Below are 56,079 nucleotides of genomic sequence, written 5' to 3' on the forward strand. Positions count from 1 at the left end.
CCGGCGAAATCGGGATCATGCGCAAGCCACAGTTCGAGCAGGCTCAGGAAGGTCACGGTGATCCCGATGGCGATGCTGACATGCATCGCCGACGTATGCACGAATCCGAGCAGCCATGGGGCTGCAACCAGCCACACTCCAAGCGCGACCTTCAGCCACTCCTCCCAATCGGCAAACGCAAGAAGGCCGCCGAGCGAGAGCACGATGACGGCAGCCCCCGCCAACTCAGCGTTGATGCGGCCGACGCTGCCGACGAAGCCGAACAGCCAGGGCGCGACGGCTAGGAACAGACCGCAGCCGAGGGTGTAAAGGTCGAGCGCCGACGGACCCGACATCACGGCGAGGGCTTTCGAGGGGGCGGTCTGAGACGCGGGGCTGTGGCTTTGCATGATGTGAGCTCCCATGACCTTCACGGCGTGGCGAAACAGGGAGAGGCGCCGCTTCCAACGGGCAAAAGCGCGATCGGCCCGATCCGTTCCGGAGCCTGCGGTTGCGGCCGATCACGATCGGGAGATCAGGCCGGTGGTAGAACTCTTGCGTCCGCCCCCCGCGGCCTTGGCGGTCTCGCGGCAACAAGCCGCTTGGCGAAACGCATGGTCTCGGCTAAGCATTGGCTAGCGCGGGCGTAGTTCAATGGTAGAACGGCAGCTTCCCAAGCTGCATACGAGGGTTCGATTCCCTTCGCCCGCTCCAATGCCGCGATGTCCTGCTGCGGTGCCCTGCAAGATCAGCTTCGTACGATAGCCGACGGCCGCGAAGCTGACGGGCGTTTTGCATAGATCGCCTCGATTTCCTTCGCAAAGCTCCGCTCGATCGCCGGACGCTTGTTCTTCAACGTCGGCGTGATCAGGCCTTCCTGCACGGTCCACGGCTCCAAGGTCCAATGCACCGCCTTCGGCGTCGCGTAGGACGGATAGGCCTTCGCGGCTCGCGCAATGTGGCGCAGCAGGGAGGCCGCTTCGGCCTCGTTGCCGCGCTGGCCGTGCGCCGCGAGCCTCGCCTGCTGCTCAGCCCAGCCCTTGGCGTTGAGCACGACGATCGCGGTCAGGAACGGCCGGTTCTCGCCGATCACGATGGCCTGCTCGAACAGCGGATCGGTCAGGATCGCGGTTTCCAGATCGGCGGGCGCAATCTTCTCGCCGGTCGAGGTGACGAGGATGTCCTTGATCCGACCGGTGATGGTGATGCGTCCGCTGTCGATGCGGGCCTGGTCGCCGGTGTGCAGCCAGCCGTCGGCTTCCCTGGTGCGCGCGGTCTCCTCCGGCCGGTGCCAATAGCCGAGCATCACGTTTGGGCCGCGCACCATCAACTCGTCATTGTCGCCGATGCGCACCTCGATGCCCGGCAGGGCGCGGCCGACGGTGCGCGGGTCGTTGTCGTCAGGCGTGTTGACGCTGACGACGGGCGATGTCTCGGTCATGCCGTAGCCCTGCAGCACCTCGAGCCCGAGCGCCAGGAACAGCCGCACCACCGGCTCGGCGATCGGGGCGCCGCCGCTGACGGCGACGTGCAGCCGTCCGCCGAATCGAGCCAGTACCTTGGCGGCGACCAGGCGTTGCAGCAGCGGCCACGCGATACGGTCGAACGCCGAGAGTCTCGTCCCGCGCCCATGCTGCGCATCGAAGCGACGGCCGCCGATCGCGATGGTCAGGTCGAGCAGCACCCGTTCCAGCGGGTTTGCGATCGCGCGGTGATGCATGATGACCGAATAGATGCGCTCATAGATGCGCGGCACGGAGATCAGGATGGTCGGACGGACCTCCACCAGATCTTCGGACAGCTGCTTCACCGAGCGCGCATAGGCGACGCAGGCGCCGATGGCGATCGGGTAGTAGTAGCCCGCGGTGCGCTCGAACGTGTGTGACAGCGGCAGGAACGACAGGAATACGTCGTCGGTATCGGCCGCCAGCCGCTGATGAATGGCCTTGAGGTTGGAAACGACGTTGTCGTGCGACAGCATCACACCCTTGGGCCGGCCCGTCGTGCCCGAGGTGTAGACGATGGCGGCGAGGTCGTGCGGCGCGATGGCGATCCGGGTGCCGGGAGGCGTGGCATCGCCGGGCGCCTTCAACCACGCCTCCAGATCGACGAGGCGCGGATCGCCGGTCGGCGGGGTCGTTTGCCGGTCGGCGCAGACGATCCGTCCCAGGTCGGGCAGGGCCTCGCCGACCGCTGCGATCTCATCCCAGCGTGTGTCCGAATCGACCAGCAGCAGCCGGGCACCGGAATCGGCGAGGATGTAGGCGATGCTGTCGGCATTATCGACGGCATGCATCGGCACCGGCACCAGGCCGAGCGAGAGCGCGGCCTGGTCAATGGCGAGATGCGCGATCCCGTTCGGCATCAGGATGGCGACACGCTCACCCTGGGCGAAGCCCTCGGCCGCGAGCGCTCGCCGCCATCGCTCGACGACGAGATCGATCTCGCGCCAGCAGAAGCTCGCCCATCGGCCGCTTCCTGCGTCGAAATGTCGGTAGGCCTGCTTGTCCGGGCTCCGTTCGACGCGCCAGCGCCAGAGTTCGGGCAAGGTGGTGATACCGGCCAGCGTGTCGGCCGCCATGGCGTGATCATCGATGGGATTTGAGTGCTGCACGCCCGTCTCCGGCGATCCTGAACTCCGTCGCGAAGCAGAAGCTCTGCAGCGGCGGACCGGGTCCGACGTTGACGTAGCGCAATCACCACGAGACAGATCGTGCGTCTGCGCATGGGAGCCCGGCAATCGCGGCAGGCCGACCCCGCTGTGGGAGGTCGGGCGGATCGGGGCGTCCGTCAGGCGCCCTGCGGGACCTTGTCGAGAAACCCGGTGACGCGCTGGATGCGGCCGTCGGCCAGCTCGACGAAATCCGTGCCCAGGATCGGGGCTTCCGCATTCTCGGGGCCGAGCTCCCAGGAAAAGCGGAGATGACGACCGTGGCCGTCCGCGGAGCCGATCAGGCGAAAGCGGAAGTCGGGAAAGCGCTGCTGCACGCCCGCGACCAGGCCGTCCACGGCATCGCGTCCTTCGCCGCGCATCAGCGGGTCGACATAGAGCGCATCCGCGGTCCAGTGACGTGCGAGCAACGCGCCGCGCTGCGCGGCATCGCGTTCGTTCCACAGCGCGATGTAGCTCTCGGCGATCTCGGTCGGGTTGGCCATTGGTGCTCTCCATGTTGTGAACGATGAGGAGCCCATCATCGCGCCCGGCGCGCAGCGAATCGATTACGTCGAACGTCATCTCATCCGGAATGGCAGAACTGTAAGTTGCCGCCCGTTTGCGCGAGGGCTACGCCACGCGCAGAGGCGGTGCGGGGAATGCGTCTCATGATGTCCGACACTTGGAAGTGGATTGCCGTCGCAATTTGTCTTGTGCTGTTCACGGCGGATACCGTGCTCAAGCCGCAGGACAAGCCCAATCGCATGGTGTTCTTCGAGCTGCATCGCGGCGAGAGCCCGACAATGATCGGCATGATGCGCGACGATCTCGTCAAGCTGCCGGGACGCGGCGCCAGCCGCATCCGCGATGCGCTCGCGCGCGGCGAGACGTTAACTGTCTGGCAATATGAATTAAGAAAGATTGAAGACGGCAGCTATCAGGAGGTGCCGGAGCGACAGATCCAGCTCGGCGCCGCCGATGCGCCGCTCGTCACCTTTGGTGCACGGATTCGGCTGCCCGATAATTAGTTCGGTCCAGACGGCGAAAGCATCGGGAGGCAGATCGTCTCCCCGGCTGCCAGCGCGATATCGGTCCGACCTCGCTCCATCTCCCGATCCAGACGGCGCGGTGCGAGGAGAGACCCTGCCGCGCCCGCTTGCGGCGCGGGGCTCGGCCGAACGGTCCAACCTTGTGATTGCATTCGTCGCATCTCCGGATTTCGGCCATGCCGTCGGGGCTGGCGGAAGCCCGCACCCGCGATCGTGATCGCACGAGCACCCCTGGGCCGGCGATGAGCGGGCGAGCGTCCCGCCGTCACTGGGCAGCGGGGCGCGTGTCGCGCGGAAGCTCGGCCCCGGGTTTCTCCGGAGTGTCGTTTGTGCCGCCGTGACGCCGCTGCCGCGCCGATGGGCGAATCATGCCGGGCCTCTGCCTTGCTCGTGGCGCCACCGCCATGTCCGGAACCAGCGTTGGTCCATTTTCGGTGGTAGCGACTCATTGGTGCAGCGGGCTTGCAACACTCGCGGTGAATTTGGCTTTCGCAGCTGCGCTCTCCTGGACAAAAACACGATCTCGAAACACGCTGCATTTGCGATTTGGATTTGGCTTTCGCGTTCCGGTTCTGCGGATGGGGTCGTGATTGCAAGGTCCACCGCAGTCCAAGCATCACAAGAAGCGCATCACACGAAGCGTGCCAAAGTCGGTCAGATCGGTTTTCGCCGGGTTGCACTGGGGCTCGACATGAAATTCTGGACGGGATTGCTTGCGGTCGTTCTGTTGCTGTCGGGGGTCGGCGCCAGCCAGGCCGTGGTCCGGATCGCCGATGACCGCGGTGGCCGGATCGGAACCTATGTCGACAAGTACCAGGGCCTGCGATCCTCCGGTGAGTATGTGATCATCGACGGGCTCTGCGCATCGGCCTGCACCATCGTGCTTGGGGCGATCCCGCACGAGAAGATCTGTGTCACCTCGCATGCCAATCTCGGCTTCCACGCCGCCTGGGATTTCGGCGCCAACGGCCGCGCCGTCACCAATCCCGAGGCGACCCAGATGCTGTACTCGATGTACCCTTCGCCGATCCGCCGCTGGATCACCCAGCGCGGCGGCCTGACGCCCCGGATGATCTTCCTGAAGGGCAGGGAGCTGCAGGCAATGTACAAGCCCTGCTATATGGATGCCCAGGCGTCCTCTCCGGCCTCCTCGCACGTCGTGCCCAATGCACCGACCATCTCGCCGGCTGCCGCCAAGGCCTCTGCCTCGCATTGATCACACTGAGGCACTAGCCGCTTCGGGCGATCGCGGCCCGACTGCGGCGCTTGCCTGGACCGGCTGCGGGGCTTATCTGGAGCGAGAGGGGTGGGCCGCTTGGCCGGCTCCGGCCGATGAGTACGCCATCATGCAGCCTCTTTCAGCGCCCCAAGAGATACCGTCCGCATCGCGAGCCCGGCGTCCGGCCTCTGCTCCGGCCCTCGCGGCGGGGATCGCGGCGATCGGGCTCGTCGTCGGCGCCGTGACGATGTGGGTGCAGTACGGGACCGCGGTGTTCTTCGAGACCATCGCGGCCGGCTGGCAGGCCTGCTTCTGAGAGACAGTGAAGGAGCGCGCAATGCCGTCCAATGTCACCCGTCCGCTGGTGATCGTCGGAGCCTTCGCCGCCAGCCTGGTGGTCGGGTTGTCGCTGATGTTCCTTGTCATGGGCGGCGGCCGCAACATCGCGGCGCCGGCCGCGATCGGCGGCCCGTTTCAGTTGACCGACCAGAGCGGTGCCGTCGTCACCGAGAAGAGCCTGGAAGGGCGGCCGACGCTGATCTTCTTCGGCTTTACCCATTGCCCGGACGTCTGTCCGACCTCGCTGTTCGAGATCTCCGAGGTGCTGCGCGCGATGGGCAAGGACGCCGACAGCGTCAACGCCTATTTCGTCTCGGTCGACCCCGAGCGCGACAATCCGGCCGCGATGAAGGACTACCTCTCCAGCTTCGACCCGCATCTGAAGGGCCTGACCGGCGATCCCGAGGTGCTGGCGAAGGTTCTCACCGAGTACCGGGTCTATGCCAAGAAGGTCCCGCTGAAGGACGGCGATTACACCATGGACCACACCGCTTTGGTGTATCTGATGGACCGCAACGGCCGGTTCGTCGCACCGTTCAACCTGAAGCGGACGCCCGAGGAAGCCGCGGCGGATCTCAAGAAATACCTCTGAGCGCGTTAACGCTCCAGCCGGGCGGCCGCCTCCGGGCCGAATCCAGCCTCGAATTTGCGCATGGATGGTCTATAAGGCGCTGACCATCGGGACCGCTGATGCCGACCGTCTTGTCAAAGCCCGTGAAATCCGCGCCTGCGGCCGGCGCCGCCATTGCCGGCGCGCTGCTGTGCTTCGGCCTGGCCGCAGCCGGCTCGGAGGCGCGCGCCCAGGCGCCGGTGCGGCCGGCGGTCGAAGCGGCGCCGCAGGCCGTCCCTGGGTTCTGGGACCCGCGACGCCGACCGGAGCGGCCCGATCTGTCGCGCCTCACGGTGATTCGGTTCCTGACCGAGACCGACTATCCTCCGTTCAACTTCACCGGTCCGGACGGCAATCCGGCCGGCTTCAACGTCGATCTTGCCAGGGCGATCTGCGACGAGATCAAGGTGACCTGCACCGTCCAGATGCGCCGGTTCGAAACCCTGCTCGACGCGCTGTCCTCCAACCGGGGCGATGCGATCATCGCCTCGATCGCGGTGACGCCGCAGATGCGGGCGCGGGCCGATTTCTCCGATCCGTATTACCGGGCGCCCGCGCGTTTCGTGTCCCGCCGCGACGCCGTCATGACCGAGATCCGCCCCGAATTTCTCGAGGGCAAGAAGATCGGCGCCGTCGCCGGCACCGCGCACGAGGCTTACCTCAAGGCGATGTTCACCGACGCCGAGATCAAGAGCTATCCGAACGACGAGGCGCTGCGGCAGGCGCTGCGCCGGGCCGAGGTCGACCTGATCTTCGGCGACGGCATTTCGCTGGCGTTCTGGGTCAATGGCACCGATTCCGGCGATTGCTGCGCCTTTTCCGGTGGACCTTTCGTCGAAAGCCGCTATTTCGGCGAGGGCGTCGGCATCGCCGTGCGCAAGGGCAACGACCTCTTGCGCCAGGCGCTGAACTGGGCGCTGTTCCGGGTCTGGGAAAAAGGCCGCTACACCGACCTGTGGCTGCGCTACTTCTCGATCAGCCCGTTCTAGCGCTTGCCGTCGTTCCGGGGCGCGTCGAAGACGCGAACCCGGAACCTCGAGATTCCGGGTTCGATGCTTCGCATCGCCCCGGAATGACGGGTATCATGACCTCTGTTTTGCACTGACGTCTTCGGAGAAGTCTTTTTCACGATGTCCACGATCGATCTCGTCCCAACCAGCCCGAGCGACCTGCGCGCGCTTGCCGAAAACTCCAACGCCTGGCCGTTCGAGCAGGCGAAGGCGATCGTCAACCGGCTGAAGAAGAATCCGAAGGACGAGGTGCTGTTCGAGACCGGCTACGGTCCGTCCGGCCTGCCGCATATCGGCACCTTCGGCGAGGTCGCGCGCACCACCATGGTGCGCCACGCCTTCCGCGTGCTGACCGAGGACAAGATCAAGACCCGCCTGATCGCCTTCTCCGACGACATGGACGGCCTGCGCAAGGTGCCGGACAATGTGCCGAACAAGGAGATGCTGGCCACCCACCTCGGCAAGCCGCTGTCGCGAATCCCCGACCCGTTCTCCAACGAATATCCCTCGTTCGCCGCGCACAACAATGCGCGGCTGCGCGCCTTCCTCGACCGGTTCGGCTTCGACTACGAGTTTGCCTCGTCGACCGAGTACTACACCTCCGGCAAGTTCGACGCGGCGCTGCTGCGGATGCTGGAGCGGCTGGAGAAGGTGATGGCGATCATGCTGCCGTCCTTGCGCGAGGAGCGCGCGGCGAGCTACTCGCCGTTCCTGCCGATCTGCCCGCGCACCGGCCTCGTGCTGTACGTGCCGATCGTCGAGCACGACGCCAAGGCCGGCACCATCTCCTATGACGATCCCGAAACCAGGGAGCGCATGACCGTTCCGGTCACCGGCGGCCATTGCAAGCTGCAATGGAAGCCGGACTGGGCGATGCGCTGGCATGCGCTGGGCGTCGACTATGAAATGGCCGGCAAGGACCTGATCGACTCGGTGAAGCTGTCGGGCAAGATCTGCGCGGCGCTCGGTGGCACGCCGCCGGAGGGCTTCAACTACGAGCTGTTCCTGGACGAGAAGGGCCAGAAGATCTCGAAGTCGAAGGGCAACGGCCTGACCATCGACGAATGGCTGCGCTACGCCTCGCCGGAATCGCTGTCGCTGTTCATGTATCGCGAGCCCAAGGCGGCGAAGCGGCTGTATTTCGACGTCATCCCCCGCAACGTCGACGATTACCAGCAGTTCTTGGAAGGCTTTCCGAAGCAGGACGCCAAGCAGCAGCTCGGCAACCCGGTCTGGCACATCCATTCCGGCAAGCCGCCGAAGGCCGACATGCCCGTCACCTTCCAGCTGCTGCTGACCCTGGTGTCGTCGTCGAACGCGGAGAATGCCGAGACGCTGTGGGGGTTCATCGGCCGCTACCGGCCGGGCGTGACGCCGCAGACCCATCCCAAGCTCGACGCGATGGTCGGCTACGCCATCAACTACTATCGCGACTTCGTGGCGCCGACCAAGACCTTCCGCGAGCCGACCGAGGGTGAGCGCGTGGCGCTGCAGGACCTGCGCGATGCGCTGTCGAACCTGCCGGCTGACGCGACGGCCGAGGACATTCAGAACGTGGTCTACGAGATCGGCCGCCGCGAGCCGTTCCTCGACCACGCCAAGAAGGGCAAGGACGGCCGCCCCGGTGTCTCGCTCGACTGGTTCAACATGCTCTACCAGGTGCTGCTCGGCCAGGAGAAGGGCCCGCGCTTTGGGTCCTTCGTCGCGGTCTACGGCGTGAACAATGCGGTGGCGATGATCGACGGGGCATTGGCACGCAGCGCGTGATTGCCAAGCTCATCGCGCCACCAAAGGTGTCGTCCCGGCCTTGCGCCGGGACCCATAGCCACCGGACACAATTTGGCGGAGGGTCTCCGCCACCTTCCAAAACAATCCAGCTTCCGCGGTATGGGTCCCCGCCTTCGCGGGGACGACAGCGGAGTTTGTGGCGGCCGCTTCAGCTCGAAGCCACCGGAGCCGAATGAACTACACCCCTTGCAGCACGAAGCGGCGGTCGAGCTTCTGCACCGGGCGGGCGTTCATCGGATACAGTTTTGCGAATTTCTCCACGTCCGCTTCCGCGACCGACACCGGCTCGCTCAGCAGCAGCCATTCGACCACCTCCGAGCAGGGCGGCGTCGTCAGCGAGCCGGCATAGCGATAATAGGAGCGGCGTGCCGGCAGCATCATGTTGGGGTTGATGCGCGGATCGGCCTTGACCGCGGGACCCTCCTTATCCGGCATCGTCGCGACGATCTGCGCGAAGGCGGGGTTGGGACGCCCGGTGGTCATGAGAACGCCGACGACGGCGAGGCCGCCGGAGGCGGCGCGGTGCACGAAATGCGCCTCCATCGGATAGTTCTTGCCGCCGATCTGGTGCTCGCTCGGACGATGAAAATGCACCTGCAGCAGCTTGTAGGTGGTGCCCTCGAGCTTCATGGTGCTGCTGCCATCGGCGAAGTTGAGCTGGATGGTGTGGCCGTTGTTGACGATGGTGTCGGCGGTCCTGGCCCAGCTCAGTCGGAAATCGGGAAGCTGGGCCCGGGTCGAGTGCTCGATGTCGATCGGCGATTGCTGGGTGCCGACGCCGCAGACCTTGTTGGCCGCGTCGAGATCGCCCCATTTAGCCGGCCCGGTCGCGCCCTCATAGCTCCAATGCGGGGCGCCTTCGGCGGCAAAGCCCGGGGTAGCGCAGACGGGGCAGAGGGCGAGCCCCGCAAGGGCCTTCAAGACGTGGCGGCGGTCCATGACAATCTCCAAAGGTTCAAGCGTGGGCATGATCGGTTGCGAATCGCGCGCAACAGGAAAGCCGAATCGGGTTAACTCTTGCTGAGGAACCGGTTGCATCCCCGCGAGCTCGCGTCACTCGGATACAACCTGAGCGGGTCGGCCGCCGGACTGTCCTGGGCAAACGATGCTTGAGTTCGCTGCCCCCTGCCGATACGGTCGGCCGCTCCCGAAAACATCAGCAAACTCAAGCTCAAGCCAGGACCGCGCAAAGGTGCCCAAAATCTACAAAATCTGCTCAGCTTCGGCCTGGCGCGAGGCGGAGCGGCTGGGCGTCTACCGTGGCAGCGCGGACGATCTGCGCGACGGGTTCATCCATTTTTCGACCGCCTCCCAGGTGCCGGAGACGGCGCTGAAGCACTTTTCGGGACAGAGCGCGCTGTTCCTGGTCGAGGTCGAGGCGGACGCGCTCGGCGATGCGCTGCGTTGGGAGCGTTCGCGCAATGACGAGCTGTTCCCGCATCTGTATGGCGAGCTCGATCTCGGTGCCGTGACCGGCGTTCACCAGATGCACAGCCGTGCCGATGGCGGCCACGACATTCCGGACCTGAAGCCGTGATTCGCGCCTTCGACCAGCTTTCGCTGCCGCTGCTCCGCTGGCTCGACGCTGAGGATGCGCACCGGCTCGCCATCCAGGGCCTGAAGCTGCTGCCGGCGATCAAGCCGCGACCGGATGATGCCAAGCTCGCGGTGCGCGCCTTCGGCCTGAACTTCCCGAATCCGGTCGGCATGGCCGCCGGCTTCGACAAGAACGCCGAGGTGCCGGACGCGCTGCTGCGGCTCGGCTTTGGCTTCGTCGAGATCGGTTCGGTGACCCCGCGGCCGCAGAGCGGCAATCCGCGCCCGCGGCTGTTCCGGCTGGAGCGCGACGAGGCGGTCATCAACCGCATGGGTTTCAACAATGACGGCGCCGAGATCGTGCTGCGGCGCCTGGCCGGGCGCGCCCACCAGGGCGGCATCGTCGGCGTCAATGTCGGGGCCAACAAGGATTCGGTCGACCGTGTCGCCGACTACGTCCGGCTGATCGAGACCTTCGCGCCGGTGGCGAGCTATTTCACCGTCAACATCTCCTCGCCCAACACGCCGGGCCTGCGCAACCTGCAGCAGGCGTCTCAGCTCGACGAGCTGCTGTCCAAGGTGCTCGAGGCGCGCGACCGCGTGCGGCGGAAAGCCGGCGATACGCCGGTCCTGCTCAAGATCGCACCCGATCTCAGCCTCGCCGAGCTCGACGACGTCGTCCATGTCGCCCGCTCGCGCGGAGTCGACGGCATGATCGTGTCGAACACGACACTCGCCCGGCCCAGCTCGCTGCGCGAGCAGTTGCGCGCCAAGGAGCAGGGCGGCCTGTCCGGGCGGCCGCTGTTCCGGCTATCGACCCGCATGGTGGCCGAGACCTTCGTGCGCGTCGAAGGTGCGTTCCCGCTGATCGGCGTCGGCGGCATCGACACCGGCGGCGCCGCGCTCACCAAGATCCGCGCCGGCGCCAGCCTGATCCAGCTGTATTCCTCGCTGGTCTACAAGGGCCTCGGCCTGGTCGAGAGCATCAAGGCCGACCTGACCTCGACCCTGCTGCGCACGGGACGCGATTCGCTGTCGGAGATCGTTGGTGCGGACGCCGCGACGATCACCGCCGAGGACTGGCCGGTTTAGATGCGCTTGATCTTCGGCGAAGAGTGTAGGGCGAGCGGGGTCGCAAAGCGCGCTGCGCGATACAGCGCCCCCTACAAACTCTCTTTGTTGCCGAACGACGCCCGCAGCAGCGCCGGATAGCGTGCGGCCTGGAAGCCGCCGCGCGCCGCGTAGAAGCTGAGCATCGCGATCCACAGGCCCGTATTGCCGAAGCCGCGCAGCGCCAGCCAGGTGCCGAGGAAGACGACCAGCGCCGCGACCATGAGGTTGCGCATGTCGCGCGCCCAGGTGGCGCCGATATAGACGCCGTCGAATGCGAAGGCGAATACCGACAGCAGCGGCGACGCCACCACGAACGGCAGATAGTCGCGCGCCGCGCGGCGCACCGCATCGCTTGCCGTCATCACGTCGATCAGCACCGGCCCGAACAGCGCGAAGATCGCGGCCACCGCGAGCGCGAAGCCGAAGCCCCAGGCGAGCACCAGCCTTGTGGCGCCGGAAAAGGCGCCGCGGTTGCGCGCGCCGAACGCATAGCCGCAGAGCTGCTCGGCGGCGTTGGCGAGGCCGTCGAGGAAGAACGCGGCCACCAGCAGGAAATTGTTCAGCACCGCGTTGGCGGCCAGCGTCGTGTCGCCGGCGCGCGCGCCCTGTGAGGTGAAGAACAGGAAGGCGATGATCATCGCCGCGGTGCGGATCATGATGTCGCGGTTGACGGCCATCATGTGCATCAGCTTGGCGCGGTCGAGCAGCGCCGCGCGCGACATCCGGGCGTCGGCCTTGACCAATCGGCGCGCCAGCACGAGGCCGATCGCGACACCGACCGTCTCCGCGATGACGGCGGCAATCGCCGCGCCGGCGATGCCGGCCTGCAGCACCTGGACGAACAGGATGGTCGCGGCCATGTTGATCAGGTTGATCGCGACCTGAATGGCCAGCGCCAGCCGTGCGCGCGCCAATCCGACGAGCCAGCCGAGCAGCACGTAGTTGGCAAGCGCCAGCGGCGCCGACCAGATCCGGACCATGAAGTAGGTGCGGGCCGCGCCGAGCACGGCGTCGCTGCCGCCCATGAGGTCGAAGATGATTGCCCCCAGCGGCAGTTGCAGCGCGATCAGGCTGACGCCGATCAGCGCGGCCAGCGCCAGGCCGCGGATCAGGACCATCAGGATCTCGTCGGTCTCGCCGGCGCCGAGCGATTGCGCGGTGAAGGCGAGCGTGCTGGCGCGCAGGAACGCGAACAGCCAGAACAGGCAGTCGAAGATCACCGAGGCCATGGCGACGCCGCCGAGCATGGCGGCTTCGCCGAGCCGGCCGATCGCCGTGGTCGAGACGATGCCGATCAGCGGCGTCGTCAGGTTGGCGATCATCGCGGGACCCGCGATGTCGAACACCTGCGCGGTCGTGACTTTGGCTGAAGCGGTCAAGAATGGCCCGTTGATTGGCAGAGCGCGCGGCACGCGCGTTCCTGCCGTTCTTAGCGGCCTTTCGCGCCTCCCGGCTAGAGGTCGATGCTCATGCCGTCATGCGCGGCCACATGGCCGATGCGGTCCAGCCGGCCCAGCATGTCGTCGCTCATATGGGTGAGCACCAGCCGCTTCGGCCGGATCGCGTCGAGATGCGCCTCCAGCACCGCGAGGCTGAGGTGGTTCTTCACCGCCTTGTCGTAGGTGTAGGCCTCGGCGATCAACAGGTCGGCGTTGCGGCCGAGCGGGATCAGGCTCTCCGTCCATTCGGTGTCCGCGGTGTAGGCGACGACCTTGCCCTCCGCCTCGATCCGGTAGCCGAGAAACGGCCCGCCCGAACTGCCGTGGACGACTGGAAACGGCGTCACGCAGACCTCGCCGAAGCGCGTCGTCTGCTCCGGTTCAAGCTCGATCACGGACAGCTCGAATTTCCGCGGCGTGCGCGACGAATGCTCGAACAGCGCTTCCATCACCTGCGTCAGCCGCGCCGTGATGCCGGCGGGGCCGGCGATCACCAGCGGCAGCGTCCGCTTCGAAAACTGCGCGTCGAGCAGCAGGAAGGGAAGCCCGGCGAAATGATCGCCATGGAAATGCGTGATCAGGATCAGTTCGATGGCGTTGCTGGCGATGCCGAGCCGCTTCAGCGCCGGCAGCGACGAGGCGCCGCAGTCGATCAGAAGGTTCGTCTGCGCGCCGGTCAGATGGAAGCAGGTGTTGGAGTTGCCGCCCGAGCCGAACGCGTCACCGCAGCCGACGAAGCGGAGCTGCATCGGCTGCGGCTCTCTATCGGCCCCGCGGGGCGAACAGCCGCGACAGGAGCCAGACCGGGATCACGATCACCGCGCCGAGCAGGAAGTAGCGCCACAGCCAGTTGAAGGCGTCGAAGCCGAGCTCGTAGAGCCGGATGAACAGCAGCCGGATGCTGTGCAGGATGTTCAGCGGATCGAAGCCGATCGCCGACAGCACGACGCCGACCAGGATCGACAGCAGCACCAGCCGGAACGCCACCGACAGCGGCGAGCCGCCGAGAAAACGGTACAGGCCATCCGAGCTGCGGGCGCGGGCCGGATAGTCCCTGACGTCGTTCGACATGGCATCGTCTCCAGGCGGGTTCGTCGGATTCGCGATCCCGATTATAAGGCACGGCAGGGCAGGTGGGGAACCCGGCTCAGCGCCGCAAGCCGGTTACCGGCAATTAATGTTCCCGGCGCTGTCACGCCGGCGCCTCGCTCTTCAACATCCGCTCCAGGGTCTCCAGCCGGTCGGCCTCGCGCGGCGGCTTGTCCCAGCGCAGCCGGCTGATGCGCGGAAAGCGCATCGCGATGCCGGATTTGTGCCGCGGCGAGCGCTGCAGGCCCTCGAACGCCACTTCGAGCACAAGGCCCTGCTCGGCCTCGTGCACGACATGCCGCACGGGACCGAACTTCTCGGTGGTGTTGCGGCGGACGAAGCGGTCGATCTGCAAGAGCTCCTCGTCGGTGAAGCCGAAATAGGCCTTGCCGACGGGCACGAGCTGATCTCCGCCGTCTCCCGCCGTCCAGACACCGAACGTGTAGTCGGAGTAATAGGAGGAACGCTTGCCGTGGCCGCGCTGAGCATACATCAGCACGGCATCGATGATGTGCGGATCGTGCTTCCACTTCCACCATTGTCCCTTGGGCCGGCCGGGCAGATACAGCGCGTCGCGCCGCTTCAGCATCACGCCTTCCACCGCGTCGGCATCGCCTCCTGCGCCGGCAGATGCGGGATTGGCGCGCGCGGCCTTCAGCTCGTCCCAGGTGGAAAACGCGATGGTCGGCGACAAGTCGACACGCGGTTCGTCGAGTCGCTTGATGAAAGCCTCGAGCCGTTCACGCCGCTCGGCGAACGGCAGCTCACGCAGATCGTTCTCCTCGTCGCCGAGCAGGTCGTAGGCGCGCAGGTGGATCGGGTACTCCTTCATCAGCTTCGGCGACACCGTCTTGCGGTTCAGCCGCTGCTGCAGCACGTTGAAGCTCTGCACGCGCTGATCGCGCACCACCAGCAGCTCGCCGTCGAGCGCGCCCGGCAGGTGCAGCGACGGCAAAAGGTCGGGAAAACCAGCGGTGATGTCCTCGCCGCTGCGCGAATACAGCCGCGTGACGATGCGGCCATCGGTCTCGCGGCCGCTCACCGCCTGCACGCGGATGCCGTCCCACTTCCATTCCGCGATGTAGTCGGCCGCGTTCATGCCGGCGAAGTCGTCGTCCTCGACGGCATGCGCCAGCATCACCGGCCGGAACGGCGCGGGATCGCGATTGACCGGCTTGTCGCCGCGGCCTTCCAGCCAGGCGAACAGGTCGAGATAGGGCGGCGACAGCCCCGGCCAGATCAGCTCGACCTCGTGCGGTTCCTTGTCGCCGAGCGCGGCCGCTGCGGTCTTGGCCAGGCGCGCGGAGATGCCGATGCGCAAAGCGCCGGTGACCAGCTTCAGCAGTGCCCAGCGCCCGGTCTCGTCGAGCTCATCCAGCCATTGCGCGAGTTGCCGCGGCATCTCGGTCTTGCCGAGGGTGCGCAAGGTGGTGACAACCTCGGTCAGCGTCGGCGGTGGCGGGTCGTTGTGGCCGGGTGTGGGGTCCCTCGTGAGACCGCCCGTGGGGTGCCCCCCTCTCTGCCCCTCCCCCACAAGGGGGGAGGGAACGGAGAGAGCGGCTGTGGGGGACGAGAGACGTGAAGGGGGAGTGATGCTCGATGCAGACCGAGACAGCAACTCCGAACGCGTCAGCGCTCCCTCCCCCCTTGTGGGGGAGGGGTGGGGAGGGGGGTACCCAGGAACGAGCTGCTGATGATGCGCCCTGTCCTTCGGCCACATCAGCGCGACGGTCTCCGAGAGATCCCCCACATAATCATACGACAGCGCGAACAGCACCGGATCGGTGCGCGCGGCGATCAGGTCGCGGATCAGCGCCGGCTTGGCGTGCTTGAACGACAGCGCGCCGGTGAGCGCACCAAGCGCGTAGCCGCGATCGGGATCCTCGACCTCGCGGAAGTACGACGTCAGCAGCCGCAGCTTGTTGTTGCGGCCGGGCTCATAGGCGAGGCGGTCGAGCAACTCGGCGAAGCGGTTCATGCCTCGGCGTCCTCCGTGGCCACCACCTCGCTTTCCTCCTCGTCGCCGTAGCCGACCAGATCGAGCGGCCGGGCCGCGAGCCCCTTGGCTTGGCACCAATGCACCAGCGCGTCCTCCTGCCCATGGGTGACCCACACCTCGCTTGCGCCGGTCGCGGCGATGGTGGTGGTGAGCCCGTCCCAGTCGGCATGATCCGAGATCACCAGCGGCAGCTCGATGCCGCGCTGCCGGGCCCGGGCGCGCACCCGCATCCAGCCCGAGGCGAAGGCGGTGACGGGATCGGGAAAGCGGCGGGTCCACAGGTCGGAGGTTGCACTCGGCGGCGCCAGGGTGATGGTGCCGGCAAGCTCGGCCTTCTTGACGCCCTTCACGGGCCGGAGCTCGCCGAGCGCGATTCCCTTGTCTTGATAGTAGCGCGTGATCTTGTCCATCGCGCCGTGCAGGTAGATCGGCCGATCATAGCCGGCCTCGCGGATCAGCGCGATGACACGTTGCGCCTTGCCGAGGGAGTACGCGCCGACCAGGTGCGCGCGCTCGGGAAACAGCACCACCGAGGCCAGCAGCTTGTTCACCTCCAGCGCCGCGGCGCCGTGACGGAACACGGGCAGGCCGAACGTCGCCTCGGTGATGAAGACGTCGCATTGCACCAGCTCGAACGGTGCGCAGGTCGGATCGCGCGCATCCTTGTAGTCGCCGGAGGCGACGATGCAGGTGCCGCCGCAGGACACCTTGATTTGCGCCGAGCCCAGCACATGGCCCGCAGGGTGGAAACTGACGGTGACGTCACCCAGCCTGATCCGCTCGCCATAGCCGATCGCCTGCGTGGAGCCTGCAAAGTTGTCGCCATAGCGCAGCCGCATGATGTCGAGCGTTTCCTGGGTCGCCAGCACCGCGCCGTGGCCGGCGCGGGCGTGGTCGGAATGGCCATGGGTGATCAGCGCCCGCTCGACCGGGCGCACGGGATCGATGTGAAAGCCGCCGGCCTTGCAGCAGAGGCCGGACGGAACGGGCAGCAGAATGTCTTGCGGACGCATGTGGGTCATATAGGTCATGCAAGACGCGTTTTCAGGCCGTGCCAGTTTCCATCTCGTCATGCGCGGGCTTGACCCGCGCATCCATCTCCTCGATGAGAAGTTCGCATTGACGACGATGGTTCCCATGCCCCACCGCCTGTTCCTGTCCTCCGGCGATCTGATCGCCGACCGCCGCTACGAGTTCGCCCGCGACCTGCAATTGAAGGGCGACCTGGTCGCGGCCGCAGAGGTGATGGAGCAGGCCATCGAGGTCGCCCCCAACTTCGCCTCGGCCTGGTTCGAGCTCGGCAAGATCCGTCTCGGTCTGGGCGAAACCGACAAGGCGATCTCGGCCTTCCAGAACGCCTATGCCGCCGATCCGGATGATCGTCACGGCGCCGCCGTGCATCTGATGCAGCTCGGCGCCGCGCCGCTGTCGGACATGCCCAAGGCCTATGTGCAGTCGCTGTTCGATCAGTATGCGCCGCGCTTCGAGGCCGAGCTGACCGAGCGGCTCAACTACCGCGCGCCGGCGATCCTGTTCAAGGCGGTGCTCGCGGTGCGCGCGGCCGAGCGCAAGCCGGCCTACTTCAAGCGCGCGATCGATCTCGGCTGCGGCACCGGGCTGGGCGCGGCGGCGTTCGCCAAGAACGTCGACAGCATCATCGGCATCGACCTGTCGGCCGGCATGATCGCGGAGGCGCGCGCCACCGGGCTCTATGCCGGGCTAGAGGTCGACGACATGACCGCAGGGCTGCAGCGCCAGGACGATGCGTCTGCGGATCTCATTCTTGCTGCCGATGCGATGGTCTATGTCGGCGACCTCGGCCCGGTGTTGCGCGAGGCGCAACGTGTGCTCAGTCCGGGCGGACTGCTGGCCTTGACCGTCGAGACCCATGACGGCGACGGTGTCATTATGGGCAAGGGGCTGCGCTATGCCCATGGCGCGGAATATGTCCGTGGCGTGATCGCAGCCGCGGGATTGAAGCTGGCCCATCTCGCGCCGGCGTCGCCGCGGACCGAGGAGCAGTTGCCGGTGCGCGGGCTGGCCGTGGTCGCGGCCAGGACTTGAGTCTAGACGCTATTGAATGCGCTGCACGCGGCGTCCAATGCGGCAACTTCGCTCTTGCCGCAGCTCTCCCGATGCCAAAAAATGTCGGCAGTCTAGGGAGAGACAAAAATGAAAAAACATCTGACGCGGCGCGATTTCTGCGCCACCGCGCTTGCGACCATCGGCGCCTCGACGATCGCTTCGCCCCATGTCTGGGCCGCCGAGAAGAAATATGATGCCGGCGCCAGCGATACCGAGATCAAGATCGGCCAGACCATTCCGCATTCCGGCCCCGGTTCGCTGTATGGCGTGCTCGGCCGTGTCGGCGAGGCCTATTTCCAGATGCTCAACGAGCAGGGCGGCATCAACGGGCGCAAGGTCAAGTTCCTGACGATGGACGATGCCTATAGCGCGCCGAAATGCGTCGAGGCGACGCGGCGGCTGGTCGAGCAGGACGAGGTGCTGGCGCTGTACGGCTCGCTCGGCACCGCGCCGCAGACCGCCGTGCACAAATACCTCAACTCCAAGGGCGTGCCGCAGCTCCTGCTCAACACCGGCGCCTCGAAGTGGAACGACCCCAAGAACTACAAATGGACCATGGCCGGTCTGCCGCTGTATCCGACGGAGGCGCGCATTCTCGCCAAGCATGTGCTGAGCGTGAAGCCGGAAGCCAAGATCGGCATCCTCTATCAGAACGACGATTTCGGCCGTGACTTCCTGGGGCCGTTCAAGAAGGTGCTGGCCGACGCCGGCGGCAAGGCGCAGGTGATCATGGAGCAGACCTACGATCTCACCGAGCCGACGGTGGACTCGCAGCTGATCAACCTGTCGAAGTCGGGCGCCGACGTGTTCTACAACATCAGCACGGGCAAGGCCTCGTCGCAGTCGATCCGCAAGGTGGCCGAGCTCGGCTGGAAGCCGCTGCAGCTGCTGTCGGCGGGCTCGACCGGCCGTTCGATCCTGTCTGCCGCCGGCCTCGAGAATGCCAAGGACATCGTCGCGATCCGCTATTCCAAGGACGCCGGCGTGCCGCAATGGAAGGACGATCCCGACGTCAAGGGCTTCGAGGCGCTGCGCGCCAAGTACCTGCCCAACATCGATCCCGACAACACCATCGCCTATGCCGGCTACGGCCAGGCGGTGTCGATGGGTGAGATCCTGCGCCGCTGCGGCGACACGCTGACCCGCGAGAACGTGCTCAAGCACGCCACGACACTCGCCGGCTTCCACTCGCCCTTCTTCCTCGATGGCGTCAATTACGCCTACACGCCGGACGACTATACGCCGATGAAGACGCTCTACATCTCGATCTTCGACGGCAAGGACTGGAGCATCTCCGAGAAGCCGATGACGGAGTAGGGATTTTCCCTCCATCGGATGATGACACCGGAGCTGTGGCCGCACTCTCCGGTGTCGTCCCTGCGAACGCAGGGAACCATACCGCGGAATCTATCGGTGAGGCGTCACTGCAAGTCATCGTCCCACAAAAGCCGGTGGCTACGGGTCCCTGCGTTCGCAGGGACGACAACGGAGTTTGCTGAGGCGCCGGTGCGCTCCAACATGGGCTGGGCCGACGGCGGAGGTGGTCGAGGCAGTCGAGTGTTATCGCCCGACCCTCGACGAACCGCGCGTGACTGCCTACCTTCCCCCGGTGCCGCCCCGCGTCTCACCAGTCCCACCCGACGACAGCGCCGCGCTGCCCGACCATTTCACCGAATGGTTCGCGGCGCGCGGCTGGGCGCCGCGCGCGCATCAGCTGGCGCTGCTGGAGAAGGCTCGCGCGCAACGCTCGGCGCTGCTGATCGCCCCGACCGGCGCCGGCAAGACGCTCGCCGGGTTCCTGCCGACCCTGGTGGAGCTCGGCTCCGCCGTCGCGCCGAAGCATCGTTCTGTTCTTGCCAAGCCATCCGCTCTCTCCGCTCCCTCCCCCCTTGTGGGGGAGCGGCGGGGAGGGGGGCCTCCGGCGGCGGTGTCGATGGTGACACCCGGCACCAAGCCGAATGCACTGGCCGAGCTCGCGAACACGGAAAAGAGCAAGCAGACGGCGAACCGCATCCCGCGACCCGCCGGCCTGCACACGCTCTACATCTCCCCGCTCAAGGCGCTCGCGGTCGACATCGCGCGCAATCTCGAGGCGCCGATCTCCGAGATGGGCCTGCCGATCAAGGTCGAGACCCGCACCGGCGACACGCCGGTGTCCCGCCGGCAGCGGCAGCGCCGCTATCCGCCGGATATCCTGCTGACCACGCCGGAGCAGATGGCGCTGCTGCTGTCGTCCGACGATGCGCCGTTCCTGTTTTCCTCGCTGAAGCGCGTCGTGCTCGACGAGCTGCATGCGCTGGTCACCTCCAAGCGCGGCGATCTCTTGTCGCTCGCGCTGGCGCGGCTGTGGCGGCTTGCGCCGGACATGCGCATGATCGGCCTGTCGGCGACCGTCGCCGAGCCGGAGCAACTCGCGCGCTTCCTGGTGCCGCAGCCGTGCGACGGCATAGCCGCGGCCGACGTCGTGGTCGCCGGCGGCGCCGCGCCGCCGGTGGTCGAGATGCTCGATACGCAGGAGCGGCTGCCGTGGGCCGGCCACAGCGCGCGCCATGCGCTGGCCGAGATGTACGAGCTGATCAAGCGAAACAAGACCACGCTCGTGTTCGTCAACACCCGCAGCCAGGCCGAGATGCTGTTCCAGGAGTTCTGGCGCATCAACGACGACAATCTCGCCATCGCCCTGCATCACGGCTCGCTCGACGTCGCGCAGCGCCGCAAGGTCGAGGATGCGATGTCGGCCGGCAGGCTGCGCGGCGTCGTCTGCACCTCCTCGCTCGATCTCGGCGTCGATTGGGGCGACGTCGATCTCGTGATCAATGTCGGCGCGCCCAAGGGCTGCTCGCGGCTGATGCAGCGCATCGGCCGTGCCAATCACCGGCTCGACGAGGCTTCGCGGGCGGTGCTGGTGCCGGCCAACCGCTTCGAGGTGCTGGAATGCTCGGTCGCGATCGATGCCATCGCCGACAATGCGCAGGACACGCCGCCTTTGCGTACTGGCGCGCTCGACGTGCTGGCGCAGCACGTGCTCGGCTGCGCTTGCGCCGAGCCGTTTCTCAGCGACGAGCTCTATGTGGAGGTCATCACGGCGGCCCCCTATGCGTCGCTGTCGCGCGCTGATTTCGACGATGTCGTCGACTTCGTCGCCACCGGCGGCTATGCGCTGAAGACTTATGAGCGGTTTGCCCGCATCAAGCAGGATGCGAGGGGACGCTGGCGCGTCGCCAATCCCAAGGTGCGGCAGAGCTATCGCCTGAACGTCGGCACCATCGTCGAGGAGGCGATGCTGAAGGTGCGGCTGGTGCGCTCGCGCGGCGGGGCCAAGGGCACGACCGGCGCGATCGCGCGCGGCGGACGGCTGCTCGGCGAGATCGAGGAGGCGTTCATCGAAGGCCTCACCCTCGGCGATACGTTCGTGTTCAGCGGCGAGATCGTGCGCTATGAGGCGCTGGCCGAGGACCAGGTCTATGTGTCGCGCGCCAATGATTCCGATCCGAAGGTGCCGTCCTACATGGGCGGCAAGTTTCCGCTGTCGACCTATCTCGCCGAGCGCGTGCGCGGCCTGCTCGACGACCGCACCGCCTGGAGCGCGTTGCCGGAGCAGGTGCGCGACTGGCTGTCCTTGCAGAAGGACGTGTCGCGCATCCCGGCCCGGCGCGAGCTTTTGGTCGAGACCTTCCCGCGCTCCAACAAGCACTACATCGTCTGCTATCCGTTCGAGGGCCGGCTCGCGCATCAGACGCTCGGCATGCTGCTGACGCGCCGGCTCGAGCGGGCGCGCGCCCGGCCGCTCGGCTTCGTCGCCAACGAATATGCGCTTGCGGTGTGGGGGCTCGGCGACATGTCGCTCATGGTCAAACAGGGGCGGCTCGATCTCGCCGCGTTGTTCGACCCGGATATGCTTGGCGACGATCTCGAGGCGTGGCTCGCCGAATCCGCGCTGATGAAGCGCACGTTCCGCTCGTGCGCCATCATCTCCGGCCTGATCGCGCGGCGGTCGACGACCGAGGAGAAGACGCGCCGCCAGGTGCTGTTCTCGACCGATCTGGTCTATGACGTCCTGCGCCGGCATCAGCCCGATCACATGCTGTTGCGCGCGGCGCGCGCCGATGCCGCCACCGGCCTGCTCGATCTGAAGCGGCTCGGTGATATGCTCCAGCGCATCGAGGGACGAATCACCCATCGGGAACTCGATCGCGTCTCGCCGCTGGCGGTGCCGGTGATGCTGGAAATCGGCCGCGAATCCGTCTATGGCGAGGCCGCCGACGAGCTCCTGGCCGAGGCTGCCGAGGAACTCGTGAAGGAAGCGATGGGGTAGATCGACAAGCGAGGCGGACTTGCGGGGGACTTTCTGCGCATCGGGCATGATGGACGTCGCCGGCACCGCGCTGCGCGTCGATCTCTCCGGCGCGCTGGTGTGGGACGAGCAGCGTCTGCTCGTCGTCTCCGATCTGCATCTGGAAAAGGGCTCGAGCTACGCGTCGCGCGGCACCCTGCTGCCGCCGTTCGATACCGTGGCGACTCTCAATCGCCTCACAGCCGTGATCGCCCACTACAATCCGCGCATCGTGATCGCGCTTGGCGACAGCTTTCACGATCGCGATGCGCATACGCGTCTCACCGGCGACGACCGCGCCTGCATCGCCAACCTGCAGGTCGGCCGCGACTGGGTCTGGATCACGGGCAACCACGATCCGGCCCCGCGCGGCATCGGCGGCGAGCTGGCCGACGCGGTCACGCTCGGCGCGGTGACGTTCCGTCACGAGCCCTCCGGCGCGCGCGGCGAGATCGCCGGCCATCTGCATCCGAAGGCGCGCGTCGCGACACGAGCGCGCACGCTGGAGCGGCGCTGCTTCGTCTGCGATGGCGAGCGCGCCGTGATGCCGGCGTTCGGCGCCTATGCCGGGGGCCTGAGCGTGCGCGACGCGGCCTTCGCCAAGCTGTTTCCGAAGCGCGCCTTCATCGCGCATGTGCTGGGAGATAGACGCCTGCACAGCATCGCCGCGGCGCGGTGCTATTAGTTGGATGATGGAAATTCATTAGTTGGATGAGTGATCAGAGGTCGAACGGATCATTCGAAGTTGGACTGATCATGCCCGCCGCGCGCATCGCTGTGCTCTCTCCCTCGCTTGCGGGGGAGAGTTGGAGAGGGGGCGCCAAGCGCACCACCGTCGGAACGGCCCCCTCCCTAGCCCTGCCCCGCAAGCGGGAGAGGGAACGCAGCGTCCTCGTGGCGCCATGGTCGCCGGAGCCGCGGACGAATGCCCGTCAGGCCGCCTTCGCCTGCACCTTCTCGCAGAACTCGGCCAGCCGATCGGCCAGGCGCAACGTCGCCGGGCTGGCGTCGGGCGAGGCGAGCAGCGCGACCTCGGTGCGCTCGATCGGCGCAAAGCCCTCGCGGGCCGTCAGCACGCGGTGCTCCGACTGCACCGACATCTCGGACAGAATGCTCAGCCCCATGCCGGCGGCGACCGCGGCCTGGATGCCGGCGAGGCTCGACGAGGTGTAGGCCATGTGCCAGGCGCGTCCCTCGCTCTCCAGCGCATGGATCGCGCGGGTGCGATAGATGCAGCCGAGCGGGAAGCCGATCAGCGGCAGCGAGCGGGCCTCGAGGTTGACCGGATGGCTCTTGCTGGTCACCCAATAGACCTGCTCCGGCCATGCCGCGATCGCTGCGTGTGCGTCGTCGGCACCACGCTTGAGCAGCGCCAGATCGAGATCGCCGCGCTCGATGTCGCGCTTGAGGTTGAGGCTCTGGTCGGCGCGCACGTCGAGCCGCAGATCGGGGTGGGCGCGCGAGAACGCGGCGAGCAGCTTGGCGAGCCGGTAGGCCGCGAAATCCTCGGGGATGCCGAGCTTCACCGCGCCGTCGGGTCCGGGCCGCGCCACGACGTCGCGGGCCTCCTCGGCGAGCGCGAGCAGGCGGCGGGCATAGGACAACAGCCGTTCGCCGGCCTCGGTCGGCGTGACCTCGCGGCCGTCGCGGTTGAGCAGCGTCTGGCCGAGGTCGTCCTCCAGCCGGCGAATCTGCTGGCTGATCGTCGACTGCGTGCGGTGGACGCGCTCGCCCGCGCGGGTGAAGCCGCCCGCCTCGACCACCGAGACGAAGCTGCGCAACAGGTCCAGATCGAGCATGCCGGGCCTCCATTTGAAAAACCACTGAGTTTCAGTTTATCATTTAATTTCCAGATGGGAAAGAACAGCCCTACACCGGCGGCGAAGGAGACCTCCGATGTCGTCCGTATCCTCCGTTGCCGTACCCCGCATGAAGTCCAATCTACTGCCGCTCGAAATCGGCCTGTTCTGCCTGTTGTGGAGCTTTGCCTTCGTTGCCGGCAAGATCGGGGTGACCTATTGTCCGCCGCTGCTGCTGCTCGCGGCGCGGTTCTCGCTCGCCGGTGTCCTCATTCTTGTGGTGCCGGCGGTCCGGGGCGAGCTGTGCATGAGCTGGCGCGATGCGGCCGTGTTCGCGATCATCGGCATCGCCAACAACGCGCTGTATCTCGGTCTCGGCTACACCGGGCTGCAGACGGTGTCGGCGGGGCTCGGCGGCCTGATCGTCTCGGCCAATCCGGTGTTCACCGCGGTGTTCGCGGCGCTGCTGCTGGGCGAGCCGCTGACCCTGCGCAAAATCTCAGGCCTCGCGCTCGGCACCGTCGGCGTCGCCATGATCGTCTGGCACCGTATGTCCGTCGGCACCGACCAGCTCGAAGGCATTCTCTATACGCTGGCGGCGCTGGCCTCGATCGTGACCGGCACCATTCTGTTCAAGCAGCTCGCCCCGCAGGGCAGCCTGTGGGTCGGCAACGGCATCCAGAACCTCTCAGCCGGGCTGGTGTTATGGCCGGTCGCGCTCGGCGTGTCGCACGTGGGCGAGATCGTGCCGAATGCGCAACTGATCGGCGCGTTCGCCTTCCTCGTGCTCGGCGGCTCGATCCTGGCCTATGTGCTCTGGTTCCATCTCTTGAAAGTATGCGGCGCGACCGCGGCCAGCGCCTATCATTTCGTGATGCCGCCGCTCGCGATGATCTTCGCCTTCCTGGTGCTCGGCGAGCACGTGGCGCTGCAGGACCTGCTCGGCGTCGTTCCCGTCGCGCTCGGGATCTATCTGGTCACGCGGGCGCCGGCCCGTACCATTGGAGCATCGTCATGAGTGTTGCGATCACCCTGATCGGCGGCCCGACCGCCCTTATCGAAATCGATGGCTTCCGCCTGCTGACCGATCCCACATTCGATGCTCCCGGCCGCTATGAATTGCCGCATGTCGTACTGGAGAAGCTCACTGGACCAGCGATGACCGCTGAGGCGATCGGGGAGGTCGATGCGGTGCTGCTGAGCCATGATCAGCACTCCGACAATCTCGACCATGGCGGCCGCGCCTTCCTGAGACGCGCACCGCGCGTGCTCACGACGGAAGTCGGCGCAAGCAGGCTCGGTGCGCTGGCGGAAGGATTGGCGCCGTGGCAGACGACGCAGCTCAGCAAAGGCGGCAGGACATTGACGGTCGCGGCGACGCCGGCGCGCCATGGTCCCGCCGGCATCGAGCCGCTCGCGGGCGATGTGATCGGCTTCGTCCTGATCCCGCAGCACGGCGCGCCCGTCTATGTCAGTGGCGACACGGTGTTCTATGACGGCGTGGCGGAGGTGGCGCGGCGTTTCAAGCCTGGCGTCGTGATGCCTTTTGCCGGAGCGGCGCAGACACGCGGGCCGTTCCACCTCACCATGGACACCAACGACACGATCGAGACCGCGCGCGTGTTTGCCGAGGCCGCCATCGTTCCGGTTCACACGGATGGCTGGGCGCATTTCCGCCAGAGCGCGCAGGACCTGCGCAAGACCTTCGATGCGCTCGGGTTCGGTGCGCGGCTGAAGCTTCTGGAGCCCGGTGTGCGGACGGTGATCGCCTCGCCACCCAGCTCCTCCCACTGACGCGAAAAAGATCAATCCCGACGGAACACGATCGACGCCATCCATCCCGTCATCAGCGCCATCGCGGCGGTGACGAGGCCGTAGACGAAGCCGCTCTGCCGCGCCGAGTTCGCGACGAACTGCTCGAAGCCAACCTTGACGATCTCGAACGCAGTCTCCGTCTTGGTGACCAGCGCGCCGTCGGCGAGCAGCTTGATCTCGACCTCGTAGGTGCCGATCGGCACCGCAGCGGGGAGCGGAATGCCGGTGCGGAACAGCGTCGGCGTGAGGAAGGTCACCGCGGACGTATCCTCGCGGTACAGACCGTGCTGCGATTGCAGCCGCACGAAGGCGCTGCGGAACGCGTCGTTCGGGACCACGTCGGCATAGTCGGGACCGACGCGCTGGGTCAGCAGCACGTTGTTGAGTCCGAGCTGCTGCCGGCGCAGCACCTCGGGCGCGGCCATCGCATCGAACTGGCGGTTGGCGAACAGCGCCAGATAGCCGGGCACCTTGAGGAACTGGCGCGAGTCGGTGTTGATCCAGATGCCGAACTTGCGCTCCTTGCGCCGCGTCACCATGTCGGCCCGCGGGCCCCGGACGGTGACGACGAGGTCATAGGCGGTGCGACCCGGCGGGGTCTGGGTGTCCTTCTCGACCGAGCCGAACAGCACCAGCTCCTCCCCGGAATAGTTCGGCGTCACCGTCACGCGATGGTTGGAGACCGAGACGATCAGCCGCTCGGCGCGCGCCGATGCGGCGCCGGCAAGCAGCAGCATGAAGGTGAGGCTGGCGAGGCGGAGCGGCGTCATCTGCTGATCTCGGTCTCGCGGATCGTGAACAGGTCGTCGGGCTTGATCACGAGCTCGATCGCGAACCGGATGCCGACGGCGAGGATCAGCAGGCCGAGCAGCAGCCGCAGCTGCTCGCCGCGGATCATCTGGCCGGCGCGGGCCCCGAACTGCGCGCCGGTGACGCCGCCGACCATCAGGATCAGCGCCAGCACGGCGTCGACCAGATGATTGCTCATCGCGTGCAGCATGGTCGCGATCATCATGGTCGCGAGCGTCAGGACCATCGAGGTGCCGATGACGGTCGAGGTCGGCACGCGCAGCAGGTAGATCAGCAGGGGCACCAGAATGAAGCCGCCGCCGATGCCCATCACGGCGCCGAGGAAGCCGATGATGAGGCCGATGGCGATCACCGGAATGACGGAGACATAGATCTTCGAGCGCTTGAAGCGCATCTTCAGCGGCAGGCCATGGATCCAGACATGGCTGCCCGGACGCCGCACGGTCGCGACCGCGCCCTGGCGCGCGCGCATCATCGCCCGCAGACCCTCCCAGAACATCGTGCCGCCGACGCTCGTCAGCAGGACGACATAGGACAGCGCGATCATCAGATCGAGCTGGCCGAGCGACCGCAACAGGGTGAAGGTGGCGACGCCGAGTCCGGTGCCGAGCGCGCCGCCGATCATCAACACCGCGGCCAGCGAGGGATCGATGGCGCGCCGTCGCCAATAGGACAGCGCCCCGGAGAACGAGGAGGCGGCGATGTGGCTGGAGACCGAGGCGACCGCGACCGCGGGGGTGATGCCGACGAAGATCAGGAGCGGCGTCATCAGGAACCCGCCGCCGATGCCGAACATGCCGGAGACGAAGCCGACGGCCGCGCCCATCGCCAGCAACAGGAAGATGTTGACCGGGATGTCGGCGATCGGAAGATAAATCTGCATCCGCGCGGCCTCTGCGATCCTTCGAGCGAGCATCCCGCGCATGCGACGCAGGATGCCAAGCTCCTGCATAACCGAAAATGGCAGCGAAGGGATCAGTCATTCCCGCCCGAAGTCGACGTCACATCCACCGACGCCGAACGTGGGGGTCTGGGCGCTCCGTCAAAGGGCCTTGAGCGGCGCGGTCACCAGCCTCATGGCCTCGGCATCGCCCGGATCGAGCCAGCGGATGTGGCGGGTCTGCGACATCGCCTCGATGACCTGCGACGATACGCCCATGCGCGTCATGTAGCCGAGGATGGCGCCGGTGACGCGCTGGGTGTCGGCGACCGCGTCGGCGCCACGGGCCTCCGACGTGAAGCGGTGCACGCCGAGCGCCGAACCATCGAGGCCGTAGCGGGTCTGCCCGCCGGCAAAGGCGAACACGCAGGCGCTGGCGCAGAAGCCCGGACGGATGCGGCCGGCATTGTCGGCCACGCCGACGGCGGTAGCGAGTCCATGGGCGCGGATGATCTCGCCCATCAGCACCCCCTGGTCGAGGTTGCCGCCGGGCGAGGACAGCAGGATCACGTCGCCCGGCTTGAGACGGGCCTCGCTGATCCGCTCGCGCAGCCAGCCGGCCGCCGCTGGCCCGATGGGGCCGCTGACGGCGAGCACGGTGCGCCTGCCGCCCAGCCCGGCAAGCGCGGGGTCGGCGACCAGCGCCGCCGACAGACTCGGCGAGATGTACTGATCCTTCCAGAACGACCAGGCGTCGGGTCGCGACAGGTCGCGGTAGGCGCGAATGCCTCCGCCGAGCACGATTGCAACGAAGAAGATGACGGAAGCCAGCCGGCGCCATCGGAACGCCGCAGGATAGCCGTCGGTCACTTGCTGCATTCGTTGGCGAGGAGGCGGAGCAGCGGCGACGTTCGCCGTAGTCCGCGGCGGCACGCGGGGGCCCGTCGGCGACTGCAGGAAGCGCGCGCCGTCCTGTTGGTCGTTCCCCGCTGACACCCGTCGATGCTCCCTCGCGGCGCTCGTGATGATCCGCCGCGACAACCTATATCGATCGACCGCGCGACACTATGGCGGCGCGATCGCAAGCCGGGAGGATTTTTCAGGCTGTGCGCGGACGCTCGTCCATGTCGAAAGAGGGGCGCTATGCCCGTGTCAGCGCGGCGCCGTCGCAGCCGCGCGCTTCGCCAGCGCCGCCTTGGCCGCGGCTGCCTTGGCGATCGCCTGCGTGCCATCCCAGCCGCCGACGGGCGCCGGCACGTTCACGGCGTCGTCGGGCTGCGGTTCGACCGTGAAGGTCTGGATCGCGAGCTTGGCCGCGGCGAGCGACTGGACATCGAGCCGCTTGGCGACATCGTCGCGCTTGCGCCCCGCGTCGACGTCACCCTGCGCTGCGGCCAGGGTGAACCATTTGTAGGATTCGGCGAGGTTCTGTTCGACGCCGATGCCACGGGCATAGAGGATGCCGAGGTTGAACTGGCTATCGGCGACGCCGCGCTCGGCGGCCTTGCGGAACCATTGCGAGGCGCTCTTGTAGTTCGCGCCCTTGCCGCCGCCGTCGGCGTCCAGCACGGCGAGATTGTGCATCGCCTTGGCGTTGCCGCGCTCGGCGGCGACCACGTAGTAGCGGCGGGCGATGTCGGCGTCCTTCTTCACGCCGAGACCCTTCTCGTAGAAGGTGCCGAGACGGAAGACCGCCGGGATCAGCCCCGCCTGCGCGGCGCGGTCATACCACTTCGCGGCTTCCTCATAGTTCGCCGCGACGCCCTTGCCCTCGGCAAAGCGCACGCCGACTTCGTAGGCGGCGGTCGGATCACCCTTCAGGGCGGCATTGCGCAGCGCCAGTCCGCCGATGGCATCGGGCAGCTTCTCGGAGGCGGGCACCTGCACCAAGCCGAGCTTCTGGCCGTTGGCAGCGGTTGGGATCGTGCCGGTGATATCAGTGGGGACGGCAGCAGGTAATGTGGCTGGCTTTTCGACGTCCTGCGGGATCGCGAGCATTGCGATCGTCTCCGCTTCGCTCGGCATGGCCCGATTGTAGGACTGACGGTCGATCGGCGTCGGCGACGTCAACGACGGCACGCTCTGGTCGGGCGTCGTCGGCCGCGGCGACAGGCTCGGCGAGGCCGACGGCATCTGCGCGCGCGGCGCCTCGCCCTGGGTTTCCATTGGCGAGATCGGTGGCGGCGTGCTGCCGCTGTCGAGCAGCGACATCGCGAATTTGAAAGTGCCGAGCACGATCACGACGACGCTGGCCCCGACCAGGAGCGAGCGGATCTTCGACCCAATGGTCGAGACTTCCTCGTCACCCTCGGCGGTGAGAGCGAACGTCGGCTTGTCCTTGGGTTTGGCCTTGGGCTTGACAGCGTCGCTGGCGACGTCCTTGGGGAGGTCTTTCGGCGGTTCCTTGGCCTTCTCCTTCGGCTTGTCCTTCTTCGCCTTCTTGGCGTCCACGGGCTGTGCAGCCGCCGCGGCCTGCGCCGCGCGGCGCGCAGCCGCGATGAAGCTCGACGTCGACACCGGCTCCCGCTTGCCGGCGGGAAGCTCGCTCAGCGCATCCTCGGACGCGGCGATCCGCTCGGCGGGCGATGCGGTCCGGCCAGGCGGACGGGTGCCGGGTTCGAGCGGATGATCCGGCGGCAGCTCGGGGACGATGACGGTCGGGCGGGGCGCCTGTGCTGTGTGCGGCTCGAGGATGTCGGCGATCGCCTTCGGCGGAATCGGCGGCGGCATGGTGGCCGCCGTCGCCTGCGCGGCGTGGAAGTCGCGCGAGGCGGCCGCGAACGCCTGTTGACCCGCGGCCGGAGCGACAATCTGTCCCGCTGGCTGCTCGGCCGCCGGATTGGGCAGCTCAGGCCGGTAGGCGGGCTCTGGCCTGGCCGGCTCGGCAAAGGCCTGGGGCGCCGGCGCGCGTGCGGCCGGCATCGGCGACTCGATTGGCGGTGCCAGCGGCGGCAGCGCGGCCGGCGGGCTCGCGGTGGCGCGCACATTGCGCAGGTCGCCTTCGATCATGGCGAGGCGGTCGACGACGTGCCCCAGCGTGTTGTGGACGGCCTCGAGCGAGTCCTGGGTGTTGCGGTCGGTCTCGGTCTGGCTGAAGCGGATGTCGGACAGCTCGCGCTTGACCATGTCGATCAGGCCGCCGTCCTGCGACGTTTCGCGCTGCGACCGGCTCTCCGCCAGCGCTGCGAAGGTCGCCTGCTGCCGTTCGAGATAGCGCAGGATGTCCTGCAGGCCGTCCTCGACGCGGGTCATGTTGCCGCCGCGCGGGTCGTTGGCGGCCTCGAGCCGCTCCAGCAGATAGCTGATCCGCTGTTCGAGATGGGTGATCGCCGATGAGCCGTCGTTGCCGACCTGCAGGCGGTCGATGCGGTCGGACAGGCCGCGCAGCGCGTCCTCGATCTGGGCAGTGTGGTCGGGCGCGGCCGCCGGCGGCTCGCGGCTTTCCAGGGTCGAGGTCAGCGCGGCAATGCGCTGTTCGAGCGCCGCAAACGACTCGTGGAACGAGTCGTGATTGTCGCGCGCCTGTGTGACCTGGTCGACCTTCGACGACAGCTGGCGGAGATCGTCCGACAGTCGTTCCAGCGCGTCGTTGGAGGCGACATTGGCGACGATCGCACGCAGCGCCGCGATGGCGCTTTCGAGCTGCTGCACGGTGCCAGGGTCGTCATTGGCGCGCAGGATCAGGTCGAGCTTGGCGCCGAGATTGCGGATCGCCTCGTCATAGACGGCGAGCTGCTCGGCAGGCTTCAGCGAGCCGACGACCTCGCGGATGTCGGTCAGCGCGCGCTCGATCCCGGCCAGTGCGTGGCCGTCGACGCCGGTGTTGCGGTTCTCGTCGATACGGCGCGACAGCGAGCGAATCTCGTTCTCGATCGACTCGATCGCCCGGCGCGGCATCGCCTCGGTGATGGCGTGACGAATTTCGGAGAGCTCGTTGCGGAAGCCGGCGATCGACTGCTCGATGCCGTCGTCGGGGCGATGCAGCGCCTCGATCTGGCTCGTGATCTTCAGCAGATGGCGTTCGAGCAGCGAGAAATCGGGAGTGGGGGCTGCCGGTTGCGGCGGCGTCAGCCGCGCGCTGATCGGAGTCATCAGCGGCGCTGCTGCGGATGCCATGGCAGGCGCGGTCGGCGGTGCCTGGTGCGGCGGCAGCGGGCGCGCATTGTCGAGCTCGCTCTGGCGGGCGCTGATCTCGGCCACGGCCACGTCGAACGAACCCGCGCTGAGCGGCTGGGCGGGCCGGTAGAGCTGCGCAGCGGCGCGCTCGACGCCGTCAGGACCACGATAGCGGTCCTCGGTGTCCGGCTTGCGCAGCGGCGTCGAGATCTGCGACAGGCGGGCGTCGAGCCGCGAGATCGCGTCGTTCAGCTGACGCGCGACGCCCTGCTCGTCGCGTGGCCCATCCTTGCGCGCGACGGGGCGCGACATTTGCTCGATCTGCCGTGCGATGGAGTCGAGCCGCTGATGGATGTCGGTCACCTCGCGGGCATCGCGGCTGACGGTCGGCGTGCTGCGTGGCGCGGGGCTGCCGCGGAAATCGGGCGGGGTCGATGCGCCGAGCGTGGAGTTGATCCAGTCGTTCAGCGTCATTCCGGCGCGTTGCGCCGCGGCCTCGGCCCTCTCGCGGACGGACGGGTCGATGCCTTCATTACTCCACGGTACGCGCGAATTCATGTCTCGTCCGGTTCCGCTTCCAGCGCTCCACCAAGCGCCTCCAGCCTCCCCACGCGTCCCGGACATGAACATGAACGGGTCCGCGCAGATCGTCTGCTCCAGGTCCCGACTTTTGACTTTTACGGTAAATAACGCGTTAAGTTTACCGCCGGCGCGGCCAGAAGTTTTGCCCTATCAAACGGCGGGTATCAGCCGGCATTTTCACGCGATGATGGATCGAGCGGCCGCACGCTGCTCGCGCCGGATATCGTCGACAGCGCGGTGATCGCTTCCTCGCACCATTCCGCCACCATGCGTTCGTGGCGCAAGCCGAGACGCAGGTTGAGGAGCTTGCCCATATCGGCCGGGGCCACGTTGCCGTCCGCATAATGCTTCTTGAGGATGCGATCGTAGCGCTCGGCGCGGTCGCGATGATGCTCGAGCCGCGCCATCAGGTCGGCCCGGATCGGCCCGATGTCGGCGGCGCCCAGTGCATAGAGCCGGACGAGAAGATCGTCCTTCGTCGAGGCCGGCGTGCTCGGCCGCGCCGCCCAGCTGCGAAACGCCGCGCGGCCCTCCGCGGTCAATGTGTAGACCAGCTTGTTGGGCTTGCCGGTCTGCACCACCTCGCGCCCCTGGATGTAGCCGCGGTCGCGCAGCCGCGACAGCTCGCGGTAGATCTGCTGGTGGTCCGTCTTCCAGAAGAAGCCGATCGAGGAGTCGAACGTCTTGGCGAGCTCGTAGCCCGTCATCGGATGTTCGGTGAGGCAGGCGAGGATGGCGTCGCCGAGGGCCATGGCCGGAAACTGCTCCCGTTTTTCTGATCGTGTTGTGCCCCGCTCCACGCTTGACATTATGCACACTGGCGCATATGCGTCAATGTGCATATGGGGTGGTTGTGGTGCTGGCCTGTTCCGCCCCGAGGAGACGCCCAATGACAATGACCGGCCTCGATGGATGGTACGGCTACATGAGGTCTCACGATCTCGGCGCTTTGCGGGAGCTGCTGCATCCCGACGCCGTGTTCGAAAGTCCCGTCGTGCACACGCCGCAACGCGGCCGCGACATTACCTTCAAATATCTCGCGAGTGCTGAGAAAGTCTTAGGCGGTCCCGGATTCAAGTATGTCGGGGAGTGGCGTAACGCCACGGGCGCCGTGCTCGAATTCGAGAACGAGATCGAAGGGATCAAGCTCAACGGCGTCGATATCATCAGCTTCGACGACGCCGGTCTGATCACACATTTCAAGGTCATGGTGCGCCCGCTCAAGGCGATCAATTTGCTGCACCGCTTGATGGGCGAACAGCTCGCCGCCATGAGCAAGCCGTCGTGACGCGACCGACAGTCGCAAACTAACGGCTGCCGCAAGCCTTGAGAAATCGCTACAGTCTGCGGCCTGCATTGCCTGCCGCGTCCGTGGAATTCCCCGTCTGAAACTTCAGCCTTCCTGCCGGAGACGCCAATGCCGATCTACAAAGCCCCCGTGGAAGATGTCACCTTCCTGCTCAACGACGTGTTCCAGATCGACCGCTACGACAACCTGCCGGGATTCTCCGATGCTTCGGCGGATGTCCGCGAGGCGATCCTCGGCGAAGCCGCCAAGCTCGCCGAAGAGGTGCTGCATCCGCTGAATCGCGTGGGTGATCTCGAAGGCTGCAAGCGCCATGACGACGGCAGCGTGACCACGCCGAAAGGCTTCAAGGACGCCTACAAGCAGATCGTCGAGGGCGGCTGGCTCGGCCTGTCGGCGCCAACCGAATATGGCGGGCAGGGCTTGCCGGTGACGCTCAGCCAGACCGTCAACGAATTCCAGTGCTCCGCCAACATGGCGTTCTCGATGTATGGCGGCCTCACCATGGGCGCCACCGCCGCGCTGATCGTGCATGGCAATGAGGAGCAGAAGAAGACCTACGTGCCGAAGATGGTCGCCGGCGAGTGGACCGGCACCATGAACCTCACCGAGCCGCATTGCGGCACCGACCTCGGCCTGCTCCGCACCAAGGCGGTGCGCCAGGCCGACGGCAGCTTCAAAATCTCCGGCACCAAGATCTTCATCTCCGCCGGTGAGCACGACTTGGCCTCCAACATCATCCATCTCGTGCTCGCCCGCATCGAGGGCGCGCCGGCCGGCATCAAGGGCGTGTCGCTGTTCGTGGTGCCCAAGTTCATGGTCAATCCCGACGGCACGGTGGGTGCGCGCAACGGCGTCACCTGTGGCTCGATCGAGCACAAGATGGGCATCCACGGCAATTCGACCTGTGTGATGAACTACGACAACGCCACCGGCTGGCTGATCGGCGAAGAGAACAAGGGCATGCAGGGCATGTTCGTGATGATGAACGAGGCCCGGCTCGGCGTCGCCGTGCAGGGTCTCGCGCAGTCCGAGGTGGCCTATCAGAACGCGGTCGCCTATGCGCGCGAGCGCATCCAGGGCCGCTCGCTGACTGGGCCCAAGGCGCCCGACAAGGCCGCCGATCCGATCATCGTGCATCCCGACGTACGCCGCACCCTGCTGTCGATCCGCGCCTTCAACGAGGCGGCGCGCGCGATGGTGGTGTGGACCTCGCTGAAGAGCGACGTCGCGCACCGCTCGCAGGACCCGAAGGACCGCCAGGCCGCCGACGACCACATGGGCCTGATGACCCCGGTCATGAAGGGCTACATGACCGACATGGGCTTTGCCAACGCCGTCCAGGCGCAGCAGATGTATGGCGGCCACGGCTACATCGCCGAGCACGGCATGGAGCAGTTCGTGCGCGATGCCCGCATCGCCATGATCTACGAAGGCGCCAACGGCATCCAGGCGCTGGATCTCGTCGGCCGCAAGCTGCCGCGCGACGGCGGCCGCGCCGTGATGGCCTTCTTCAACGAGGTCGGCTCGTTCGCCAAGGAGCAGGGCGGAAACGATGCGATGAAGCCGTTCGTAGCCCCGTTGTCGACCGCGCTCGGCCATCTGCAGCAGGCCACCACGTGGCTGATGCAGAACGCGATGACCAAGCCGGACAATGCCGGCGCCGCCGCGACCGACTACATGCATCTCTTTGCGCTGGTCACCTTCGGCTACATGTGGGCGAAGATGGCGAAGGTGGCGCAGGACAAGATTGCGGCCGGCGACGGCTCGACCTATCTCACCACCAAGCTGGTGACGGGCCGCTTCTTCATGGAGCGCGTGCTGCCCGAAACGGCGGCGCATCTCGCCCGCCTCCAGGCCGGTTGTGCGACCGTGATGGAACTGCCGGCGGAAGCCTTCTGAGGATCAGACGAGAGCCGGTGCGCGCCGCGCGCCGGCACCGTCGTCAATGCGAACAACAAATCTGACCAGATGAGGAGGGCGTGATGCCTGAGGCCTTTATCTACGACCACGTACGGACTCCCCGCGGCCGCGGCAAGGCCGACGGCAGCCTGCATGAGGTGACCGCGCTCGCGCTCGCCACCGTGCCTTTGAAGGCGCTGAAGGACCGCAACAACATCCCCGAGGACGCGGTCGACGACGTCGTGCTCGGCGTGGTCGATCCGGTCGGCGAGGCCGGCTCCGACATCGCGCGCTTCGCCGCGCTGAATGCGGGTCTCGGCGATGCCGTTCCGGGCATTCAGATCAGCCGCTTCTGCGCCTCCGGCCTCGACGCCGTGAACTTCGCCGCGGCGCAGATCATGAGCGGCCAGCATGAGCTGGTCATCGGTGGTGGTGCGGAATCGATGAGCCGCGTCGGCATCGGTGCGTCCGGCGGCGCCTGGCCGATGGATCCGTCGATGGCGGTGCCGTCCTACTTCATGCCGCAGGGCGTCTCGGCGGACCTGATCGCGACCAAATACGGCTTCTCCCGCGACGACGTCGACGCCTATGCGGTGCAGAGCCAGCAGCGCGCGGCGAAGTCCTGGGAGGAAGGCCGCTTCGACAAGTCGGTGGTGCCGGTCAAGGATATCAACGGCCTGACCATCCTCGCCAAGGACGAGCACATGCGGCCCTCGACGACCATGCAGTCGCTGGCGCAGTTGCAGCCGTCGTTCGTGCAGATGGCGCAGATGGGCGGCTTCGATGCGGTGGCGATCCAGTCGCATCCGGAGATCGAGCGCGTCAACTACGTGCATCACGCCGGCAACTCCTCGGGCATCGTCGACGGCGCCGGTGCGGTGCTGCTCGGCAGCAAGGAGGCAGGCGCGAAGTACGGCATGAAGCCGCGCGCGAAAATCCGCGCCTTCGCCAATATCGGCTCGGAGCCCGCGATGATGCTGACGGGCCCGGTTGACGTTACCGAGAAGCTGTTCGAGCGCTCGGGCATGAAGAAATCCGACATCGATCTGTTCGAGCTCAACGAGGCGTTCGCCTCGGTCGTGCTGCGCTACATGCAGGCGTTCGAGATCGACAAGGACAAGATCAACGTCAATGGCGGCGCGATCGCGCTCGGCCATCCGCTGGGCGCCACCGGCGCGATGATCCTCGGCACCGTGCTCGACGAGCTCGAGCGCACCGGCAAGGCGACCGCGCTGGTGACGCTGTGCATCGGCGGCGGAATGGGCACCGCGACCATCATCGAGCGGGTGTGACGGTGTGCTCCCTCCCCCCTTGCGGGGGAGGGTCGGGGAGGGGGTGCCACGCGCTCCACTGCCCGTGAGGACCCCCACCCCCGACCCCTCCCCGCAAGGGGGAGGGGAGACGAAACATCGGGGCTGACGCAGCACAGACGCGCCCCTGCCAAATCTGGGAGCACCACATGGCCTTCAAGAACTTCAAACTCGAAACCGATGCCGACGGCATTGCGCTGATCACCTGGGACATTCCGGGCCGTTCGATGAACGTGCTCGACGAGACCTCGGCGATCGAGCTCGAGACCATCGTCAAGGAGACGACCGCCGACGCTGCCATCAAGGGCGTCGTCATCACCTCGGCCAAGGAGGCGTTCTGCGCCGGCGCCGATCTGTCCATGCTGGAAGGCATGAACCGCACCTATCTGGACGTGCTGAAGAGCAAGGGCGAGGAAGCCGCCAACCAGATGCTGTTCGACAACAGCCGGCGCTTCTCGCAGATCTACCGGGCGATGGAAACGTCGGGCAAGCCGTGGGTCGCCGCCATCAATGGCCTCGCGCTCGGCGGCGGCTTCGAGCTGACCCTGGCCTGCCACCATCGTGTCGCGGCCGAGAACCCGAAGACCCGGCTCGGCCTGCCCGAGATCAAGGTCGGCCTGTTCCCGGGCGCCGGCGGCACCCAGCGCGTGCCGCGCATCGTGCAGCCGCAGGACGCGATGAACCTGCTGTTGAAGGGCGAGGCGCTGACGCTCGACAAGGCCAAGGCCATGAAGCTGGTCGATGCGATCGTGCCGGCGGCCGACCTCATCAAGGCCGCGAAGGATTGGATCAAGGGCGGTGGCAAGGCCGTCGCACCGTGGGACGAGAAGGGCTTCAAGCTGCCCGGCGGCCCGGTGTTCTCGAAGAACGGCATGATGATGTTCCCGGCCGGCAACGCCATCTATCGCCGCGAGACCTACGACAACTACCCGGCCGCGCGCGCGATCATGAGCTGCGTCTATGAAGGCCTGCAGCTGCCGATCGATGCCGCGCTGCGCGTCGAATCGCGCTACTTCACCAAGATCCTGCGCTCGAAGGAAGCGGCGGCGATGATCCGCAGCCTGTTCCTGTCGATGCAGGAATTGAACAAGGGCGCGCGTCGCCCCGCGAACGTGCCGGCGACCAAGATCAAGAAGATCGCCGTGATCGGCGCCGGCTTCATGGGCGCCAGCGTCGGCTACGTCTCGGCCCGCGGCGGCCTCGAGGTCGTGCTGATCGACCGCGACCAGGAGAGCGCCGACAAGGGCAAGGCGCATGCGCAGAGCGTGATCGACGGCCTGGTCAAGAAGGGCCGCGCCAAGCCGGGCGAGGCCGAGGCGATCATGGGCCGCATCACTGCGACCGCGGACTACGCGGCGCTGAAGGAATGCGATCTCGTCATCGAGGCCGTGTTCGAGGACCGCAAGGTCAAGGCCGAGACCTACGCCAAGGCGCAGGCCTATCTGAAGGACGGCGCGATCTTCGCGTCGAACACCTCGACCCTGCCGATCACCTCGCTGGCCGAAGAGTTCAAGGACCAGGGCCGCTTCATCGGCATCCACTTCTTCTCGCCGGTCGAGAAGATGATGCTGGTCGAGATCATCATGGGCAAGAACACCGGCGACGTCGCGCTGGCGACCGCGCTCGACTACGTCCGCGCCATCGGCAAGACGCCGATCGTGGTCAACGACTCCCGCGGCTTCTTCGCCAATCGCTGCGTGATGCGCTACATCGCCGAGGGCAACGAGATGTTCCTCGAAGGCGTGCCGCCGGCGATGATCGAGAACGCCGCCAAGATGGCCGGCATGCCGGTCGGCCCGTTGTCGCTGTCTGATGAGGTCGCGCTCGACCTCGGCCTCAAGATCATGAAGGCGACCGAGCATGATCTCGGGCCCAACGCGATCAACCAGGACCACAAGAAGCTGATGGTCGAGCTGGTCGAGAAGCAGGGCCGCTTCGGCCGCAAGAACGCCAAGGGCTTCTACGACTATCCCGAGAAGGGCAAGGGTCAGAAGAGCCTCTGGCCCGATCTCGCCAAGCTGCAGCCGAAGCATCTCGATCCCGACACGCTGGATGTCGAGGAGCTGAAGCAGCGCTTCCTGGTGGTGCAGGCGGTGGAAGCCGCGCGCACCGTCGAGGACCACGTCATCACCGACGTGCGCGAGGCCGATGTCGGCTCGATCTTAGGGTTCGGCTTCGCGCCGTTCACCGGCGGCACGCTGTCCTACATCGACTTCATGGGGACGAAGAAGTTCGTCGAGCTGTGCCACAAGTTCACGGCGAAGTACGGCTCGCGCTTCGCCCCGCCGAAGCTCTTGGAGGAGATGGCCGCCAAGGGCGAAACCTTCTACGGCCGCTTCCCGCCGAAGAAGGCGGCGGCTTGAGACCGGAATGCTAGGCGGAAGCGAGCCGCGCTTGCTGTCCATTCCCTCCCCCCTTGTGGGGGAGAGATAGAGAGGGGGGTAGCCACAGGCACCAGCGCTTGTGGCTACCCCCCTCTCTATCTCTCCCCCACAAGGGGGGAGAGAACACACTGCCCGAGAAGCAACAGCGAGTTCTTTCAAGATCTCGCTCACCCCGCCTTCATCAGCCCTTCCTTGGTCAGCGCCTCCTGCACTTTCGGCCGTGCGGCGACGCGGTTCTTGTAGGCCACGAGATTCGGCATCGCCGACAGGTCGAACTTCATCCGGTCCGCCCAGGTCAGGATGGTGAACAAATAGCCGTCGGCCACCGTGAATTGCTGGCCCATCAGGTAGTCGCGGCCGGCGAGCTGGCTGTCGATGTATTTGAACTTGCCCATCACGCGGTCCTTGAAGAACGCCTTGGCGTCGTCGGCGAGCACCGGTGAGAACATCGGGCCGAAATTCTTGTGCAGCTCGGAGGTGATGAAGTTCAGCCACTCCAGCAGCTTGTAGCGCTCGCCGCTGTCGCGCGCCGGGGCGAGGTTCTTGGTCGCCGCCTGGTCGGCGATCATCTGGACGATCACGGGGCCTTCGGTCACGATCTCCCCGCTCGGCAACCCCAGCGCCGGCACCTGGCCCTTCGGATTGATCTTCAGGTAATCGTCACCATTTTCCAGGGTCTTGGCGCGCAGATCGACCTTGACCAGGTCGTAGGGCAGGCCGGCTTCGAGCAGGGCGATATGGGGCGAGAGCGAGCAGGCGCCGGGTGAATAATAAAGCTTCATCTTGTATTCCCTCCGTGAGACCGTTTTGTCCTTGGAACCTATCGAGCGGTCGCACCCGCCCTTACATGCAGATGCATGGAATAGTCAAGATTGATGCAGCTGCATCGAATGCGCTAGACTGTGCATCCGAGGATACGAGCCGGCCCATGAAACGCAAACCATCGACCGAGGCGACCGCCGCCTGGATCCGCCTGATGCGGGTCCAGAGCCGGGTGCTGGACTGCGTCGAGCAGGAGCTGAAGAAGGCCGGTTTTCCGCCGCTCGCCTGGTATGATGCGCTGTTGGAGCTGTCCCGGGCGCCCGCGGGCGAGCTGCGCCCGGTCGAGCTGGAGCGGCAGATGCTGATCCCGCAATATTCCACCTCGCGGCTGATCGACCGGCTGGTCGACGAAGGTCTGGTCGTCCGGCGCGAATGCAAGATGGACAAGCGCGGCCAGTTCGTCGAGATCACCGAGGCCGGACGCGAACTGCAGAAGCGGATGTGGTCGGCCTATTCCGCCGCGATCGAGAAGCATGTCGGCTCCAAGTTGTCGGATACCGACGCTGCCAAGCTTTGCATGCTGCTGGATCGCCTTGGCTGCTCCTGTGGTCAGGCCGCTCCGTTGGCGGCCGGAGAGGGCGCGGCGACCCGATGAAGCATCCGTTCCCATTCACATCCGCGGCCCCCTGGGGTCCGCGGCCCTTCCTGTCACCACGCGCGACCCTCGAAGCGCTTCTGAACCGAGACTCCCATGGCGCGTGACCAGATCGATATGACCCCGCTGCAGTCGCGCGACGAACTGGTGGCGTGGCTCGCGGCCGGCGTGAAGCCGCCGTCCGCCTTCCGCATCGGGACCGAGCACGAGAAGACGCCGTTCACGCTCGACGGTCATCGCCCCGTGCCCTACGAGGGCGCGCGCGGCATCGGCGCGCTGCTCGAAGGCATGAAGCTTCTGCTCGGCTGGGAGCCGATCATGGAGCGCGGCAACATCATCGGGCTCTATGACGTGACCGGCGGCGGCGCCATCTCGCTGGAGCCGGGCGGCCAGTTCGAGCTGTCCGGCGCGCCGGTCGAGACCGTGCACCAGACGCATGCGGAACTGATGGCGCATCTGGCGCAGGTCCGCGAGATCGCGACTCCGCTCGGCATCGGCTTTCTCGGCCTGGGCATGACGCCGTCCTGGTCGCGCGCCGAAATTCCCCTGATGCCCAAGGGCCGCTACAAGATCATGACCAGCTACATGCCGAAGGTCGGCCGCTATGGCCTCGACATGATGTACCGGACCTGTACCGTGCAGACCAATCTCGACTTCTCTTCCGAAGCCGACATGGTCAAGAAGCTCAGGGTCTCGGTGGCGCTGCAGCCGATCGCGACCGCACTGTTCGCCAATTCGCCGTTCACCGAAGGCAAGCCGAACGGCTTCCTGTCGTTCCGATCCGAGATCTGGCGCGACACGGACAATCAGCGCTCGGGCATGATCCCGTGGGCGTTCGAGGATGGCATGGGTTTCGAGCGCTGGGTGGACTACGCGCTCGATGTTCCCATGTATTTCGTGAAACGCGAGGAGACCTATATCGACGTCTCCGGCACCTCGTTCCGCGACTTCTTCGCAGGCAAGAACCCGGCGATGCCGGGCGAGCGTCCGACGCTGTCGGACTGGGCCAATCACCTCTCGACGATCTTCCCGGAGGTGCGCCTGAAGCGCTACCTGGAAATGCGCGGTGCCGACGGTGTGCCATGGGGCCGGCTGCCGGCGCTGCCGGCGTTCTGGGTCGGCCTGCTCTACGACGACGTCAGCCTCGACGCGGCGTGGGACTTGGTCAAGACCTGGACCGCGTTCGAGCGCCAGAACCTGCGCGACGACGTGCCGCGCCTCGGCTTTAAGGCGCGTGTTCGCAACCGCTACGTGTTCGAGATCGCCAAGGAATGCCTGACCCTGGCGCATCTCGGCCTCCGCCGGCGCAGTCGCATCGACCATCTCGGCCGCGACGAGAGCCGCTTTCTCGAGCCGCTCGATCAGATCATCGATTGCGGCCGCTCGCCGGCCGAGGAGATGCTGGAGAAGTTCGACGGCCCGTGGGGCGGCTCGGTGGAGCCGGCCTACGACGAATATGCGTTCTGATCGGAACGGCCGAGCCTGCAGGTTCGCTGCGTCGCCTGTTCCGCGTTGAGGCGGCACGGGTCCGCTGTTTTTTGTTGCTATTTGTGTCCCAGGTTCGATTCAGCGCCTGGGCGCCGCTGCTTTGCCTTCCGCAGCTCCCACCGGTCCGGGCCGTTCATCCGCCATACAGGTTCGTGGCGATCAAATGACTGCCTAAAAACTCGTAAGAAAACTCGAACATTAACAATGGGTCGGATGGTTCAGCGGCGGCGCGTGGGGCGCTTCATCGGGGCATGGCTGAGGGTACTGGCGTGCCTGTTCGCGGCTGCGTGCCTGACGCCGGCTTCAGCCCAGACCTATTCCGATCGTCCCGGCGGCGACTACATGAGCGCGCCGATCGCCTCCGGCGATCCGGCCGATTGCGCGCTGCTGTGCGAGCACGACCGGCGCTGCCGCGCCTGGAGCTTCAACTATCCGACCGTGATGGAAGCGGGCGCGGTGTGCTGGCTGAAGAACAGCGTGCCGGCGCGCGTGCCGGACAATTGCTGCGTTTCCGGCGTGCGCGGTGCGGGCGTCGTCGAAATCCGCAACGATGCGGTCGAGACGTCGATCGACCGTCCCGGCGGCGACTACCGCAGCTTCGACATCAAGACCACCGATCTGAAGGGCGGCGAGAAGGCCGAGAAGGCCGCTGACAAGGGCAGCGACAAGGCGGCGGACAAGAAGGAAGAGAAGGCCGCCGACGCCGAGGACATCTGCAAGGCCGCATGCACCGGCGACAACAAATGCCGCGCCTGGACCTTTGCGCGGCCCGGCTATGCCGGCAAGGAAGCGCATTGCTTTCTGAAGAAGGAAATCAAGCCGCCGCGCCGGCGGGCGGGCTTTACGTCGGGCGTCGTGCGATAGTGCGCGACGATGAGTCTCGCTCCTTCTTGTCGATCGTCAGAGCCACCGTTATTGCGAGCTCTCGCAATGATGCCAACTGAAGATGCGATGTCGAAGAAGCACCGTGCACCGGTGGCGCGCCAAACTCAGTCGTCATTCCGGGACGTGACGCGCAGCGGCACGGGCCCGGAATCCATAATCACGATGGTGGTTATGGATTCCGGGCTCGCGCTGCGCGCGCCCCGGAATGACGGATGAGAGAGGGGGCTCCCGATCCTGTCTGGTCGCGCTCAATCCGCCGCGGCTATCACTGTGATCTCCGGCCATAGCGTCTTCCAGCGCGTCGCCTTGGCCGCATAGTTCGTCGCCGAAAAGTTGGCTGTATAGTTTGGCCGCACGATCATCTGCGCGATGTCAGCGAGGCCCCTGGGCGCATAGAGCTCATATCCATCGGTAACGGGGCGGAGCCCGACCTGCGTGTTGACGGTGAGAAACCGGTCGATTCCATCGGTTGATCGCGACACGGCGGGGTAGGGACGACCGTGCTTGGCGGGATACCAGAGATGGACGCGGGCCTGGTTGCGCACCTCCACCTTGGCTTCGATGTCATGGAGGTAGGACGCGATGCGCCGGATGACGGCGTCCTCAGCATCCCACGACGTATCCGGATCGAAATAGAAGATGTCGTAGTCGTTGATGCCGTGATCGATCGGACGGCCGGTCCGCACGTTCCAGACGCTCTGAGTCAGGCAGCCGGCGACGACCCAGGCATCGGGCACGGCCGTTTCACGCAGCACGCGCATGATCGCGGTGTTGACGGGGTTGCGCAGCGCGGCTGCGATGAAATCGTCTTTGGTCATGATGGTCGAAGGCATCAGAACATGGGTGCCGTCGACACGTTCAATACACGAGATGGAGGACGGCGTGCAGCCCGTTTCAGCTGCGATCGAACACGGCGAGCGCCTTCTTCGAGGCCAATGCCCGCCACTGCCGGCGCAACAGCGGCTCTGCGTCGGCGCGCCTCGCCTTCGACAGGCGCAGCAGCACGATCGGATAGTCGCGGTAGTGATCGGTGACGTAGAACAGCTTCGGCCGGCTCTCCACCAGCATCGCGCGTTCGTCCGGCGGCACGCCCGGAAGGACGAGACTGTCCCCGTCCTCCTTGAGGCCCGCCAGCATCTTCTTGCGCACCTTCAGCGCCGGCGTGCCGTAGGACGTGCCGTCCTCGACCTCCGGCCATGCCAGCGCGAGCGCCCTGACATCGTCGAAGGTCATGGCTTCGTCTCTTCGTGGCGGCTGAGTGAGGATAAGAAAGAGCGCATTTGGTTGGCTGAGGCACGAACCTGCGCATTGAATTACTGAACGGCGTAGACAGTTCTCAGTCTTTGTCGCCTTTGGTGCCCGACTTGGTCGGACCTTCAACGGCCAAGATGTCCTTCTCTTTGAGCACCTTAAGCACAGCGCCTAGATCTGCACAGATCTGATCAATGTCTTCGATCAGTTCCTCCTTGGTTCGGAAGACCTGAAGCTTCATTGGCCCCATATCTTGGGCAGCTAAGCCGCTTATTTTGAGCACATGGGCGAACTGGGAGCAGACCTCAATCAGTTCGGCGAATGTTAAAGTGGTGACAAATGAATGCTTCTTGTCGTCATCGCGCACGTGCGTACTAAATAGAGGGAAAAAGACGTTTCTACTCGGCAGCGGTCCCCATGCGGGCCAAATATCCACGTCGAGTCCCGTTACCTCCATAAACGGGTGCAATTCAGTTTCATCGTCTTCCAACTCACTATTGTCTTTTGACGGGGGCCGATCTTTTCCCGACTCTTTCGCACTGTTCGACATCGATCACCTCATGGCACGGCTTCGCGAAAGCTTTCGGCGATCGATCTGCTTGCGTGACGCTTGTATGGCGTAACTCGAAGCAACTTCTTCGAGAATCGTCGCCTCGGAGGCTTTTCTCGTGGGAGTAGCTTCAGATGGAGGTCGCGCGTCTGGTGCCCGGCTCATTGCACTGTTGACGCCAACGAACAATAGGCTAGTTCGCCGGCTTACTCCCTTGGCATGCGGTAGCAACCATTCCGATAAGGCGTTTACGGGCAAGTTGTGCGGACTTGTCGCGAGTCTCCCAATTGGGGCTTCGACCTCTGCCTTTTCTTTCACCGCTGCTCGGCCAGCAACTTGTCCTTTTTCCCACCTTGAGATGAGGTAGAGACCTGTGCACAACAAACTCAGAACCAAAATTGGCCCGTATATAGGAAGAAAACTCATCGTCGTCCTCCCAATGTAGAAACCGCCGTGGACAGTACCAATTGAACGACAAGCCAGGCAAAGAAGATTATCGTTACACTAACGGCCACGTTATCCGGCAAGAACGCGATCTGCTGAGCAGGGCCCACTTGAAGGTTGTGCAGGCGGGAAAGATTGAATAGCACACCGTTAATAACGCACAGAGCAAGAAAAAAACCAAAGATCGACCATGACTTCTTGATCACGGCGGTGCATGCGAAGTGTAGGCTGATGGCAAATACAACGACATAGGCAAGTAAGCTAGCCTGTGTCGGAAGGTAACTCCAATCATGTCCTGCAAGCCCGCCGTCAAGCGCCAGTATCACGCCAAGAGACGCGCCAAGGACGGCTGAAATGGTGCCTTCGCACGGAAGTGGCTGAACCCAAGATCGCATAACACCAAACGTTCAAAATTGTAACTTATCATTAGCACAACCTAGCTTGCCGACAAGCATCATTGTTTTCTTCTCGTGTTCTGTCGACGGGCGCTGAAAATATATTGCCTACCGTTCGTTCAGCGGACCGCGGTGAAGAAGCGGTCGAGCCGGAAGCCCGATAGCCAGGCCCAGACCGGCTGGTTCTTGAAGCCGAGATCCCAGGAGCCGACCACCGCATCGGCGCGGCCGACGAGATTGTCGATCGGCAGCATGCCGACGCCGCCGTCGCGCAACGAGACGCGGCTGTCGGCGGAGTTGTCGCGGTTGTCGCCGAGCACGAACAGCCTGCCCGCCGGCACGGTCACTTCCGGCGTGTTGTCGAGCCGGCCGTTGTCGCGCATCTTGAAGATGAGGTGCGACACGCCGTTCGGCAGCGTCTCGACATAGCGATAGGCCGGCTCGTTGCGGCCGGTGTCGTCCTCGGCATCGCCGATGCCGTCAGGCTTCAGTCCGGCGGCCTCGCCGTTGATGTAGAGCTGGCCCTGGCGCATCTGGATGCGATCGCCCGGCAGGCCGACGACGCGCTTGACCCAGGCCTGCGAGGTGTCGCCCGGCCAGCGGAACACGACGACGTCGCCGCGCTTCGGCGTCTCGCCGAACAGGCGTCCCGTCTCCGGCAGCGTGATCTGCATTGGCAGCGACGAGGTGCCGTAGCCATAGGGGAATTTCGACGCCAGCAGGGCGTCGCCGATCATCAGGGTCGGCTCCATCGAGCCCGACGGCACGTAGAACGGCTCGGCGATGGCGCCCTTGGCGACGAACACCACCATGACGACCGCGACGAGCTGCGCGAGCTGGCCGCCCCAGGTGCTTTCCTTGCGGACGCTGCCCGTGCGCGTCGCCTTGGTGGTCTTGTCCGTGGACATCTTCTCAAGGCTCATCGGCCCGTGCCTCCCACCGTAATGCGATCCATGCGAAGCGTCGGCTGACCGACGCCGACCGGCACGCCCTGGCCGTTCTTGCCGCAGGTGCCGATGCCGGTATCGAGCGACAGATCGTTGCCGATCATGCTGATGCGGTTCAAATCCGTCGGGCCGTTGCCGATCAGCATCGCGCCCTTCACCGGCGCACCGACCTTGCCGTTCTCGATCCTGTAGGCCTCGGTGCACTGGAAGACGTATTTGCCCGAGGTGATGTCGACCTGGCCGCCGCCGAAATTGACGGCATAGATGCCGTTCTTGACCGAGGCGATGATCTCGGCCGGATCGCGCTCGCCCGCCAGCATGTAGGTGTTGGTCATGCGCGGCATCGGCACGTGCGCGTAGCCCTGACGGCGGCCGTTGCCGGTCGGCGCCATGTTCATCAGCCGCGCGTTCTGGCGGTCCTGCATGTAGCCGACCAGGATGCCGTCCTCGATCAGCACGGTCCGGCTGGTCGGCGTGCCCTCGTCGTCGATCGACAGCGAGCCGCGGCGCGAGGCCATGGTGCCGTCATCGACCACGGTGACGCCCTTGGCGGCGACCGGCTTGCCCATCAGCCCGGCGAAGGCCGAGGTCTTCTTGCGGTTGAAGTCGCCCTCGAGGCCGTGACCGACGGCTTCATGCAGCATCACGCCGGGCCAGCCGGCGCCGAGCACGACGTCCATCTCGCCGGCGGGAGCGGGGACCGATTCCAGATTGACCAGGGCCTCGCGCAGCGCACCGTCGGCGGCCTCGCGCCACGCCTTGGTCTCGATGAAGCGGGCATAGGCCTCGCGGCCGCCATAACCCTTGCTGCCGGTCTCCTGGCGATCACCCTGGCCGGCGACCACCGAGACGTTCACGCGCACCAGCGGGCGGATGTCGCGATAGCTCTCGCCGTCGGGCCGCAGGATCTCCACGACCTGCCAGGTCGCGCCGAGGCTCACGGTCACCTGGCGCACGCGCGGATCCTTGTCGCGCAAGTAAGCGTCGATCTCGCCGAGCAGCTTGACCTTGCTTTCGAACCCCGGAGCATCCAGCGGATTATCGTCGCCATAGAGCCGGACGTTGGTGTGCGGCGGCGGGCTCGCGAACGTGCCGGAATAGCCGCCGCGCACGGCGCTGACGGCATCGGCTGCGCGCATCAGCGCCGGCAGCGAGACGTCGGAGGAATGGGCATAGCCGACTGCATCGTCCTTCACCGCGCGCAGGCCGAATCCCTGGCTGGTGTCATAGGTCGCCTGCTTCAGCCGGCCATTGTCGAAGGTCAGCGCTTCGGTCTGGCTGTATTCGAAGAACAATTCGCCGTCATCGGCGCCGGCCAGGCCACGCGCGACCTCGCTCCGGACCGTATCACGGTCCAGATTGGCGCGTTCGAGCAGGGAAGTGGTGGGAGCAGTCATGGGTCAATCCGTTGTCGGAGCGATCATTCCAAGATAGTTGTTTTGACGCCGGGGCGCGAGGGGCTGGATGATTACCGAACTGACATGGTTGAGATCGTTCCCATCACGTCCGCTCACATCGAGAGCTTCCACCGCACGCTCGATTACGTCGCGCGCGAACGGCGCTATCTGTCGTTCGTGCAGGCGCCGCCGCTGGAGTCGACGCGCGCCTTCATTCTGAACAACATCCACCAGGGATATCCGCAATTCGTCGCTCTCTCGGCCGGGGAGGTGGTCGGCTGGTGCGATGTGACGCCCAAATCGGGGCCAATCGATGCCCGGATCGGGGTGCTCGGCATGGGCCTTATGCCGCAGTTCCGGCACCAGGGCCTGGGCAGACGACTGATGGCGGCGGCGCTCGAGGCGGCGCGGGCGGCTGGCTTCTCGCGTGTCGAGCTCACGGTTTACCGCAGCAACACCAACGCCATCAGGCTGTACCAGAAGGCCGGATTCCTGCTCAAGGCGGTGCAACCGCGGGAGCCCGGCGATGACGGGTTCGACAAGACCCTGCTGGTGATGGCGCTGGCGCTCGACGGGCGGCGCTGAGGCCGCGGGCGCGCATTCAGACGCGCGAACTCACGGCTCGATCACGGCATCGTGCTGCGAAGGGGTTGTCAATCGCGGCCGACGTCAGGGCAGCTTGTCGAAGCCTTCGGCGAGTCCGTTGAGGCTCAGCGGGAAGCCGATGCCTTCCTCCGGCGTCTCGAAGATGATGAAGGTCGCGGTCTTCGCCGTCTTGAGCTGGCCGAGCAGCTTGTCCTCCAGCACCACCTCAGCGACGCAGCCATTGGGCAGGCAGCGCACGAAGCCGGCGCGGCCGACATCCTGGTTGTCGAGCTTCAGGCCGAGGCCGGACGGCAGCAGCACGCCGAGCGGCGCCACGACGCGCATCAGCCGGCTCTTCTGGTCTGCGGTCTTCAGCATGATCACGGTGAGGCCGGCATTGGAACGGTCCTCGGCCACGACGCTCTGGATCAGCGCGCACTGCTCGCTCTGCGCGCCGGGCGGGGTGTCGCAGCGGATCTGCCAGTCGCCATGCACCGAGCGCACCGCGCCCTGCGCCAACGCCGCATGCGGCACGCCGATCACCGTCGCAGCGATCATCGCGACCGCGGTCGCCGCGGAGGTCATCGCGGCAACACGCGCGAGTCGCGCACGCACCGCGCTGAATCGGTACAAACGGCGCGAGTCATTCGCAGCTGGGGTCGACATGTCAGCTGTCCTGTCCGTTGAAACCCTGATCCGGGTCGGTGCCATGACAATTTCCTGTGGGTGATCTGCGCGTCCGACGCCATGATACGGCAATGATGGCGTCTTGAGGACAGCGTCACCGGCGTACGGCACGAAACGATACCAAATATGGCCGCACCCTGGTGGGCGCTGCCGCTGCGCCTCGCCGAATCAGCCTCGCAAACGGCCGTGTCCCGTTTGCCTACATCGCGCCGCACGCCTGTCAAGCGCCCGTTGCCCGCGAAATCGCGGCATGCGGCAATCTCCCGGAAAATACGCTTGTCGCGACGAACAGCGCCGCGCGCGATATCCGGCGCAAGACTGCATTGCGATAGATCAAGAATTATGGTTTGAGAAGAAAGATTTCGTCATTCCAGTGAACTGGCCCAGGTGCTTTTCTATGCATCCGCCCGAAGGCCATTTGTCAGGAGAGCGGATCGAACGGCGCGCCGCTGCGTGAAGCGGGCGGTGCGCTGAGGGGGAAAGTTCTGAAGGGAGCGCGACGGCATGAAGATGTCGAGAGGCCAATTGAGCGCCTTGCTGGGGTTGGCTGTAACGGGCATGACGCTCGTGTCGGGTGGAGCGGCGTTTGCTGAAACGGGCCAGCCGGCGCCATGGGAAGTCAAGCTGCAGGAGGCTGCGACGCCGGTGATGGAGAACATCACCTGGTTCCACGGCCTGCTGCTGACGATCATCACCATCATCACGCTGTTCGTGCTGGCGCTGCTGGTCGCCGTGGTGGTCAAGTTCAACGCGCGCGCCAACCCGGTGCCGTCGCGGACGACGCACAACACGCTGATCGAGGTGGCTTGGACGCTGATCCCGGTGCTGATCCTGGTCATGATCGCGGTGCCGTCGTTCCGGCTGCTGTTCCTCGAGCTGGATGTGCCGAAGGCCGATGTGACCATCAAGGCCACCGGCAAGCAGTGGTACTGGAGCTACGCCTATCCCGACAACGGCAAGTTCGAGTTCGACTCGCTGCTGGCGCAGGACAAGCAGCCGCGCCTGCTCGCCGTCGACAACGAGATGGTCGTGCCGGTCAACAAGGTGATTCGCGTCCAGACCACCGGCGCCGACGTGATCCACTCCTGGGCGATCCCGTCGTTCGGCGTCAAGATCGACGCCATTCCCGGCCGCCTCAACGAGACCTGGTTCAAGGCGACCAAGGTCGGCATGTATTACGGCCAGTGCTCGGAGCTGTGCGGCAAGGACCACGCCTACATGCCGATCGCGGTGCGCGTCGTGAGCGACCAGGAATTCACCGCCTGGGTCGAGGACGCCAAGAAGAAGTACGCCAGCGCGCCCACGAGCACCTATGCGTCGGCTGCGGGCGTGTCGCAGTAGCCGGGCGGGGATGAACGCTGAGATTGAGGGCCGCCTTGGCGGTCCACGGGGACACTGAGGATTGGACAATGGCGACGAACGCGACGACCCTGACCGGCCATGACGATCACGCGCACGACCATCCGACCGGATGGCGGCGCTGGATCTATTCGACCAACCACAAAGACATCGGCACGATGTATCTGATCTTCGCGGTGTGCGCCGGCATCATCGGCCTCGCCATGTCGGTCGCGATCCGCATCGAGCTGATGTATCCGGGTGTGCAGCTGTTCCACGAGAACCACACCTACAACGTGTTCGTGACCTCGCACGGCCTGATCATGATCTTCTTCATGGTCATGCCGGCGATGATCGGCGGCTTCGGCAACTGGATGGTGCCGCTGATGATCGGCGCGCCGGACATGGCGTTCCCGCGCATGAACAACATCTCGTTCTGGCTGCTGCCCGCCTCGTTCGCGCTGCTTTTGACCTCGACCTTCGTCGAGGGCGAGCCCGGCGCCAACGGCGTCGGCGCCGGCTGGACGATGTATGTGCCGCTGTCGACCTCGGGCCATCCCGGACCGGCGGTGGATTTCGCGATCCTGTCGCTGCACCTTGCCGGTGCGTCGTCGATCCTCGGGTCGATCAACTTCATCACCACCATCTTCAACATGCGCGCGCCGGGCATGACCCTGCACAAGATGCCGCTGTTCGTGTGGTCGATCCTGGTGACGGTGTTCCTGCTGCTGCTGTCGCTGCCGGTGCTCGCCGGCGCCATCACGATGATGCTGACCGACCGCAATTTCGGCACCACCTTCTTCGATCCGGCCGGCGGCGGTGACCCGGTGCTGTTCCAGCACCTGTTCTGGTTCTTCGGCCATCCGGAAGTGTATATCCTGATCCTGCCCGGCTTCGGCATGATCAGCCAGATCGTGTCGACCTTCTCGCGCAAGCCGGTGTTCGGCTATCTCGGCATGGCCTACGCCATGGTCGCGATCGGCGGCATCGGCTTCGTGGTGTGGGCGCACCACATGTACACGGTCGGCATGTCCTCGGCGACGCAGGCCTATTTCGTCGCCGCCACCATGGTGATCGCGGTGCCGACCGGCGTGAAGATCTTCTCCTGGATCGCCACGATGTGGGGCGGCTCGATCGAGTTCCGCGCGCCGATGCTGTGGGCCGTGGGCTTCATCTTCCTGTTCACGGTCGGCGGCGTCACCGGCGTCGTGCTGGCGAACGCCGGCGTCGACCGTGTGCTGCAGGACACCTACTACGTCGTCGCGCACTTCCACTACGTGCTGTCGCTCGGCGCCGTGTTCGCCATCTTCGCCGGCTGGTACTACTGGTTCCCGAAGATGTTCGGCTACATGTACAACGAGACGATCGCGAAGGCGCACTTCTGGGTCACCTTCGTCGGCGTCAACCTGGTGTTCTTCCCGCAGCACTTCCTCGGCCTGTCGGGCATGCCGCGCCGCTACATCGACTATCCCGATGCCTATGCGGGCTGGAACCTGGTCTCGTCGATCGGCTCCTACATCTCGGCCTTCGGCGTCCTGATCTTCATCTATGGGGTGGTCGACGCCTTCATGCGCAAGCAGCAGGCCGCGAACAATCCGTGGGGACCGGGTGCGACGACGCTGGAATGGACCCTGTCCTCACCGCCGCCGTTCCACCAGTTCGAGGTGCTGCCGAAGGTGCAGTGAACCTGATCTCTCCGACGCGGCGCCATCCGGCGCCGCGTCGATCTCTGCCGGTGGCGCGCCTGGTGCCGCGCCGGAAGCGCGGTTCTGGCACTCCCTGTCCCAGAACCTTTTGAATTGAAGTCTGTGAATTGAAGTCTGGATTCGCCGTGTCGGTCATCGATCAGAACGCCATTGCCGTCGGCCCGCGGATTTCCGAGGCCGATGTCGGCGATTATCTCGCGCTCCTGAAGCCGCGGGTGATGTCGCTCGTGATCTTCACGGCGCTGATCGGCCTGCTGATCGCTCCGGGCCATTTCCACCCGGTGCTCGCCATCACCTCACTGCTGTGCATCGCGGTCGGGGCCGGCGCCTCCGGCGCGCTCAACATGGCGCTGGAAGGCGACATCGACTCGCTGATGTCGCGCACCGCCAACCGCCCGATTCCGCGCGGCCGCGTCACCCGCCAGGAGGCGCTCGCCTTCGGCATCACGCTGTCGTTCTTCTCGGTGCTAACGCTCGGCATCCTCGTCAACTGGTTCGCCGGTGCGCTGCTCGCCTTCACCATCTTCTTCTACGTCGTCATCTACACGCTGTGGCTGAAGCGCTGGACTGCGCAGAACATCGTCATCGGCGGCGCCGCCGGCGCCTTGCCGCCGGTGGTCGCCTGGGTGTCCGCCACCGGCTCGATCGCGCCGGAGCCGCTCTGGCTGTTCCTGATCATCTTCTTCTGGACCCCGCCGCATTTCTGGGCGCTGGCGCTGTTCCGCAGCGATGACTACGCCCGCGCCGGCGTGCCGATGCTGCCGGTGGTCGCCGGCCCCGATGCGACCCGGCTGCAGATCCTGCTCTACACCATCGTCCTGGTGGCGATCGCCGCCGCGCCGTGGCCGCTCGGCTATTTCGATGCCGTCTACGGTGTCGTCTCGCTGGCGCTCGGCACGGGCATGCTGTGGCTCGCGGTCGAGGTGTTCCGCAAGCGCGAGCGCAGCGCCTCGCTACGCGCCAACCGCAAGCTGTTCGCCTTCTCGATCCTTTATCTGTTCGTGCTGTTCGCTACGCTCGGACTCGAAGCGGTCGCGCGCATGATCGCGCCGCTGATCTGGTAAGAGGCGCGAGACTGGAAAACATGGCGACCACGATGGCAGATCCGAACGAGCAAGAGGGCATCGTCCTCACCGAGGCGCAGCTGCGCAGCCGCCGTCGCCGCTCGATCGCGATTGCGCTCGCGCTCGGCGTGCTGGTGGTGCTGTTCTTCGCGGTGACCATGGTGAAGGGTCCCGCGGTGCTGAATCGGCCGATGTAGAGACGTGATGCAGGACGGGACGAAGCAGACCGCGATGGAGACAACCGACCAGATCGTTTCGGCGACCGCGCCGGCCGCGCCGCGCCGCGGCCTCAGCCGCGATGCGCTGGTCGGCGGCATCTGCGGCGCCGTCGTGGTGCTGATGGTCGGCGCGTCCTATGCCGCCGTGCCGTTCTACAACTGGTTCTGCCGCGCCACCGGCTTCAACGGCACCACGCAGGTCGCGACATCAGCGCCATCCTCGGCGCCGCTGGCGCGCCGGATCTCCGTGCGCTTCGACTCCAATGTCGCCGGCGGTTTGCCCTGGAAGTTCGAGCCGGAGAAGACCGAGATCGAGGTCGCGATCGGCGAGGTGGTCACGGTCTACTACACGGTCACCAACCAGTCGGCGCGCACCACCATGGCGCAGGCGGCCTACAATGTGTCGCCGCTGACATCGGGCGCCTACTTCCAGAAGATCAACTGCTTCTGCTTTACCGAGCAGACCATGGCGCCGGGCGAGACCCGCGAGATGCCGGTGGTGTTCTACGTCGACCCGGCGATAACAGCCGATCACGAGAACGACAGTTTGAAGACGATCACGCTGTCTTACACCTTCTATCCCGTCCGCGACGCACCGAAGCCGGTCGCGGCGGGCGAGCCGGACAAACCGCGGGGCAGCCTATGACCGCGCGGACGTCCGATATTCGGGGACCATCGCCGTTGAACGACACCGTGCCGGCGCGACCGGCATCGATCTGGGGAGAGACTTGCCATGGCTGAGGCGCACGCCAAGCATCACGACTACCATCTCGTCGATCCGAGCCCTTGGCCGTTCGTCGGCTCGGTTTCGGCCTTCATCATGGCGTTCGGTGCGATCGGCTGGATGCACAAGATGTTCGGCGCCGCGCCGATCGTGTTCGGCATCGGCACCATCGGCGTGCTCTACACCATGGCGAGCTGGTGGGGCGACGTCATCAAGGAAGCGCAATACAAGGGCGACCACACCCGCGTGGTGCAGCTCCATCACCGCTACGGCATGATCCTGTTCATCGCCTCCGAGGTGATGTTCTTCGTCGCCTGGTTCTGGGCCTATTTCAATGCCGCGCTGTATCCGAACTTCGAGGTGCAGGCCACCCGCGAGGCCCTGTTCGGCGGCGTCTGGCCGCCCAAGGGCATCGAGACCTTCGATCCCTGGCACCTGCCGCTGCTCAACACGCTGATCCTGCTGACCTCGGGCACCACGGTGACCTGGGCGCACCACGCGCTGCTCGAGGGCGACCGCAAGGGCCTGAAATATGGCCTGATCCTCACCATCCTCCTGGGTGCCACCTTCACCTGCGTGCAGGCCTATGAGTACAGCCACGCAACGTTCTCGTTCGCCGGCCACGTCTACGGCTCGACCTTCTTCATGGCGACCGGCTTCCACGGCTTCCACGTCCTGGTCGGCACGATCTTCCTGACCGTCTGCCTGGCGCGCGCCTATGCCGGCCACTTCACGCCCAAGCAGCATCTCGGCTTCGAGTTCGCCGCCTGGTACTGGCACTTCGTCGACGTGGTCTGGCTGTTCCTGTTCATCTGCATCTACGTCTGGGGCCACGGCGCCGAGACGATGGCCCACGGCGCGCACTGAAGCCGGCGCGCACCGGTTCCGTCGAACGTGCTAAGAAGGGGCGGCCGTCGGGCCGCCCTTTCTCGTTGCAGCGGCGCCCGGCGGTTGATCGAAATGTGATCCGCTCTCGTCGCCTCCGGTTGTATCACCATGAGGCGTCGCGCGGCCGCCCAGGGGGCAAGACACCATGACCACCCATCCGCCCGTCACTTTGGCCCAGACCGTCCTGCGCGGGCTCGCCTGCCGCTGCCCACGCTGTGGCCAGGGCAAGCTGTTCGACGGCTTCCTCAACCTGCGCAAGCGCTGCGAAGCCTGCGATCTCGACTACGCCTTCATCGACACCGGCGACGGTCCGGCGATCTTCATCATGATGCTCGCCGGCGCCATCGTGGTTGGCGCCGCGCTGATCGTCGAGGTGAAGTATCAGCCGCCGTTCTGGGTCCATGCCGCGCTCTGGGGACCGCTGATCCTGGTGACGACGCTGCTGCCGTTGCGCGCGATGAAGTCGCTGCTGATCGCCCTGCAATTCCACCACAAGGCCGCCCCCGGCCGCCTGGTGGACAAGACGCCGCGATGAGCTGGCGCCTGCGCGTGCGAGTTGCACATCTGAGCGGCGCCGAAGGTGCGCTCCCTCCCCCCTTGTGGGGGAGGGCCGGGGAGGGGGGTAGCCCCAGTGGCAGTCTCTGTTGGGGCATCCCCACCCCCAACCCCTCCCCGCAAGGGGGAGGGGAGCGCACCGTTCGCTCCGGCAAAGCGTTCACCTCGCCGCGGACATCTCCGCAATGACGAGTGCGCCCAGCCGCAAAACGTCCTCCCGCGCCTTCGCCGCCTTCACCGTCGTCATGGTCGCGCTGTTCGCAGGCCTCGGCATCTGGCAATTGCAGCGCCGTGCGGAAAAGCACGCGCTGATCGCGGCGCTGACCGAGCGCGTCGCCACGTCGCCCGCACCGCTGCCGCCACAAGACGAATGGCGCAGCTTGACGCCCGAGCAC

At 66.0% G+C, this 56,079-nt stretch carries 52 protein-coding genes and 1 tRNA gene (2 of these 53 cut by a window edge); 31 read left to right on the plus strand and 22 right to left on the minus strand.

Going from position 1 to position 56,079, the window contains the following annotated elements; all coding sequences use genetic code 11:
- On the minus strand, nucleotides 1-389 hold the 5' portion of the coding sequence (locus ACQR13_RS17530; protein WP_316165596.1) for an SPW repeat protein. The gene continues 31 nt to the left of window position 1, outside the view; the window shows 389 of its 420 coding nt (coding positions 1-389); the start codon lies at nucleotides 387-389; its stop codon lies off the left edge, out of view.
- Between the two features lie 230 nt (nucleotides 390-619).
- Between ACQR13_RS17530 and ACQR13_RS17535 the strand changes: the two genes are divergently transcribed.
- Nucleotides 620-693 (plus strand) — tRNA-Gly (locus ACQR13_RS17535).
- A gap of 34 nt (nucleotides 694-727) precedes the next feature.
- Here the strand turns inward: ACQR13_RS17535 and ACQR13_RS17540 are convergent.
- Both ACQR13_RS17540 and ACQR13_RS17545 read right to left on the minus strand, forming a co-directional pair.
- Nucleotides 728-2,593: an AMP-dependent synthetase/ligase gene (locus ACQR13_RS17540; protein ID WP_316165595.1), complete on the minus strand. Its 1,866-nt coding sequence runs from the start codon at nucleotides 2,591-2,593 to the stop codon at nucleotides 728-730.
- Between the two features lie 176 nt (nucleotides 2,594-2,769).
- The gene (locus ACQR13_RS17545; RefSeq protein WP_434863029.1) at nucleotides 2,770-3,135 is read right to left on the minus strand and encodes a nuclear transport factor 2 family protein; all 366 of its coding nucleotides are present in this window, start codon (nucleotides 3,133-3,135) and stop codon (nucleotides 2,770-2,772) included.
- A gap of 165 nt (nucleotides 3,136-3,300) precedes the next feature.
- Between ACQR13_RS17545 and ACQR13_RS17550 the strand changes: the two genes are divergently transcribed.
- The 6 genes from ACQR13_RS17550 (at nucleotide 3,301) to ACQR13_RS17575 (ending at nucleotide 8,626) form a co-directional block, all read left to right on the plus strand.
- A complete protein-coding gene (locus tag ACQR13_RS17550; RefSeq protein WP_315717159.1) occupies nucleotides 3,301-3,660 on the plus strand; it encodes a hypothetical protein in 360 nt (119 codons plus the stop codon).
- 712 nt (nucleotides 3,661-4,372) lie between these two features.
- Nucleotides 4,373-4,897, plus strand: a complete 525-nt coding sequence (locus ACQR13_RS17555) for a hypothetical protein (RefSeq protein ID WP_315751255.1) — start codon at nucleotides 4,373-4,375, stop codon at nucleotides 4,895-4,897.
- A gap of 130 nt (nucleotides 4,898-5,027) precedes the next feature.
- The gene (locus tag ACQR13_RS17560; RefSeq protein WP_315751257.1) at nucleotides 5,028-5,216 is read left to right on the plus strand and encodes a hypothetical protein; all 189 of its coding nucleotides are present in this window, start codon (nucleotides 5,028-5,030) and stop codon (nucleotides 5,214-5,216) included.
- A 21-nt stretch (nucleotides 5,217-5,237) separates the two neighbouring features.
- Entirely contained in the window at nucleotides 5,238-5,831 is a 594-nt protein-coding gene (locus tag ACQR13_RS17565) for an SCO family protein (protein ID WP_315717162.1), read from the plus strand.
- 98 nt (nucleotides 5,832-5,929) lie between these two features.
- The gene (locus ACQR13_RS17570) at nucleotides 5,930-6,838 is read left to right on the plus strand and encodes a transporter substrate-binding domain-containing protein (protein WP_316175635.1); all 909 of its coding nucleotides are present in this window, start codon (nucleotides 5,930-5,932) and stop codon (nucleotides 6,836-6,838) included.
- A 141-nt stretch (nucleotides 6,839-6,979) separates the two neighbouring features.
- Nucleotides 6,980-8,626: a lysine--tRNA ligase gene (locus ACQR13_RS17575; protein WP_315751260.1), complete on the plus strand. Its 1,647-nt coding sequence runs from the start codon at nucleotides 6,980-6,982 to the stop codon at nucleotides 8,624-8,626.
- Nucleotides 8,627-8,824: 198 nt separating this feature from the next.
- Here the strand turns inward: ACQR13_RS17575 and ACQR13_RS17580 are convergent, their stop codons facing one another.
- Nucleotides 8,825-9,586: a carbonic anhydrase gene (locus ACQR13_RS17580; protein WP_315827971.1), complete on the minus strand. Its 762-nt coding sequence runs from the start codon at nucleotides 9,584-9,586 to the stop codon at nucleotides 8,825-8,827.
- Between the two features lie 253 nt (nucleotides 9,587-9,839).
- On the opposite strand from ACQR13_RS17580, the gene ACQR13_RS17585 reads away from it, so the two are divergent.
- Both ACQR13_RS17585 and ACQR13_RS17590 read left to right on the plus strand, forming a co-directional pair.
- Complete coding sequence (locus tag ACQR13_RS17585; protein ID WP_434863030.1) at nucleotides 9,840-10,184, plus strand: DUF952 domain-containing protein; 345 nt, start codon at nucleotides 9,840-9,842, stop codon at nucleotides 10,182-10,184.
- A complete protein-coding gene (locus tag ACQR13_RS17590) occupies nucleotides 10,181-11,275 on the plus strand; it encodes a quinone-dependent dihydroorotate dehydrogenase (RefSeq protein ID WP_315717952.1) in 1,095 nt (364 codons plus the stop codon). The genes ACQR13_RS17585 and ACQR13_RS17590 overlap by 4 nt, the downstream gene beginning before the upstream one ends.
- A 71-nt stretch (nucleotides 11,276-11,346) precedes the next feature.
- On the opposite strand, the gene ACQR13_RS17595 is transcribed toward ACQR13_RS17590, so the two are convergent.
- From ACQR13_RS17595 to ACQR13_RS17615, 5 genes are all read right to left on the minus strand, one after another.
- Nucleotides 11,347-12,642, minus strand: a complete 1,296-nt coding sequence (locus tag ACQR13_RS17595) for an MATE family efflux transporter (protein WP_315828019.1) — start codon at nucleotides 12,640-12,642, stop codon at nucleotides 11,347-11,349.
- Between the two features lie 107 nt (nucleotides 12,643-12,749).
- Entirely contained in the window at nucleotides 12,750-13,484 is a 735-nt protein-coding gene (locus ACQR13_RS17600; RefSeq protein WP_315751264.1) for an MBL fold metallo-hydrolase, read from the minus strand.
- A 13-nt stretch (nucleotides 13,485-13,497) separates the two neighbouring features.
- Nucleotides 13,498-13,806 (minus strand): DUF6460 domain-containing protein, encoded by a 309-nt coding sequence (locus tag ACQR13_RS17605; protein WP_315717950.1) that lies wholly within the window; start codon nucleotides 13,804-13,806, stop codon nucleotides 13,498-13,500.
- Between the two features lie 121 nt (nucleotides 13,807-13,927).
- Nucleotides 13,928-15,802 (minus strand): ATP-dependent DNA ligase, encoded by a 1,875-nt coding sequence (locus ACQR13_RS17610; protein ID WP_434863031.1) that lies wholly within the window; start codon nucleotides 15,800-15,802, stop codon nucleotides 13,928-13,930.
- The gene (locus ACQR13_RS17615; RefSeq protein ID WP_316195160.1) at nucleotides 15,799-16,845 is read right to left on the minus strand and encodes a ligase-associated DNA damage response exonuclease; all 1,047 of its coding nucleotides are present in this window, start codon (nucleotides 16,843-16,845) and stop codon (nucleotides 15,799-15,801) included. The genes ACQR13_RS17610 and ACQR13_RS17615 overlap by 4 nt, the downstream gene beginning before the upstream one ends.
- 115 nt (nucleotides 16,846-16,960) lie before the next feature.
- On the opposite strand from ACQR13_RS17615, the gene ACQR13_RS17620 reads away from it, so the two are divergent.
- From ACQR13_RS17620 to pdeM, 4 genes are all read left to right on the plus strand, one after another.
- A complete protein-coding gene (locus ACQR13_RS17620; RefSeq protein ID WP_315751268.1) occupies nucleotides 16,961-17,887 on the plus strand; it encodes a class I SAM-dependent DNA methyltransferase in 927 nt (308 codons plus the stop codon).
- A 108-nt stretch (nucleotides 17,888-17,995) separates the two neighbouring features.
- Nucleotides 17,996-19,225, plus strand: a complete 1,230-nt coding sequence (locus ACQR13_RS17625; protein ID WP_316165587.1) for an ABC transporter substrate-binding protein — start codon at nucleotides 17,996-17,998, stop codon at nucleotides 19,223-19,225.
- A gap of 292 nt (nucleotides 19,226-19,517) precedes the next feature.
- Entirely contained in the window at nucleotides 19,518-22,223 is a 2,706-nt protein-coding gene (locus ACQR13_RS17630) for a ligase-associated DNA damage response DEXH box helicase (RefSeq protein WP_434863104.1), read from the plus strand.
- A 49-nt stretch (nucleotides 22,224-22,272) separates the two neighbouring features.
- Entirely contained in the window at nucleotides 22,273-22,926 is a 654-nt protein-coding gene (pdeM, locus tag ACQR13_RS17635; protein WP_315751515.1) for a ligase-associated DNA damage response endonuclease PdeM, read from the plus strand.
- 247 nt (nucleotides 22,927-23,173) lie between these two features.
- Here pdeM and ACQR13_RS17640 read toward each other — a convergent pair whose 3' ends face one another.
- Entirely contained in the window at nucleotides 23,174-24,040 is an 867-nt protein-coding gene (locus ACQR13_RS17640; protein WP_316185526.1) for a LysR family transcriptional regulator, read from the minus strand.
- Nucleotides 24,041-24,137: 97 nt separating this feature from the next.
- Between ACQR13_RS17640 and ACQR13_RS17645 the strand changes: the two genes are divergently transcribed.
- Both ACQR13_RS17645 and ACQR13_RS17650 read left to right on the plus strand, forming a co-directional pair.
- On the plus strand, nucleotides 24,138-25,058 hold the full coding sequence (locus tag ACQR13_RS17645; protein WP_316185525.1) for a DMT family transporter: 921 nt from the start codon (nucleotides 24,138-24,140) through the stop codon (nucleotides 25,056-25,058).
- A complete protein-coding gene (locus tag ACQR13_RS17650) occupies nucleotides 25,055-25,834 on the plus strand; it encodes an MBL fold metallo-hydrolase (RefSeq protein WP_315751272.1) in 780 nt (259 codons plus the stop codon). Before ACQR13_RS17645 ends, ACQR13_RS17650 begins: the two co-directional genes overlap by 4 nt.
- Nucleotides 25,835-25,845: 11 nt before the next feature.
- Here ACQR13_RS17650 and ACQR13_RS17655 read toward each other — a convergent pair whose 3' ends face one another.
- From ACQR13_RS17655 to ACQR13_RS17675, 5 genes are all read right to left on the minus strand, one after another.
- The gene (locus ACQR13_RS17655) at nucleotides 25,846-26,625 is read right to left on the minus strand and encodes a TIGR02186 family protein (protein WP_315717942.1); all 780 of its coding nucleotides are present in this window, start codon (nucleotides 26,623-26,625) and stop codon (nucleotides 25,846-25,848) included.
- A complete protein-coding gene (locus ACQR13_RS17660; RefSeq protein WP_315717941.1) occupies nucleotides 26,622-27,548 on the minus strand; it encodes a sulfite exporter TauE/SafE family protein in 927 nt (308 codons plus the stop codon). The genes ACQR13_RS17655 and ACQR13_RS17660 overlap by 4 nt, the downstream gene beginning before the upstream one ends.
- A gap of 159 nt (nucleotides 27,549-27,707) precedes the next feature.
- Nucleotides 27,708-28,541 (minus strand): hypothetical protein, encoded by an 834-nt coding sequence (locus ACQR13_RS17665; protein ID WP_316185522.1) that lies wholly within the window; start codon nucleotides 28,539-28,541, stop codon nucleotides 27,708-27,710.
- 156 nt (nucleotides 28,542-28,697) lie between these two features.
- Nucleotides 28,698-32,219: a hypothetical protein gene (locus ACQR13_RS17670; RefSeq protein WP_434863032.1), complete on the minus strand. Its 3,522-nt coding sequence runs from the start codon at nucleotides 32,217-32,219 to the stop codon at nucleotides 28,698-28,700.
- A 188-nt stretch (nucleotides 32,220-32,407) separates the two neighbouring features.
- Nucleotides 32,408-32,995 (minus strand): PadR family transcriptional regulator, encoded by a 588-nt coding sequence (locus ACQR13_RS17675; RefSeq protein ID WP_315717938.1) that lies wholly within the window; start codon nucleotides 32,993-32,995, stop codon nucleotides 32,408-32,410.
- Between the two features lie 137 nt (nucleotides 32,996-33,132).
- Between ACQR13_RS17675 and ACQR13_RS17680 the strand changes: the two genes are divergently transcribed.
- The 4 genes from ACQR13_RS17680 (at nucleotide 33,133) to ACQR13_RS17695 (ending at nucleotide 39,124) form a co-directional block, all read left to right on the plus strand.
- Nucleotides 33,133-33,531 carry a nuclear transport factor 2 family protein gene (locus tag ACQR13_RS17680; protein ID WP_315717936.1) on the plus strand — a complete coding sequence of 133 codons (399 nt, stop codon included), beginning with the start codon at nucleotides 33,133-33,135 and terminating at the stop codon, nucleotides 33,529-33,531.
- Between the two features lie 129 nt (nucleotides 33,532-33,660).
- A complete protein-coding gene (locus ACQR13_RS17685) occupies nucleotides 33,661-35,451 on the plus strand; it encodes an acyl-CoA dehydrogenase C-terminal domain-containing protein (RefSeq protein ID WP_315751277.1) in 1,791 nt (596 codons plus the stop codon).
- 83 nt (nucleotides 35,452-35,534) lie between these two features.
- Nucleotides 35,535-36,743, plus strand: a complete 1,209-nt coding sequence (locus ACQR13_RS17690) for an acetyl-CoA C-acetyltransferase (RefSeq protein ID WP_315717934.1) — start codon at nucleotides 35,535-35,537, stop codon at nucleotides 36,741-36,743.
- A 167-nt stretch (nucleotides 36,744-36,910) separates the two neighbouring features.
- Nucleotides 36,911-39,124 (plus strand): 3-hydroxyacyl-CoA dehydrogenase NAD-binding domain-containing protein, encoded by a 2,214-nt coding sequence (locus ACQR13_RS17695; RefSeq protein WP_434841885.1) that lies wholly within the window; start codon nucleotides 36,911-36,913, stop codon nucleotides 39,122-39,124.
- A gap of 188 nt (nucleotides 39,125-39,312) precedes the next feature.
- Here ACQR13_RS17695 and gstA read toward each other — a convergent pair whose 3' ends face one another.
- Entirely contained in the window at nucleotides 39,313-39,927 is a 615-nt protein-coding gene (gene gstA / locus ACQR13_RS17700; protein WP_315717932.1) for a glutathione transferase GstA, read from the minus strand.
- Between the two features lie 146 nt (nucleotides 39,928-40,073).
- Between gstA and ACQR13_RS17705 the strand changes: the two genes are divergently transcribed.
- From ACQR13_RS17705 to ACQR13_RS17715, 3 genes are all read left to right on the plus strand, one after another.
- A complete protein-coding gene (locus ACQR13_RS17705) occupies nucleotides 40,074-40,562 on the plus strand; it encodes a MarR family winged helix-turn-helix transcriptional regulator (protein ID WP_315717931.1) in 489 nt (162 codons plus the stop codon).
- 96 nt (nucleotides 40,563-40,658) lie between these two features.
- On the plus strand, nucleotides 40,659-42,029 hold the full coding sequence (locus tag ACQR13_RS17710) for a glutamate--cysteine ligase (protein ID WP_434863033.1): 1,371 nt from the start codon (nucleotides 40,659-40,661) through the stop codon (nucleotides 42,027-42,029).
- 234 nt (nucleotides 42,030-42,263) lie between these two features.
- The gene (locus ACQR13_RS17715) at nucleotides 42,264-42,914 is read left to right on the plus strand and encodes a PAN domain-containing protein (RefSeq protein ID WP_315828023.1); all 651 of its coding nucleotides are present in this window, start codon (nucleotides 42,264-42,266) and stop codon (nucleotides 42,912-42,914) included.
- 269 nt (nucleotides 42,915-43,183) lie between these two features.
- Here the strand turns inward: ACQR13_RS17715 and ACQR13_RS17720 are convergent, their stop codons facing one another.
- From ACQR13_RS17720 to tldD, 5 genes are all read right to left on the minus strand, one after another.
- A complete protein-coding gene (locus tag ACQR13_RS17720) occupies nucleotides 43,184-43,753 on the minus strand; it encodes a nucleotidyltransferase family protein (RefSeq protein ID WP_434845074.1) in 570 nt (189 codons plus the stop codon).
- 76 nt (nucleotides 43,754-43,829) lie between these two features.
- Complete coding sequence (locus tag ACQR13_RS17725; protein ID WP_434863034.1) at nucleotides 43,830-44,168, minus strand: MmcQ/YjbR family DNA-binding protein; 339 nt, start codon at nucleotides 44,166-44,168, stop codon at nucleotides 43,830-43,832.
- Nucleotides 44,169-44,271: 103 nt separating this feature from the next.
- Complete coding sequence (locus ACQR13_RS17730) at nucleotides 44,272-44,736, minus strand: hypothetical protein (protein ID WP_434863035.1); 465 nt, start codon at nucleotides 44,734-44,736, stop codon at nucleotides 44,272-44,274.
- A 958-nt stretch (nucleotides 44,737-45,694) separates the two neighbouring features.
- Nucleotides 45,695-46,483 carry a signal peptidase I gene (gene lepB / locus ACQR13_RS17735; RefSeq protein WP_434863105.1) on the minus strand — a complete coding sequence of 263 codons (789 nt, stop codon included), beginning with the start codon at nucleotides 46,481-46,483 and terminating at the stop codon, nucleotides 45,695-45,697.
- 11 nt (nucleotides 46,484-46,494) lie between these two features.
- The gene (gene tldD / locus ACQR13_RS17740; protein ID WP_316170721.1) at nucleotides 46,495-47,919 is read right to left on the minus strand and encodes a metalloprotease TldD; all 1,425 of its coding nucleotides are present in this window, start codon (nucleotides 47,917-47,919) and stop codon (nucleotides 46,495-46,497) included.
- Between the two features lie 84 nt (nucleotides 47,920-48,003).
- On the opposite strand from tldD, the gene ACQR13_RS17745 reads away from it, so the two are divergent.
- A complete protein-coding gene (locus ACQR13_RS17745; RefSeq protein WP_434863106.1) occupies nucleotides 48,004-48,504 on the plus strand; it encodes a GNAT family N-acetyltransferase in 501 nt (166 codons plus the stop codon).
- Between the two features lie 84 nt (nucleotides 48,505-48,588).
- On the opposite strand, the gene ACQR13_RS17750 is transcribed toward ACQR13_RS17745, so the two are convergent.
- Complete coding sequence (locus ACQR13_RS17750) at nucleotides 48,589-49,215, minus strand: invasion associated locus B family protein (protein WP_434863036.1); 627 nt, start codon at nucleotides 49,213-49,215, stop codon at nucleotides 48,589-48,591.
- Nucleotides 49,216-49,695: 480 nt separating this feature from the next.
- On the opposite strand from ACQR13_RS17750, the gene coxB reads away from it, so the two are divergent.
- The 8 genes from coxB to ACQR13_RS17790 form a co-directional block, all read left to right on the plus strand.
- Nucleotides 49,696-50,532 carry a cytochrome c oxidase subunit II gene (gene coxB, locus ACQR13_RS17755; RefSeq protein ID WP_434863037.1) on the plus strand — a complete coding sequence of 279 codons (837 nt, stop codon included), beginning with the start codon at nucleotides 49,696-49,698 and terminating at the stop codon, nucleotides 50,530-50,532.
- A gap of 68 nt (nucleotides 50,533-50,600) precedes the next feature.
- Nucleotides 50,601-52,214, plus strand: a complete 1,614-nt coding sequence (gene ctaD / locus ACQR13_RS17760; RefSeq protein ID WP_315717924.1) for a cytochrome c oxidase subunit I — start codon at nucleotides 50,601-50,603, stop codon at nucleotides 52,212-52,214.
- A gap of 146 nt (nucleotides 52,215-52,360) precedes the next feature.
- Entirely contained in the window at nucleotides 52,361-53,299 is a 939-nt protein-coding gene (locus ACQR13_RS17765; protein WP_315751287.1) for a heme o synthase, read from the plus strand.
- Between the two features lie 20 nt (nucleotides 53,300-53,319).
- Nucleotides 53,320-53,496 carry a CoxF protein gene (locus ACQR13_RS17770; protein WP_315717922.1) on the plus strand — a complete coding sequence of 59 codons (177 nt, stop codon included), beginning with the start codon at nucleotides 53,320-53,322 and terminating at the stop codon, nucleotides 53,494-53,496.
- A gap of 7 nt (nucleotides 53,497-53,503) precedes the next feature.
- Nucleotides 53,504-54,163: a cytochrome c oxidase assembly protein gene (locus ACQR13_RS17775; protein WP_409998642.1), complete on the plus strand. Its 660-nt coding sequence runs from the start codon at nucleotides 53,504-53,506 to the stop codon at nucleotides 54,161-54,163.
- An 87-nt stretch (nucleotides 54,164-54,250) separates the two neighbouring features.
- A complete protein-coding gene (locus ACQR13_RS17780; protein WP_315717921.1) occupies nucleotides 54,251-55,108 on the plus strand; it encodes a cytochrome c oxidase subunit 3 in 858 nt (285 codons plus the stop codon).
- Between the two features lie 166 nt (nucleotides 55,109-55,274).
- On the plus strand, nucleotides 55,275-55,664 hold the full coding sequence (locus ACQR13_RS17785) for a DUF983 domain-containing protein (protein ID WP_315717920.1): 390 nt from the start codon (nucleotides 55,275-55,277) through the stop codon (nucleotides 55,662-55,664).
- 205 nt (nucleotides 55,665-55,869) lie between these two features.
- Nucleotides 55,870-56,079, plus strand: partial view of an SURF1 family protein gene (locus ACQR13_RS17790; RefSeq protein ID WP_315751291.1) — the 5' portion only. It continues 552 nt past the right edge of the window; 210 of the gene's 762 nt are visible here — the first part of the coding sequence; it begins with the start codon at nucleotides 55,870-55,872; its stop codon lies beyond the right edge, outside the window.

Source organism: Bradyrhizobium sp. HKCCYLRH3059, assembly GCF_051168035.1.
Lineage (GTDB): Bacteria > Pseudomonadota > Alphaproteobacteria > Rhizobiales > Xanthobacteraceae > Bradyrhizobium.

Bases quoted from the DNA above. Each gene is read 5' to 3' on its own strand.
- ACQR13_RS17545 (WP_434863029.1), bottom strand. From the start codon at position 3,135: ATGGCCAACCCGACCGAGATCGCCGAGAGCTACATCGCGCTGTGGAAC.
- ACQR13_RS17550 (WP_315717159.1), top strand. From the start codon at position 3,301: ATGATGTCCGACACTTGGAAGTGGATTGCCGTCGCAATTTGTCTTGTG.
- ACQR13_RS17555 (WP_315751255.1), top strand. From the start codon at position 4,373: ATGAAATTCTGGACGGGATTGCTTGCGGTCGTTCTGTTGCTGTCGGGG.
- ACQR13_RS17560 (WP_315751257.1), top strand. From the start codon at position 5,028: ATGCAGCCTCTTTCAGCGCCCCAAGAGATACCGTCCGCATCGCGAGCC.
- ACQR13_RS17565 (WP_315717162.1), top strand. From the start codon at position 5,238: ATGCCGTCCAATGTCACCCGTCCGCTGGTGATCGTCGGAGCCTTCGCC.
- ACQR13_RS17570 (WP_316175635.1), top strand. From the start codon at position 5,930: ATGCCGACCGTCTTGTCAAAGCCCGTGAAATCCGCGCCTGCGGCCGGC.
- ACQR13_RS17575 (WP_315751260.1), top strand. From the start codon at position 6,980: ATGTCCACGATCGATCTCGTCCCAACCAGCCCGAGCGACCTGCGCGCG.
- ACQR13_RS17580 (WP_315827971.1), bottom strand. From the start codon at position 9,586: ATGGACCGCCGCCACGTCTTGAAGGCCCTTGCGGGGCTCGCCCTCTGC.
- ACQR13_RS17600 (WP_315751264.1), bottom strand. From the start codon at position 13,484: ATGCAGCTCCGCTTCGTCGGCTGCGGTGACGCGTTCGGCTCGGGCGGC.
- ACQR13_RS17605 (WP_315717950.1), bottom strand. From the start codon at position 13,806: ATGTCGAACGACGTCAGGGACTATCCGGCCCGCGCCCGCAGCTCGGAT.
- ACQR13_RS17610 (WP_434863031.1), bottom strand. From the start codon at position 15,802: ATGAACCGCTTCGCCGAGTTGCTCGACCGCCTCGCCTATGAGCCCGGC.
- ACQR13_RS17615 (WP_316195160.1), bottom strand. From the start codon at position 16,845: ATGACCCACATGCGTCCGCAAGACATTCTGCTGCCCGTTCCGTCCGGC.
- ACQR13_RS17620 (WP_315751268.1), top strand. From the start codon at position 16,961: ATGCCCCACCGCCTGTTCCTGTCCTCCGGCGATCTGATCGCCGACCGC.
- ACQR13_RS17625 (WP_316165587.1), top strand. From the start codon at position 17,996: ATGAAAAAACATCTGACGCGGCGCGATTTCTGCGCCACCGCGCTTGCG.
- pdeM (WP_315751515.1), top strand. From the start codon at position 22,273: ATGGACGTCGCCGGCACCGCGCTGCGCGTCGATCTCTCCGGCGCGCTG.
- ACQR13_RS17640 (WP_316185526.1), bottom strand. From the start codon at position 24,040: ATGCTCGATCTGGACCTGTTGCGCAGCTTCGTCTCGGTGGTCGAGGCG.
- ACQR13_RS17645 (WP_316185525.1), top strand. From the start codon at position 24,138: ATGTCGTCCGTATCCTCCGTTGCCGTACCCCGCATGAAGTCCAATCTA.
- ACQR13_RS17650 (WP_315751272.1), top strand. From the start codon at position 25,055: ATGAGTGTTGCGATCACCCTGATCGGCGGCCCGACCGCCCTTATCGAA.
- ACQR13_RS17655 (WP_315717942.1), bottom strand. From the start codon at position 26,625: ATGACGCCGCTCCGCCTCGCCAGCCTCACCTTCATGCTGCTGCTTGCC.
- ACQR13_RS17660 (WP_315717941.1), bottom strand. From the start codon at position 27,548: ATGCAGATTTATCTTCCGATCGCCGACATCCCGGTCAACATCTTCCTG.
- ACQR13_RS17670 (WP_434863032.1), bottom strand. From the start codon at position 32,219: ATGAATTCGCGCGTACCGTGGAGTAATGAAGGCATCGACCCGTCCGTC.
- ACQR13_RS17675 (WP_315717938.1), bottom strand. From the start codon at position 32,995: ATGGCCCTCGGCGACGCCATCCTCGCCTGCCTCACCGAACATCCGATG.
- ACQR13_RS17680 (WP_315717936.1), top strand. From the start codon at position 33,133: ATGACAATGACCGGCCTCGATGGATGGTACGGCTACATGAGGTCTCAC.
- ACQR13_RS17685 (WP_315751277.1), top strand. From the start codon at position 33,661: ATGCCGATCTACAAAGCCCCCGTGGAAGATGTCACCTTCCTGCTCAAC.
- ACQR13_RS17690 (WP_315717934.1), top strand. From the start codon at position 35,535: ATGCCTGAGGCCTTTATCTACGACCACGTACGGACTCCCCGCGGCCGC.
- ACQR13_RS17695 (WP_434841885.1), top strand. From the start codon at position 36,911: ATGGCCTTCAAGAACTTCAAACTCGAAACCGATGCCGACGGCATTGCG.
- gstA (WP_315717932.1), bottom strand. From the start codon at position 39,927: ATGAAGCTTTATTATTCACCCGGCGCCTGCTCGCTCTCGCCCCATATC.
- ACQR13_RS17705 (WP_315717931.1), top strand. From the start codon at position 40,074: ATGAAACGCAAACCATCGACCGAGGCGACCGCCGCCTGGATCCGCCTG.
- ACQR13_RS17710 (WP_434863033.1), top strand. From the start codon at position 40,659: ATGGCGCGTGACCAGATCGATATGACCCCGCTGCAGTCGCGCGACGAA.
- ACQR13_RS17715 (WP_315828023.1), top strand. From the start codon at position 42,264: ATGGTTCAGCGGCGGCGCGTGGGGCGCTTCATCGGGGCATGGCTGAGG.
- ACQR13_RS17720 (WP_434845074.1), bottom strand. From the start codon at position 43,753: ATGACCAAAGACGATTTCATCGCAGCCGCGCTGCGCAACCCCGTCAAC.
- ACQR13_RS17725 (WP_434863034.1), bottom strand. From the start codon at position 44,168: ATGACCTTCGACGATGTCAGGGCGCTCGCGCTGGCATGGCCGGAGGTC.
- ACQR13_RS17730 (WP_434863035.1), bottom strand. From the start codon at position 44,736: ATGTCGAACAGTGCGAAAGAGTCGGGAAAAGATCGGCCCCCGTCAAAA.
- lepB (WP_434863105.1), bottom strand. From the start codon at position 46,483: ATGTCCACGGACAAGACCACCAAGGCGACGCGCACGGGCAGCGTCCGC.
- tldD (WP_316170721.1), bottom strand. From the start codon at position 47,919: ATGACTGCTCCCACCACTTCCCTGCTCGAACGCGCCAATCTGGACCGT.
- ACQR13_RS17745 (WP_434863106.1), top strand. From the start codon at position 48,004: ATGGTTGAGATCGTTCCCATCACGTCCGCTCACATCGAGAGCTTCCAC.
- ACQR13_RS17750 (WP_434863036.1), bottom strand. From the start codon at position 49,215: ATGGCACCGACCCGGATCAGGGTTTCAACGGACAGGACAGCTGACATG.
- coxB (WP_434863037.1), top strand. From the start codon at position 49,696: ATGAAGATGTCGAGAGGCCAATTGAGCGCCTTGCTGGGGTTGGCTGTA.
- ctaD (WP_315717924.1), top strand. From the start codon at position 50,601: ATGGCGACGAACGCGACGACCCTGACCGGCCATGACGATCACGCGCAC.
- ACQR13_RS17770 (WP_315717922.1), top strand. From the start codon at position 53,320: ATGGCGACCACGATGGCAGATCCGAACGAGCAAGAGGGCATCGTCCTC.
- ACQR13_RS17775 (WP_409998642.1), top strand. From the start codon at position 53,504: ATGCAGGACGGGACGAAGCAGACCGCGATGGAGACAACCGACCAGATC.
- ACQR13_RS17780 (WP_315717921.1), top strand. From the start codon at position 54,251: ATGGCTGAGGCGCACGCCAAGCATCACGACTACCATCTCGTCGATCCG.
- ACQR13_RS17785 (WP_315717920.1), top strand. From the start codon at position 55,275: ATGACCACCCATCCGCCCGTCACTTTGGCCCAGACCGTCCTGCGCGGG.